The sequence below is a fragment of the Mycobacterium szulgai genome (assembly GCF_002116635.1).
In the GTDB taxonomy this organism is placed as follows: domain Bacteria; phylum Actinomycetota; class Actinomycetes; order Mycobacteriales; family Mycobacteriaceae; genus Mycobacterium; species Mycobacterium szulgai.
Window position 1 is genome coordinate 1 of record NZ_LQPW01000156.1, and the last position, 57671, is coordinate 57671.

Here is a 57671-nt window from a genome sequence, read left to right on the forward strand (position 1 = left end):
GGGCGGGAGGTGCCGGCGGGGTCGGTGGCGCCGGTGGCGCGGGTAACGCGGGCGTGTCCGGGAACATGGGCGGTTTCGGGGGTTTCGGCGGACCTGGTGGGCCCGGCGGCGCGGGCGGTGGGAATAGAGGTCCACTCGGCTTTGGTGCGCCGTTCGGCAGCGGCGGCGACGGCGGCGCGAACTTCTTCAGCGCCGGGCCGGGTGGCTTCGGCGGCACGGGCGGCAACGCGGGCCCCGGCGGGCCCGGCGGTAACGGCGGCTTCCTGGGAACGCCCGGCCACGTGGGCGCCAATGGCGTCGGCGGAACCGGTGGGACCGGCGGCACCGGCGGGGTCGGTTTCACCGGCAGCAACGGATTCGACGATCCCTTCTCACCCAACCCGGGTAATCCGGGCGGCCAGGGCGGCCCCGGCGGTCAAGGTGGCTTTGGCGGTGCCGGCATTGCCGGAGTCGGCGGTGGCCAAGGCGGCCAAGGCGGCGTGGGCGGCCAGGGTGGTACCGGCGGAACCGGTGGTGCCAATACCGGCAACAGCGGTGGCATCGGCGGCGGTGGTGGTCAGGGCGGGATGGGCGGTAGCGCCGGTCACGGCGGCGCCGGCGCGGACGGGGGCGCGTTCGGCGCCAACGGCACCGGTGGAGCGGGCGGCACGGGGGGTGCCGGTGGGCAGGGCGCAACCGGTAGCAGCGGGACCAGCGACCCGACCTTGCCCACCCCCGGCTCGCCGGGCGGCACCGGTGGGCCCGGCGGGCAGGGCGGTTACGGCGGCTTCGGCATAGGCGGATCCGGCGGTGGCGCAGGCGGTCATGGCGGCACCGGCGGACAGGGTGGCGCGGGCGGGGGCGGGGGCTCCAACACCGGCACCACCGGCGGTGGCGGCGCCAACGGCGGGCAGGGCGGTAGCGGCGGCGATGCGGGTTTGCCCGGCGCGGGCACCGACGGCGGCGCGGTGGGTACCGCGGGCACCGGCGGGGTAGGCGGTCACGGCGGTTCCGGTGGGGCCGGCGGGCAGGGCGTGACGGGCACGGTCGGAAAGATCGGCGGCTTGGGCGGTCAAGGCGGTCAAGGTGGTCAGGGCGGTCAGGGCGGGTTCGGTAACGGCGGCACCAATGGCATCGGCGGCGCCGGCGGCACGGGTGGCATGGGCGGTCAGGGCGGCACCGGGTTCGCCGAGAGCGGCACTGACAAAGCCACCGGCGGTGGGACCGGCGGTAATGGCGGCGCGGCCGGGCTGGCCGGCGCGGCCGGTATCGGCGGCACCGGCGGCGCTGCGGGTGTGGGCGGTACCGGCGGCCAGGGTGGCCAGGGCGGTACTGGTGGGGTCGGCGTGCAAGGCCCCGCGGGCAGTAAGGGCGTTGACGGCGGCCTCGGCGGGCACGGCGGTGACGGTGGTAAGGGCGGCCAGGGTGGTTCGGGTGTAGGTGGCACAAATGGCACCGGCGGTACCGGCGGCACTGGCGGCGCCGGTGGTCAGGGCGGTACTGGCTTCGACGGCGACGGGACCAACAACGCCACCAACGGCGGCGACGGCGGGGTCGGCGGCGCCGCCGGCCTGGCTGGTGGCGCGGGCACCGGGGGAACCGGTGGTGCCACGGGCAAGGCCGGCACCGGCGGTGCCGGTGGGCAAGGAGGCACCGGCGGTGCCGGCGTCCAAGGCATTACCGGCAGCAAGGGTGTCACCGGCGGCGTCGGCGGCCAGGGCGGTAACGGTGGTGGAGGTGGCCAGGGTGGCTCCGGCGTCGGCGGCATCAACGGCACCGGCGGTGCCGGTGGCATAGGTGGCGTCGGCGGTCAGGGCGGTACCGGTTTCGCCGAGACCAGCACCGACAAAGCCACCGGAGGAGGCAAGGGTGGTATGGGCGGGGCCGCCGGCACCGCCGGTATTGCCGGCACCGGGGGCACCGGTGGTGCCACGGGTGCCGCCGGCATCGGTGGTGCGGGCGGTAAAGGTGGCACAGGTGGGGCCGGGTTGCAAGGCCCCGACGCCACGAAAGGCTTTAACGGCAGCACGGGCGGCGACGGCGCGGACGGCGGTGAAGGTGGCCAGGGCGGCTCGGGTCTTGGCGGTGTCAATGGCACCGGCGGCCAGGGTGGCACCGGCGGCGCCGGTGGCACCGGGGGCGCCGGCTTCACCGACGACGGCAGCAATAACGCCACCAAGGGCGGCATGGGCGGCAACGGTGGAAAGGGCGGCACCGGCGGAGCGATCGGCGTGGGCGGCACGGGTGGCACCGTCGGCGCCGCCGGCACCGGCGGCGCCGGCGGCGACGGGGGGGTAGGCGGTGGGGCCACCAGTGCCGGCGGTGTGGCCGGCGATGGCGGTGACGGCGGCCGCGGCGGGCAGGGCGGCCAAGGGCTCGCCGGACCGACCGGCGGTAACGGCTATGCGGGCGGCCTGGGCGGTGCCGGCGGTGCCGGCGGCCAAGGTGGTGGTTCCGCCGACCCCACCGGAACCAGCGGTAGCGGCGGCGGCGGCGGCGAAGGCGGCGTCGGCGGCATCGGCGGGACCGGCCATGTCGATACCGGCAGTAACAACGCCGGCGCCGGCGGCCAGGGCGGCCAGGGCGGTCAAGGCGGCGGCGGTGGTGCGGCCGGCACCGGCGGTGCGGTCGCGGGTACGGCGGGCGCAGCGGGCTTCGGCGGCATCGGTGGCGACGGCGGCAAGGGTGGCGCGACCGTCACCGTCGGCGGTACCGCGGGCGCCGGCGGCCAGGGCGGGCAGGGCGGCCAAGGCGGTACCGGCATCGACGGTCCGATCGCGGGCACTGGCGGCGAGGGCGGTCAGGGCGGTCAAGGCGGGCTCGGCGGGACCGGGGGCGGCGCCATTGCCGGCGCCACCAACGGTGCCGGTGGCCAGGGCGGCCAGGGCGGGCAGGGCGGCACCGGCGGCGTCGGCCACGCCGACACCGGCAGCAACAACGCCGGCACCGGCGGGACCGGCGGCCACGGCGGACAAGGTGGCTTAGGCGGCGCGATCGGTAGCGGCGGCAGCGGGGGGACCGTGGGCGCCGGCGGCACCGGTGGCCAGGGCGGCACCGGCGGCGCCGGCGGCACCGGGTCCAGCAGCGGCAACACCGGCAACATGGGTGGCCAGGGCGGCAAGGGCGGCGACGGCGGCCAGGGCGGTGTCACCATCGGCGGAGTCAACGGCGACGGTGGCCAGGGCGGTACCGGTGGCGAGGGCGGCAAGGCCGCGACTCTGGGCGACGACTCCTTCGGCGGTACCGGCGGTAAAGGCGGTGACGGCGGCGACGGCGGGACGATTGGCATCGGCGGCACCGGCGGAGTCGCCGGCGTCGGCGGTACCGGCGGCACCGGCGGCGCTGGCGGCACAGTGGGCAGTGGCTTTGGTACCGCGGGTCACGGTGGTCAAGGCGGTCACGGTGGCCAGGGCGGCGACGGTGTCAACGGCCTGGCCAACGCCACCGCCGGCACCGGCGGCAAAGGTGGTCTGGGCGGCGGAGGCGGTGCCGGCGGCGCCGCGGGCTTCGGCGCGGTCAATGGTGGCATGGGCGGTGACGGCGGCCAGGGCGGCCGGGGCGGCACCGGCGGCGCGGGCTTCACCGACAGCGGCAGCAATGACGCGGGCACCGGTGGCACTGGCGGCACCGGCGGTGGAGGTGGTCAGGGCGGCCAGGGCGGCACTACCGGCTTCGGCACCCAAAACGTCAACGGCCAGGCCGGCCAGGGTGGCACCGGCGGCACCGGCGGCGTCGGCGGCGACGCCACGAAGAGCGGCAATACCGCAGGTGCCGGCGGTCAGGGCGGCGCCGGTGGCCAGGGTGCCGCCGGCATGGACGCGACCATCCAGTTCGGCACTGGCCAGATGGGCGGTACGGGCGGTGTTGGCGGGACCGGCGGTGCCGGCGGCCACGCCGTGACCGGTGCGACCAATGGCAGCGGCGGCCAGGGCGGCGCCGGTGGTCAAGGTGGGGCCGGTGGCGCGGGCTTCACCGACACGACGGGTACCGGGGGCGCGGGATGGGGCGGCGACGGCGGCCAGGGTGGCGTGGGCGGTAGCGGCGGTGCGGCCGGTAGCGGCGGCACCGGAGGCACGTCGGGCGCCGCTGGAACGGGCGGGACCGGTGGCACCGGTGGCGCCGGTGGCAGCGCCACCTCGGGGTTTGGGTCGGGCGCTATGGGCGGTCGGGGCGGTATGGGCGGCCAAGGCGGTACTGGCGCCGATGCCACCACACCGTTCGGCACCGGCTACGAGGGCGGTAAAGGTGGCCAGGGCGGCGTCGGTGGTGCCGGCGGCGGCGCCACGGCCGGGGGATTCAACGGCAGTGGCGGCCAGGGCGGTGAAGGCGGCACCGGCGGCATTGGCGGCGCCGGCTACGCCGATCATGGCGGTAACGACGCCGGGGCCGGCGGCGTCGGCGGCAAAGGCGGCGATGGCGGAGCCGGCGGCGCGGTGGGCACCGGTGGTCGGGTCAACAGCGGCGTTGCCGGCGTTGCCGGCAGCGGCGGCACCGGTGGCACCGGCGGCACCGGTGGTGCCGCCACCCAAGCCGGCAACACCGCCGGCACCGGCGGCCGGGGCGGTGACGGCGGTCAAGGTGCCGCGGCCAGCGATGGTGTCGCACCATTCAATAGCGGCATGCCCGGCGGCAACGGCGGCAGCGGCGGCTTCGGCGGCCAGGGCGGCAACGCAGTCGCGGGGGCGACCAATGGCAGCGGCGGCAAGGGCGGCACCGGTGGGTCGGGCGGTCAAGGCGGTCAAGGCTATGCCGACGACGGCAACAACGACGCCGGCCAGGGCGGCCAGGGTGGCCAGGGCGGCCAGGGCGGCCAGGGCGGCATGACCGGCTTCGGCGGCAGCGGCGGAAGCGTCGGAACCGCAGGCGACGGCGGCACGGGCGGCCACGGCGGCCAGGGTGGTGCCACCACCTTCACCGGCCACACCGGCGGCCGTGGTGGCGGCGGCGGTGCCGGCGGTCTCGGCGGCTTCGGCGCCTCCGCCACCAGCGCCGCCGGCGGTGCCTCCGCGGGTGGGCAGGGCGGCCAAGGCGGCGTGGGCGGCACCGGCGGCAACGCAGCTGCCGACGCATTCAACGGCGACGGCGGCACCGGCGGTCAAGGCGGCCAGGGCGGTAGCGGCGGCTTCGGCTTCAACGACAGCGGCTCGGGCGACGCCGGCATGGGCGGTAGCGGCGGTACCGGCGGCCAGGGCGGCGCGGGTGGCGCGGCCGGCACCGGCGGTAAGGCTGGCGCCGTGGGTGGGGGAGGCCAGGGCGGCCAGGGCGGCATCGGTGGTCAAGGTGGGCAGGGTGCGTTCGGGACCAGTAACCCCGGCGGCACTGGTGGCCATGGCGGTCAGGGTGGCCAGGGCGGTACTACCAGCGGCGGAATCAACGGCGACGGCGGCGTCGGTGGCCGCGGCGGCACCGGAGGTACCGGCGGCTTCGGCTTCACCGACGACGGTGTCACCCCGGCCGGCGATGGTGGCACCGGTGGCACCGGCGGTACGGCCGGTGCCGGCGGCGCGGCCGGCACGGGTGGCATCGGCGGTGCCACCGGCGGCCTGGGTGTCGGCGGTGACGGAGGCACCGGCGGGCAAGGCGGCAATACCTCCACCGCTGGTCACACCGCTGGCAAGGGTGGCCAGGGCGGCCAGGGCGGCGACGGCGTGAACGCCGGTACCGCCGCCGACGGTGGCCAGGGCGGCCAGGGCGGTGCGGGTGGCCAGGGTGGTAGCGCCATATCGGGCGCAACCAACGGCAGCGGCGGGAAGGGCGGCCAAGGTGGTGCGGGCGGCACCGGCGGCACCGGTGTGACCGACAACGGCAATCTTCCCAGCAACATGGGCGGCACCGGCGGCCGCGGTGGCCAGGGCGGTCAGGGTGGCCAGGGCGGCGCAGTGGGTGTGGGCGGCGATCCCGGCAGTTCGACAGTCGGTGCCGCGGGCACCGGCGGCCAGGGCGGTCAGGGTGGCCAGGGCGGCGCCACCACTGTTACCGGTCACACCGGTGGTCTCGGCGGCCAAGGCGGTGCGGGCGGCCAGGGCGGTGCCGGCGTCGGCAGCAACACGCCCGCGGGCGCCGGATTCGATGGCGGCCAAGGCGGCAAGGGCGGGACGGGCGGCACCGGCGGCGCAGCGGTTGCCGGCGGCACCAACGGGAGCGGCGGCCAGGGTGGCACCGGCGGCCAGGGTGGCACGGGTGGCACTGGTTTCCCCGACACCGGCAGCAACAACGCCGGCACCGGCGGTAACGGCGGCAAGGGCGGCGAGGGCGGGGCCGGAGGTGCGATCGGCCACGGTGGCACCGGCGGCACCGAGGGTGGTGGCGGTGTGGGTGGCCGAGGCGGCGACGGCGGCCAAGGTGGCGGCGGCTCATTCGCCGGTCCCGGCGTCGTCGGCGGGGACGGGGGCACCGGTGGGCAGGGCGGCATAGGGGGTAGCGGCGGCACCACCAACGGCGGAATAAACGGCAGCGGAGGCCAAGGCGGCACCGGCGGTCTAGGTGGCCAGGGCGGCCAGGGCGCATTCGAGGGCAGCAGCACCCCGGCCACCGCCGGTGGCGACGGCGGAATGGGCGGTAAGGGCGGCGCCGGGGGTGCGATCGGGACCGGCGGTACCGGTGGCACCGCCGGTGGGGTGGGGACCGGAGGCCGAGGCGGCGGCGGCGGCTCGGGTGGTAGCGCCTTTAGTTCCACCGGCGTCGCCGGTGACGGCGGCAAAGGCGGCCAAGGCGGCCAGGGCGGCGATGGACCTGATGCCGCCACGCCCGGCGGTGCCGGCTTTGCCGGCGGCCAGGGTGGCGACGGCGGCCAGGGTGGACAGGGCGGTAACTCCTTCACCCCCACCGGATCTCGGGGCAATGGCGGTGACGGCGGCGCCGGTGGCGGCGGCGGTAAAGGCGGCAAGGGCTTCGCCGACACCGGCACCGTTGCGGCCGGCGCCGGTGGCGCCGGTGGTCAGGGCGGCAAGGGTGGTCAGGGCGGTTCGGCCGGATTCGGCATCGGCAACGGCGGCGCAACGTCGGGCGCCGGGGGCGACGGCGGTGCCGGCGGCACCGGCGGCACCGGGGGCGCCACCACCATCGCCGGTCACACCGCCGGCGCGGGTGGCCAAGGCGGCCAGGGCGGCGAAGGCGGCCTGGGCAACACCGACTTCTCCGGCGGCAACAACGCCGGTGCCGGCGGCCGCGGTGGCGACGGCGGTCTCGGCGGCAGCGGCGGCGATGCCGTGCCGAACGCCACCAATGGCAGTGGCGGGCAGGGCGGCACCGGCGGTCGCGGCGGTGACGGTGGGGCCGGAAGCCCCGACAACGGGCCCTTCAACGCCACGAACGGCGGTACCGGCGGCGATGGCGGCAAGGGCGGCGGCGGTGGCGCGATTGGCACCGGCGGTGCGATCGGTAGCGGAACACCCGGTGCCGGCGGCATCGGCGGCGACGGCGGCGCCGGCGGCCAAGGCGGCTTCGTCAATGTGTCCGGTAACACCGGCGGCACTGGTGGCCTCGGCGGCAATGGTGGCGCGGGCGGTGACGGTGCTATCGGCCCGGCGGGTGGCGTCGCGGGCAGCGGTGGTGGTGGCGGCCAGGGCGGCGCGGGCGGCATGGGCGGTCAAACCTTCGCTGCGGGCTCCATTAACGGCAATGGCGGCCAAGGTGGTCTGGGTGGTGCCGGCGGCAGCGGCGGCCAGGGCTACAACGACGACGGCGCCAACAATGCAGGAATCGGCGGCCGCGGCGGCATCGGCGGTGGTGGTGGCAAAGGCGGTATGGGCGGGAGCAGTCCCTCCGGCACCGGAGTCGCCGGTGCTGCGGGCGGTGGCGGCGAAGGCGGTCAAGGTGGCCAGGGTGGTGGCACCACGTTCGCCGGGAACGCGGCCGGTAAGGGCGGTCTGGGCGGCGACGGCGGCGTCGGCGGCCAAGGCGCCAACGGTCTGGTCGCCGGCAACGGTGCCCAAGGCGGCCAAGGCGGCAAAGGTGGCGCCGGCGGTTCCAACGCCCACGGCACCGGTGGCACCGGCGGTCAGGGCGGTTTCGGCGGAGACGGCGGCGTGGGCGGCATCGGCGCCGTCTTGGGCGGCAGTGGCGGTGCCGGTGGCACCGGCGGAACGGGCGGCACCGGTGGTGTCGGTTCCAGCGGTAACCCCGGCAGCGGCGGTGCCATCGGGGTACCGGGCAAGCCGGGCAATAGCGCCACCAACCCGCTCGGCGGCACCGGCGGCACCGGCGGCGCCGGCGGCACGGGAGGCACCGGCTCGCTGTAGGCGCTGTCTACCCGGGCGTCAACGCGAGGAAGGCACCCAGGTCCACCAAACCGGCGGGTGTGGCGGGCAGATACTCGGTCAACATCTCCGAGCGCACGATCACCGCCGCGTACTGCGCCCGGCTGATCGCAACGTTGAGCCGATTCCTGTTGAGCAGGAACGAAATTCCGCGTGGAACTTCGTCAACCGACGAGGCGGTCATCGAGATCAGCACGACCGGCGCCTGCCCACCCTGGAACTTGTCAACCGTGCCCACCCGTACCTCGCCCAGCGCGCCCGACCGCAGCCGTTGACGTACCGTCGCCACCTGTGCGTTGTAGGGCGCCAGCACCAGCACGTCGGATGCCGTCAACCCCCGGGTGCCGTGCTCATCGGTCCATTGCCGGCCCAATAGGCGCCGGATCTCGGCGACAATGGCGTCGGCCTCCTGCGGGCTTTCGATCGAATTGCCTTGGTGGCGAACGGGAAGCACGTGCACACCGGGCTGATATCCCTCGAGGCGGCGCGCGCAGGTCGTTTCGGTGTGTGAATGCAGCCGGCCTTCGTAGGACAGCGCCGAAACCGCGGCGCACACCTGCGGGTGCATCCGGTAGGAGACGTCGAGAAAATAGCCGCGCTCATCGGGCAGCGTGCGCTGGCCGTCGACCAGCCAATCCAGCGCCGAGGTGTCGACGGGTTCGGGGTGGGTGCCCTGGCTGACCTGGGGCAGTTGCTGCGGGTCCCCGAGCAGCAACAGATTCGCCGCCGCCGGTGCTACGGCAATGGTGTTGGCCAGACAGAACTGGCCGGCCTCGTCGATCACCAGCAGGTCCAGACTGCCCGGGGGCACCCGATTGCCGTTCGCGAAATCCCATGCGGTGCCGCCGATCACACACCCGGGACCCTCGGTGATGAACGCCGCGTACTGGCCCGCGTCGATCTCCTGCCAGCGGTTTGCACCCCGAGCCTGGGAATCCTGGCGCTTCTTGCCGACTTGTGCGGCATCCAGGCCCGCATCGATCACGCAGTCCAGCAGGTTCTCCACGGCCGCATGCGATTGCGCGACCACGCCTATGCGCCAATCATGTTCGATGACCAATCCGTTGATGACCAGCGCGGCCGTATGTGTCTTGCCGGTTCCGGGTGGTCCGTGCACCGCTAAGTAGGACGAGTCCAGGTCCAGCACCGCCGCGGTGATGTCGGCGACGATATCGGTGCTCCGCGGCAGCCCACCGTTGCTGCGGGTGCGCGGACGGTGGCGGGTCAGTATGTCGGCCAGCGCGGTGCGGGGCAACGCCGGCAGCCCGGCGGCCACGGCGGTCGCTGTTGCCTCGATTGACTGGCGCAGTGTGGTTGTGGGCACCGGGGGGCCGGGTGTGAGTGCGAATGGCAGTTGGTCAAAGGTGTTGCCGTCGTTGCCGATTCGTTCGACGATGACGACCTCGGTGGGCACGGCGGGGTCGTCGACCTCGACGACCACCGCACGCGCGCACGCCCGCCGATCGGGATCGTCGGACATGCCCGGCGGCGCCGGCGGTTCATACAGCGCGAATACATTGGTGCTGAGATCGCCGCGCGCCAGTTCACCGCTTAGCCGCAGCCGGCGCTGCGGCTTGTGTGCGCGGGGCGGGGTATGCCAGTCCACGGCGACCGAAGCCTCGCGGACCACGAAAACGCCGGGGTTGTCCGACCATTCCTCGGCGGGATAATTCAGCCGGTCGAAATGGGTCCACCAGAACGGCTTGTCCTCGCGCTGGTGATAGCCGCGGGCGGCGGCCACCATGGCCACCGCCGTCTGCTGCGGGGTGCGGTCGGCGGCCGCGGCATCGCCGGTGAAGTTTGACAGCGCCGACGCCAGCCCGTCCTGCTCGGCGATGGCCCCGCCGTCGGGAACCGGCTGGACGCCGACCGGTGTGACGCCGGCTTCCCAGGCCCGCAGCACCAGCCAGTCGCGCAGCGCGCGGGTGGACCGGCAGTCGTAGTGGTTGTAGTCCTCGATCTCCTTGAGCACCGTGGCGGCCTCGTCGCGGCGGCCTTCGGCGAGCAACTCGCAATAGCGGGCATAGGAGGTGATCGAGGCGGCGGCCGTCGTGACGTCACCCGAACGCAGCTGCGTGCCCATGTAGAGCGGCTCGAGTGCCTTCAGGCTGAACGACTCCGCGCCGACGCGAATACTCTTGCGCACCAACGGATACAGGTCCACAAGTACACCGTTGCGCAGTAGGTCGTCGACTTCGTTCTCGCCGACACCGTAGCGCCCGGCGAGCCGCAACAGCGCCGTCTTCTCGTACGGCGCGTAATGGTAGATGTGCATATTGGGGTAGCGCCTGCGCCGCTTGGCGACCATGGCCAGAAAGTCGATCAGCGCCTTGCGCTCCGCCGCCCGGTCGTGTGCCCACAGTGGCCGAAAACCACCCGCCGCGTCCAGCACGCCGAACAGATATTCCAGGCCCCACTCCTTGCCGCAGGTGGTCCACAGCGGATCGCCCTCGAAGTCGAAGAACAGGTCGCCGGCGTTGGGCTCGGGCAGCAGTGTCAGTGGCTGCGGTTCTGCGACCTCGAACCGCGCAACCCCGGTATTACGTTGCAGCACTTGCAGCTTCGCCTGTGCGGTCAACTTGCCGACGGCGCTTGGCGCCAGGCCCGGCACCGCCCCGGTGTGGCCGGCAAGATCGCCGATGGTGGTGATGCCGGCGTCAATGAGCTTGTCCCGCTGGGTCACTCGCATGCCGGCGACCAGCAGCAGATCATCGCGTGCGCGCAGCTGCTCGGTACACAGCGGACAGCGGAAACATGCCCGCACCCCGTCGTCGTCCCAGCGCACCGCCGCGCCCGCGGCGTAATGCTCGTCGAGCAGGCGCTGCAGCACTGCGCGCTGGGACCGATACACCGGGATCAGGTCCGCGACGCGGTACCGCACCACGGTCCCGTCGCCAAGCTCCAGCTCGGCCTCCGGCGCCACGGGCACACCCGAAGCGGCCAGCGCATCGGCGTAGGCGGCCAGCTGCAGCAGTGCGGTGACCTTCGGTGAGCGGGCCAGCTTGGTGTCGGCGACCCGGTACTGCGCACCATCGCGGATGAGGAAGTCGGCGAACCCGACGAAGCGGCCGTCGAATAGCGCGGCCTGGTACACGACGGGCGCTTGGCCGGCAATGGCGCGCAGCGTCGCCCGCGCGGCCGCGGCCAGCCCGTCGGGGGTGTAGGCGGGACGCCCGATAACGGCGACCGCATCCCCGAATTCGTCACGCAGTCGCGCGAGCCGGCGTCGTTCGTGCTCGGTGCCCAGTGCGACGGTGCGGGCGAATAACTCGTCCTCGGCGGTCACGGCGGGGCCGCGGCCCAGTTTCGCGTCGAAGTCCCGCAGCAGGGCGTATTCGCACCGCGCGGCCGACGCCAGATCCGTTGCGCTGTAGACGATGCTGTCGCCGGTGACCAACACAGCCGCCACTGTAGGGCAGGGGTCCGACAGGCGCATACAACAGTTGGGGCGGCACAGGCGGCACAGGCGGCACAGGCGGCACAGGCGGCACAGGCGGCCAGAGCGGCACCGGCTCCTCGTGGGTAGCCGCCCTTCAGCGGCCGGAGTTGTTGCCGATCACTTCCACGCCAGTGCCGTTCCAGTGGAATTTCACATCGCTGTTCAAGCCGTGGATACCGCTGGGATAAGTCAGCGCAACGGTGTCGCCGGTGCTCTGCGTCGTGTCGATGCCGTTGAACCCATAGGTGTCCGGCACGCCCTGCGGGATGAACTTGCCGAGATGGAACATCACCGCCCGGGTGCTGGGGTGATCGCCGTTGGTATTGGCCTTGATGATGACGGCCGACAGCTGCGCGCACTCGTTGTAATTGCCCGCCAATGGTTCTGGGTTCCACGGCTGCTCGCTGCGTGGGTCGCGAGGCAGCTCGGAGACCACCTTGGCGATGGTGGGCGCGGCGAGGTTGACCGCGCACGGGTCGGCGGGCGGGGCGCTACTGGTGGGTGCGGCCGCCGTGCCGGGCGGTGCCGCCGGCGAGCTGTCCGGTGCGGTCGGGGCCGCAGCTGACGTGACGGGTGTGGCCTTCGGCGTCTTGGCGACGGTGGAGTCTCCCGAGCCGCAGCCCGTCACCATCGTGGCGGCCACTGCGGCGGCGGCCAAACCTTGCACGCCCCGCGAAACCACACCGGGCACCGTACCCCCATCCCGCCCGCGGGCGGGGCAGGCGCGCCCACGCTTTGCGGCCTTGGCGTGGCGATACATGAAATCCTCCGGAAAGCCTCAATGCGCGCTGGATATGTTGCCGCTGCCGAGTTTGGCCAGGCTGCAACGTGCATCGAAGGGGTTTGTCAATGTCGTTTCTCACCGCGGCGCCCCAGGCGCTCATGTCGGCCGCACACGACCTTAGCGGCATCGGTTCCACCCTCACCGCAGCCAACGCCGCAGCGGCGGGCCAAACCACCAATTTGCTCGCCGCCGCCGAGGACGAGGTGTCGACGGCCCTGGCCGCACTGTTCGGCTCACACGCGCAGACCTACCAGGCGCTCAGCGCCCAAGTATCGGCCTTTCACGACCAGTTCGTGTCGGCCCTGCAGGCCGGTGCCGGCGCCTATGCCAGTGCCGAGGCCGCCAACGCCTCGCCGTTGCAGACCGTCCTCGACGTGATCAACGCGCCCTCTATGGCGGCGGTGAATCGTCCGCTGATCGGTAACGGCGCCAACGGCGCACCAGGTACCGGGGCAGACGGTGCGCCGGGCGGGATTTTGATCGGCAATGGCGGCGCCGGCGGATCCGGGGGCGCCAACCATCTCGCCGGCGGTAACGGCGGTATCGGCGGATTATTCGGCAATGGCGGCGCCGGCGGCGCGGGCTACTTGTCCGGCGCCGGTGGTAACGGCGGGGCGGCCGGGCTGTTCGGCAATGGCGGTGCCGGTGGCACCGGCGGCTTCAGTACCGTCGGCGCCGGGGGAGCCGGGGGCAACGGCGGGACCGGGGGCATCTTCGGACTGGGCGGTCCGGGCGGAATGGGCGGCAACGGAATAGGCGTTGGCGGCGCCGGTGGTAACGGCGGTAATGCCGGGGAATTCGGCACCGGCGGTACCGGTGGCAACGGTGGCTTTGGCAGCGCCAGTGGACTCGGCACCGGCGACGGAACAGGCGGTGTGGGCGGCGCCGGCGGCAACGCCACCGGCCAATTCGGCCATGGCGGTGCCGGCGGCGTCGGCGGTGGCGGCGCGGCCAACGGCGCGTCCGGTGGGGCGGGCGGCCACGCCGGCACGCTGTACGGCGACGGCGGCGCCGGCGGCACTGGCGGATACGGAAACTTCCACGGCGGTACCGGCGGCAATGGCGGTGACGCGGGTTCAAAATTCGGCTTCGGCGGCGCCGGTGGTGAAGGCGGCTATGCCGGCGGGTCGCCGAGTACTGGCGGTAACGGTGGCAATGGTGGCGCCGGTTCGATGATCGGCACCGCGGGTAATGGCGGCAACGGCGGCTTGAGCCTCAGCGGCGCCATCGGCACTGCCGGCGCCGCCGGCGCGATCCCCGCCGGTTCGCTGCAGCAGACCCTGGCTCCGCTGAACGACGTGAGCCAGACGCTGTTCGGCCGCCCGCTGATCGGCAACGGCGCCAATGCCGCACCCGGAAGCGGGTTGGCCGGCGGAGACGGCGGGTTGCTGATGGGCTCCGGCGGCGCGGGCGGTTCCGGTGCCATCGGCCCCCGCGGTGCGGGCCAGGTCGGCGGACACGGCGGGGCCGGCGGCTTGTTCGGCAGCGGCGGCGCCGGCGGAACTGGCGGCTTCGGCTACGCGGGTGTCGGGGGCACCGGCGGCGCTGGCGGGGCCGGCGGGATGTTCGGCCTCGGCGGGGGCGGTGGAGCCGGTGGGAACTCCAGCCCCGGTGGTACCGGCCCTCAGGCCGGTATTGCCGGTGCCGGCGGGGACGGCGGAGCCGGTGGTTGGTTCGGCACCGGTGGGGCCGGCGGTACCGGCGGCGGCGGCGCCAAGATCGGCGGTGCCGGGGGTGCGGGCGGACTCGGCGGGCAGTTCGCACACGGCGGCAACGGCGGCGCGGGCGGTAGCGGTGTCCAGCAGGGTGGTGCCGGCGGCGCCGGTGGTGACGCCAGTGGTCCACTGGGCAGCGGTGGCTTCGGCGGTACCGGCGGCTTTTCGGCGAAGGGCACCGCCGGGGCTGGCGGCGCCGGCGGTGACGCCGGCTCGCAATTCGGCTTCGGTGGTGATGGCGGCGCCGGCGGGTACGGCGTCAATGGCGGACACGGCGGCGACGGCGGCCACGCCGGCCAGTACGGCAACGGCGGCGACGGCGGCGAAGGCGGCATAGCGGCGCCGGGCACCGGCAAGGGCGGTGTCGGGGGTGCCGGCGGCAACGCCGATCAAACCGGCAACGGCGGCAACGGCGGTAATGGGGGATATGGCCCGACCAACGGCGTTGGCGGTAAAGGCGGCACCGCCGGAACACAGACCGGCAAAGCCGGGCGGCACGGCCTGAAGTAGCCGGCGTCCCGGGCCGTCCCGGGCCCTCCGCTGAACGTGCACTGGTTGCGAAAAAATCGGCGGATTTTCGCAACCAGTGCACGTTCGGCGACATGGTGTCCGGACCGACAGTGCGTATGCGGCGGCCGGGCACAGCTAAACTCCATGGCAAATGGACATCCCGGAGAGCTCTCCCTCCACATTTGCCGACCTGCGGATTCACCCGCGCGTGTTGCGCGCGATCGGTGAAGTCGGTTACGAGACGCCGACGGGCATCCAGGCTGCGACGATCCCGGCGCTGATGGCGGGCTCTGACGTGGTCGGATTGGCGCAAACCGGCACCGGCAAGACCGCGGCCTTCGCCATCCCGATCCTGTCCAAGATCGACGTCACCAGCAAAGCGACCCAGGCTCTGGTGCTGGCGCCCACCCGCGAGCTGGCACTGCAAGTGTCCGAGGCATTCAGCCGCTACGGGGCACACCTGCAGCACCTCAACGTGCTACCCATCTACGGCGGCGCGTCCTACACCGTGCAGCTGGCCGGGCTCAAGCGCGGCGCACAGATCGTGGTCGGCACCCCGGGCCGCGTCATCGACCACCTGGAACGCGGGACCCTGGATCTATCGCGAGTGGACTATCTGGTGCTCGACGAGGCCGACGAAATGCTCACCATGGGCTTCGCCGAGGAAGTCGATCGCATCCTCTCCGATACCCCCGAATACAAACAGGTGGCCCTGTTCTCGGCGACCATGCCGCCGGCCATCCGCAAGATAACCACCAAATACCTGCACGACCCGCTGGAGGTCACCTCCAAAGCGAAAACCGCTACCGCCGAGAACATTTCGCAGCGCTACATCCAGGTCGCCGGCCCGCGCAAAATGGACGCGCTCACCCGTATCCTGGAAGTCGAACCGTTCGAGGCGATGATCGTGTTCGTGCGCACCAAACAAGCGACCGAAGAAGTCGCCGAAAAGCTGCGTGCCCGAGGGCTTTCCGCGGCGGCCATCAACGGCGACATCCCGCAGGGGCAGCGGGAACGCACCATCGCCGCGCTCAAAGACGGCCGCCTCGACATTCTGGTCGCCACCGATGTGGCGGCCCGCGGTCTCGACGTCGAACGCATCTCCCATGTGCTCAACTACGACATCCCGCACGACACCGAGTCCTACGTGCATCGGATCGGGCGCACCGGCCGGGCCGGACGTTCGGGGACGGCGCTGTTGTTCGTATCGCCCCGGGAACGCCACCTGCTCAAGGCGATCGAGAAGGCCACCCGCCAAACGCTCACCGAGGCAGCGCTGCCCACCGTCGAGGACGTCAACGCCCAACGGGTGGCCAAGTTCTCCGACTCCATTACCGACGCGCTCGCAGCACCGGGCATCGAGCTGTTCCGCCGGCTGGTGCAGGATTACGAACGCGAGCACGACGTCCCGATGGCCGACATCGCCGCCGCCCTGGCGGTCCAGTCGCGCGACGGCGAGGCATTCCTGATGGCGCCCGAACCACCGCCCGAGCGCGCTTCGCGCCGGCGCAGCGAAGACCGGGAAGGCCGGGAACGCCCCGAAAGGCCAAGGCGCGACAAGGCATTCACCACCTATCGGATTTCGGTGGGCAAGCGGCACAAGATCGGGCCCGGGGCGATCGTCGGCGCTATCGCCAACGAAGGGGGATTACACCGCAGCGACTTCGGCCACATCAGCATCGGGCCCGACTTCTCCTTGGTGGAATTGCCGGCCAAGATGTCCAAAGCGACGCTGAAAAAACTTGAGAAAACACGTATCTCGGGAGTCCTGATCGAACTGCGGCCGGAGCGGTCCGGCCGGCCGGACCGCCCGGCCAGAGCACCTAAACGGAAGCCCGTCCGATGACCCTGTCCGAGGAGAAAGACGCCCAGGGCGGACTCGAACAGACCGCCCACGTGGACCGGGTCGCGTCGCTCACCGGCGTCCGCGCCGTCGCAGCGCTGCTGGTCGTCGGCACCCACGCGGCCTACACCACCGGCAAGTACACGCACGGTTACTGGGGCCTGGTCGGTGCCCGGATGGAGATCGGGGTGCCCATCTTCTTCGTGCTGTCGGGGTTCCTGCTGTTTCGCCCCTGGGTCAAAGCCGCTGTCACCGGCGGCCCGGCGCCCTCGCTGAGTCGGTATGCGTGGCATCGGGTTCGGCGCATCATGCCGGCCTACGTCATCACCGTGCTCATTGCATACGTGCTTTACCACTACCGCGAGGCGGGTCCCAACCCCGGACACAGTTGGCTGGGGCTGGTCCGCAACCTCACCTTGACCCAGATCTACACCGACGGCTATCTGGGCAAGTACCTCCATCAGGGTCTGACCCAAATGTGGAGCCTGGCGGTGGAAGCCGCCTTCTACGTATCGCTGCCCGTGCTGGCATACCTACTGCTGGTCCTGATCGCCCGGCGACGATGGCAACCCAGGTTGACGCTGGCCGCTTTGGCGGCGATGACGCTGATCAGCCCCGCCTGGTTGATCCTGGTGCACACCGATCACTGGTTTCCCGACGGCGCCCGGCTCTGGCTGCCAACGTATTTGGCGTGGTTCCTCGGCGGCATGATGCTGTCCGTGCTGCAGGCCATGGGCGTGCGCTGCTACGCGTTTGCGGCCATATCGCTGGCCGTCATCTGCTACTTCATCGTCTCCACGCCCATCGGCGGCGCGCCCACGACGTCACCGGCGTCGGTGAGCGAGGCGCTGGTGAAGACCTGCTTCTATGCCGTGATCGCCACGCTGGCGGTGGCGCCGCTCGCGCTGGGCGACCAGGGCTGGTATTACCAGTTGCTGGCCACCCGGCCGATGGTGTGGCTAGGCGAAATCTCCTACGAAATCTTCCTGATCCATTTGGTCACAATGGAATTCGCAATGGTTTACGTAGTGCGCGCCCATGTGTATACCGGCTCCATGCTGTATCTGTTCGTCGCGACGATGGTGCTGACGATCCCGCTGGCCTGGCTGTTACACCGGTTCACCCGGGTCAAGACCGGATAGCTGCGGCCCTAATTCGTTTTACGCCTTCGCCACCCATCCCCGGGCAGCTGGCGAATCGGCAGGGTCGGGCGCCCTGCCCGGCGCCGTTGGCCGCGTCGGTGGTTCTGGACGGGAATGCCGTCGACGCATCCCGCAACTGCTCGGCCGGCCCGCCCCAGCTCGCTGCGGCCGAATCCATCCGCCCCGATCCGGCACCGCGACTCAGCAGCGAACCGCCGACCGATGAGCCTCAACATAACCGGCGACGCCGGGCGTCACCGGTCCGCAACAAAAAGCTTCGCGCGCTTATCGCGGCGCGGAAACCGGCCCCAGGATGGGGACGACGAACTCCTCGATCATCGCCCGCTCGTCGGCTTCGTCATGGCCGGGGAACATCAGCAACGAGATGATCACCCGCACGGCCCAGCGGGCCCGGCGTTCGACGATGCCCCCGGGCTCCGGTGGGCCCCCCGGCGAACCCAAGAATCCCGCTGCCAGGGCGGTGATTACCTCCGACTGCCCGGCCAGCTCGCCGGCGATGGGCAATCGGCCCGAGCCGAACCATGCCGCCAGCGCCGGGTTTCCGCGAACCATCCGCAAGGTGGCGCAGATCCCGGCGCCCAGCCGTTCCCGCGGGTCCTCGACGGTGCCGATCTGCGCCAGGATCTCGCGGCCAAGCCGGTGCGTCTCGCGGTGCACGTACGCGGTGCGCAGCGCCTCGCGACTGTCGAAGTACCGGTACAGCGTAGCGCGGGAACAGCCTGCGGCAGCGGCGATTTCGTTCATGCCGATCGAAACCGGGTCGCGCTCGGTGTACAGCCGCTCGGCGGCATCCAGTATCCGGTCGGCGGCCACCTCGGTACGCCGATCAGCCAGCCAGTCTCTTCCCGAACTCGTCATCAGGACTTCACGATGAGCGGCACCGACAGCGGACGCCGCACGTAGCTGCCCCCGGACCAGACGATGCCGGCGGTGTCGACGTCGAAGTCCGGGCAGCGGGCCAGCAATTCCTCCAGCGCGACCCGCGATTGCATCCGGGCCGCGGCCGCACCCAGGCAGTGGTGTGCGCCGTGGCTGAACGTCATGATGTTGCGCGGGCACCGGGTGATGTCGAGTTCTGCTGCGTCGGAGCCGTATTGACGTTCGTCGCGGTTGGCCGACCCGTACAGCAGCAGCACCCGGCGACCGGCGGGAATGGTGGTGTCTTCGATGATCACGTCGCGCGTGGTGGTGCGGGCCAGGCCCTGCACCGGCGAGGTCAACCGCAGCAGTTCCTCCACCGCGTCGGGGATGAGTTGCGGGTTGTCGACCAGCAGCCGGCGCTGGTCGGGCCGCTCGTGCAGCACCGGCATGGAGCCGCCGAGCATGCCGGTGACGGTGTCGTTGCCGCCGGTGACCATGGTGAACGTGAACGCCAGGATGGATAGCGTGCCGGCGATATCACCGTCGGCTCCCACGCCGGCGGCGACCAGGTGCGAGATGGTGTCGTCCTCCGGCTCGGCCCGGCGCCGCTCGATCAGCCCGGTGAAGTAGCCCATCATCGTCCCGACCGCATCGCCGGCGGTCTCCAGAGCGCCCGCGACGCCGCCCTCGGCCGTGTTGGCCGCAACGATCGCCTGCGTCCAGCCGTCGAACTGAACCCGATCCTCTTCGGGCACACCGAGATAATGCGCGACCACCATCGACGGCAGCGGCTTGAACAGCTCGGTGACGATGTCGCCGCCACCGGCCGCGCGCAGCTTCTCGATCCGCTCGATGACGAACTCGCGCACCTTGGGCTCTACCGCCTCGACCTGGCGCGGAGTGAAACCGCGGGACACCAGTTTGCGAAATTCGGTGTGCACCGGCGGGTCCTGCATCACCATCGGCGGATTGTCTTGCAGCCCGATCATTTCCAGCTCGCCGTAGTTGACGGTCAGCCCCTGCGCCGACGAGAACGTTTCGTGGTCGCGGGCGGCCGACCAGACGTCGGCGTGCCGGGACAGCACGTAATAGTCGTGGTCCGGACGCGCTGGCGGGATGACATGGTGCACCGGGTCGTGGTCGCGCAGTGCCTGGTACATCGGCCACGGATTGGGCCAGGTCTGCGCGGTCGCCAGCTGGAACCCATGAGACATCATTGTCGACATGTCTCATGTGTAAGACATGACAACGGACATGTCAACCAGAGACTGTGCTCACACTCGGCGCAAAAGTCAGATGCCGCTGCCCGGGTTCAGAATCCCCTGGGGGTCCAATGCCTGCTTGATGCGCCGGTTGAGGTCCATGACGTCGGGTCCCAGATAGCCGGCCAGCCACGGCCGTTTCAACCGGCCCACGCCGTGCTCGCCGGTGATGGTGCCGCCCAGCCCTACGGCGAGATCCATGATCTCCCCGTAGGCAACCTGAGCACGCTCAGCCATCGCGCTGTCCGCGGGGTCGTATACGAGCAACGGATGGGTGTTGCCGTCGCCGGCGTGGGCGATAACCGAGATCAGCAGCTCGCGCTCCCGGGCGATTCGCGCGATCCCGGTGACCAGATGGCCCAGGGCGGGCAACGGCACCCCGACGTCTTCGAGCAACAGCGAGCCCTTCATTTCCACCGCCGGGATGCAGAACCGGCGGGCGGCCACGAACGCCTCGCCTTCGTCGGGATCGTTGGTGGAAAACACTTCCTTGGCGCCATGCTCAGAAAACACCGCGGCCATCAGTTCGGCGTCCTCGGTACCGCCGCGGCCCCGTTCGTCGGAGCCGGCGACCAGCATGGCCGCCGCCGAACGGTCCAGGTCCATGCGCAGGGTGTCCTCCACGGCGTTGATCGCCACCGAATCCATGAACTCCAGCATCGAGGGGCGAAGCCGCGCTGTCACCCCGAGCACGGCATCGATGGCCGCCTGGACCGAGGCGAAGCTGGCCACCACGATGCTCGACGCGTTTTGCGCGGGTATGAGCCGCAGCGTCACTTCGGTGACGACGCCCAGCGTGCCCTCACTGCCGACGAACAGCTTGGTCAGCGAGAGCCCCGCGACATCCTTCAAACGCGGGCCACCGAGCCGGACCGCGGTGCCGTCGGCGAGGACCACCTGCATGCCAAGCACGTAGTCGGTGGTGACGCCGTACTTCACACAGCACAGGCCGCCGGCGTTGGTGGCGATATTGCCGCCGATGCTGCAGATCTCGAACGACGACGGGTCGGGCGGATACCACAGCCCGTGCTCGGCGGCGGCCTGCTTCACCTCGGCGTTGAACAGGCCGGGCTGACAAACCGCGGTGCGGGTGACCGGGTCGACGGTGATGTCGCGCATCTTCTCCGTGGACAGCACGATCCCGTCGTCCAGCGCGGTTGCCCCGCCAGACAGGCCGGAACCGGCACCGCGGGTCACCACCGGCACGCTGTGAGCGCTGGCCCAGCGCAGCACGGTTTGCACGTCTTCGGTGCACCGCGGCCGCACCACGGCCAGCGGCTTGCCCGCCGACGGGTCCAGCGCCCGATCCTGCCGGTAACCCTCGGTGATTGTGGGATCGGTGATCACCATCCCGTCGGGCAGGTCCGCGATCAGATCTGCCAACACATCCACGGACCGATCCTACGGGCCGCGCGCAGGGGTCCGTCGCGGTAGCTAACCGGCGTAGATTGAAGCGGTCCTGCAGTGCGTTACGGATAGGTGCCTTCATTGTTCGGACAGCGGAAGCTCAGCAAAGTCGGTGTCCGCACCTTCGCGGACGTCCTGCACGCCGAACAGTCGGCCGTCTCGGTCACCGTCGGGAATCCGAATCTTCTCGGCAACACCGAAATTCGCTGGACGCTACGGCTGCGTGTCACACCGGAGCATGAACCGTCGTTCGAGACGAGCCTCAAAGCGCTGCTGCCCCAGTCGATGCCGCCCCGCCCGGGCACCCGGCTGGCGGTCGTCTACGACCCGAAGGACCACAGCCATATCCAGCTGGACCAGCAGCCGGCCGCCGAGACCGCAATCGACGCGATCACCGCGGCCCGCCCGGACTTGCGGGGCGCTGAGGTCATGGGGATGCCGATGGGCGACGTGATCCGGCAGGCCATGGCCGATCCCAGTGGATTCCGCAACGAGATGATGCGCCGGGCCACCGAGATGCAGGAGCAGGCGCTGCAGGCCATGCAGCCACCGGCCACAAAGCCTGCCCCACAACAGGGTTCGGACGTGATCGACCGACTTGAACGGCTGGCCGCGCTCAAGGACCGCGGAGTGCTCACCGACGACGAGTTCGAAGAACAGAAGCGCCGGATTCTCGGTACCTAACGTCAGACCTGTGCCGGCTCGCGGTCCAGCTCACCCAACGATGGCAGCCGTACACACAGCAGCCCGATGACCAAGATCGGCAGGGCCAGTGCGAAAAACGTGACGCTCAGCCCGGCCGCATCGGTCAGCGGACCGGCCAGCAGCAAGCCCAGCGGGCCCGCGGCAAAAGCCAGCGATGTCATCACCCCGGTTACCCGGCCGCGTAGATGCGCAGGCGCGCGGGTCTGTATCACGTAGTTGTAGATCGGCTGGATCGGCCCGTAGACCAGGCCGATCAGTGCACACAACCCCAGGATCACCGGCAACGGCGGCAGCAAAGCGATCACCGCCGTCGCCAAACCGAGCGTGAGCACCGCGGTCAGCATGATCGCGCGCCGGCGAACGGCCCTGGCCAGCGCGGCGTAGCCCAGCGCACCGACCAGGCCGCCAATGGACAGCGCCATCAACACCGAGCCCAGCTGCGCGGGCTGATGGCGGTCGCTGAAGTACTTTGGGAACAGCACGCTTTCCATCGGCAGATACAGCGCCGTCACCGACAGGTCGATCAGCGCCAGCGCGCGCAATACCCGCAAGCTCCAGACGAAGCGCAGCCCGTGGGTCACCCCGGACACCAGCCCCTGTGGGCGGGTCGCCACGTGCGGCTTGTCGGCTCCTTCCAGGCGCAGGGCCGAAATCGCCAGGATGGACAAACCGAACGCGCCGGCGGTGATCCACATCGTGGCGATGCCACCGACCGTTGCGATCATCAGCCCGCCGATGCCCGGTCCCACCACGAAAGCCAGATTCAAGATCGCTTCGTAGATGCTGTTGACCCGGTCCAACGACCAGCCGGCCCGCGCGGCGGCTTCGGGCAGCATCGACTGGCGTGCGGTGATGCCGGCCGGGTCGAACGCCGCCGCGCCGGCACCCAGGACCGCCAGCACCGCGACGTTGACCGACGCGGCGCCGAACGCCCACGCCACCAGCGGAACGGTGGCCACCGCCGCACCCGATAGCGCGTCGGAGACCATCGATACCCGCCGCCGCCCGAAGTAGTCGACCGCGGTACCGGCGACCAGGGTGGAGAACACCAGCGGCAGCATGGCGGCGCCGGCCACTATCGACGCCTGCCCCGCACTGCCTTGGCGCTGCAGCACCAGCCACGGGAAGGCGACAATGGAAACGCCGTCTCCCGCGCACGCCACCAAGGTGGCGAAAAGAACCAGGAATGCCGGGCCGCGGTTGTTTTTTCTCATGGGATATCGCGGCTGAATGTAACGCCAATCGGCAATCGCAACCACCGAATTTCTCGGCGCACGCCGGATCACGGCAGGATGTTCGTGTGCTCAACCATCCGAATACCGGCCAGGCATTCGGTTCTCCCGTCGCGCCCGGCACCGGCTGGCCCGGCGATCCGGCGACACCGCAGACGCCGGTGGCAGCCGATGCCGCGCAGGTGGTGACGCTGGCGCAACGACTGGTTTCGATACCCGAACTCGACGCGGCGATCAGCGTGTGCCGGGCGTGCCCGCGGCTGGTCAGCTGGCGCGAGGACGTCGCCGTCGCCAAGCGGCGCGCATTCGCCGACCAGCCCTACTGGGGGCGACCGGTGCCAGGCTGGGGAGTACCGCGGCCGTGGCTGTTTATCGTCGGGCTGGCCCCCGCCGCGCACGGCGCCAACCGGACCGGGCGGATGTTCACCGGCGACCGCTCCGGCGATCAGCTGTACGCGGCACTGCACCGGGCCGGGCTGGTGAACCAGCCGACCAGTGTGGACGCCGCGGATGGCCTGCGCGCCAAGGGTATTCGCATCGCCGCGCCGGTGCGCTGCGCGCCCCCGGCCAACGCCCCCACGCCGGCCGAGCGCATCGCCTGCTCGCCGTGGCTGGACGCCGAATGGCGGTTGCTGTCCGACGACGTCAAGGTGATCGTCGCGCTGGGTGGCTTCGCCTGGCAGGTCGCGCTGGGGCTGCCGGGCTTGGCGACCAAGCCCCGGCCGAAGTTCGGCCACGGCGTGGTGGCGCAGCTACCCGGCGTGCAACTGCTCGGTTGCTACCACCCCAGCCAGCAGAACATGTTCACCGGTAGGTTGACTCCGGCAATGCTCGACGACATTTTCTCCGAGGCCAAGAAGCGGGCAGGGATCACGTGACAGGGACGGTTCTGGTATCCGGCGCCAGTGTGGCCGGCTTGACGACGGCGTATTGGCTTGGGCGAAACGGCTTTTCGGTGACGGTGGTGGAGCGCTATCCGGGTTTGCGGCCGGGCGGGCAGGCCATCGACGTGCGGGGCCCGGCCCTGCAGGTGCTCGACCGGATGGGGTTGCGGCAGGCCGCTGAGGACAAGAAGACCGCGATTCGCGGGGCGTCAGTGGTCGATCGCGACGGCAACGAGCTGTCCCGGGACACCGAATCGACGCCGACCGGCGGCCCCATCGACAACCCGGACATCGAACTGCTGCGCGACGATCTGGTCGAATTGCTTTACGGCGCAACCCAAGAAGCCGAATACCTCTTCGATGACACCATCGTCGCCCTGGACAACCGCGGCCCCGCCGTCGACGTCACCTTCGCCGCCTCCGGCCCGCGCAGCTTCGACCTCGTCATCGGCGCCGACGGCTTGCATTCCAACGTGCGCAGCTTGGTCTTCGGACCCGAGGAGCGATTCATCAAGCGGCTCGGGACGCACATGGCCATCTTCACCGTGCCCAACTTTTTGGACCTGGACTATTGGCAGACCTGGCACTACGGGGACACCAGCATGGCCGGGGTCTACAGCGCGCGCAACAACACCGAGGCCCGCGCCGCGCTGGCCTTCATGGACACCGAGCTGCGGATGGACTACCGCGACACCGAAGCCCAGTTCGCCGAGATGGAACGACGGATGGCCGACGACGGCTGGGTACGCCCGGAGCTGCTGCGCTACATGCGCTCGGCACCCGATTTCTACTTCGACGAGATGTCGCAGATCGTGATGGATCACTGGTCGATCGGCCGGGTGGCGCTGGTGGGCGACGCCGCGTACTGCTGCTCGCCGCTGTCAGGTCAGGGGACCAGCGTCGCCCTGCTGGGCGCCTACATCCTGGCCGGCGAACTCAAGGCGGCCAGCTATCAGGGTCTGGTGGATCACGGCCTGGGTTTTGCCAACTACTTCAAGCGGTTTCACGCCTACACCGAGCGCACCCAGTTCTTGGCCAGCGATAACATCCCCGGCGGTGCGCCCATCACCCAGGAGCAGTTCGACCTGATCGTGAACTCGATCACGCTGCGGGACTACTGAGCGGGAACGTTCGCAGCGCCCATAGCGTTACCCGCATCGTGCGTCTTTCCGTTCTTGATCTCGTCCCGGTGCGCTCCGACCAGACGACCGTCGACGCGCTGGCAGCCACCGTCACGCTGGCCCAGACCGCGGACCGGTTGGGTTTCACGCGCTACTGGGTGGCCGAACACCACAACATGCCGTCGGTGGGGGCCACCAGCCCGCCGGTGCTGATCGCCTATCTAGCGGCCCAGACCGCCCAGCTGCGCCTGGGTTCGGGTGGGGTGATGCTGCCCAATCACGCGCCGCTGGCGGTGGCCGAGCAGTTCGCCCTGCTGGAAGCCGCCGCACCGGGGCGCATCGACCTCGGCATCGGCCGCGCGCCGGGCTCCGACCCGGTGACCTCCTATGCATTGCGCGGCGGCCGGGACGACAAGGACATCGAGCACTTTCCCGAATACCTCGACGACGTCGTCGCACTGATGAGCGCCCGCGGTGTCGTGGTGCCGCTGCGGTCGGGCGACTACCGGCTCAAGGCCACCCCGGCCGCGGCCACCGAACCGCGGGTGTGGCTGCTGGGCTCGTCGATGTACTCCGCACACCTGGCCGCGGCCAAGGGCCTGCCGTACGTGTTTGCCCACCACTTCTCCGGCAAAGGCACCGAGGAGGCACTCGAGGTGTACCGGACCCGGTTCCAGCCCAGCGCCCTGGCCGCCGAGCCGGTGACGTTCCTGACCGTCAATGCCGCGGTGGCCGAAACACGCGAGGAGGCAACGGCTTTGATGCTGCCCAACCTGCACATGATGGCCAGGCTAAGGACCGGTCAGCCGCTGGGCCCGGTCCAGCTCGTCGAGGAGGCGGCGACCGAACGCCTTACCCCCCAGCAGCAGCACATCGTGGACAGCGGGCTCCGCAGGGCAGTGGTCGGCGCACCGGCCGAGGCCGCCGAACAGCTGCGTCAACTCGCCGAACGCTTCGGCGTCGACGAGGTGATGGTGCACCCGGTCGCCTCGGCCCACCGCGGCACCGATCCCGCTACCGCGCCGGCCCGGGTGGCCACCCTCGAGCTGCTGGCCAAGGAGCTGTTCTAGTCGGCGACGGTGTGCAGCGATGCGGTGCGACTCTCTTCCAGACGCACATCGAGGGAGGTCTTTTTGCGGCCGTCGCTCGACAGGCAGCGAGTTACTCGGTGTCGCCGACCATCAATGCGATTTGCCAATCCGGAGGCAGCGCCAACTCGCCGGATGCACTTCCACCAAGAAGCCCCACGCCGGGCAGACTGTTCACTTTCGATATCCTCCGGGGTTGCATTGATCGCAGTTGTATATTGCTGGCTGCTGCTAAAGCTAACAACGAAATCCATTAAGTGTCAATATATTTCAGAATCAGATGTGGAGAGTTCGTTCCGGCGGCAGGCGCAGAAATTGCCTCGGCGGGCCAACTCGAACCGGTAAAAGACGCACGCTCCAAACGTAATTCGATGTTCCAGGGTGCAGGTGCTCCGTCTCAACGTCCCAAAGCTCGGGCTTGGGCTCAACCCGATGACATCGCTACTGGCGAAGGAACGGTCGTAATCGGTCACGTCGGCCCGCATGGGTGCGTGAGGCCGGTGTGGGTGGCGCAGAAGGCGAGTATGTCGGCGTGCAGGTCAATGAGTCGGGAGGTTGCCCGGTCGTCGTGGCCAACGTGGTTTTCGGTGCGGAGCAGGATTGGCTTGGTAGCTGCGGTGGCATGTTGCAGCGCTGCGGTCAACTTGCGGGAGTGAGCGGCGCCCACTCGATCGTCGTGGCGGGCGCTGGTCACCAGCACCGCCGGGTAGGCGGTGCCCGCTCGGACATTGTGGTACGGCGAATAGCTCAGCAGCGTGTTTCGATCGGCCGGGCTGTCTGGGTCGCCGAATTCGTTAATCCACCAGGAGCCGATCCCGAGGTGGGGGTAGCGAATCATGTCCGTCAAAGCATCCGAGCAGACCACCGCGGCGTATAAGTGTGGGTCTTTGGTGAGGGCTACCGCGGCAGTGAGTCCGCTGTGGGAAGCGCCGCGAACGGCCAACTGCTGTGGTGTTGTCCAGCCCTGGGCGTGCAGCCAACGAGCTGCGGCGCTGAAGTCGGCGAAGGCGGTTGGCTTGTTGTGGTGACGTCCGGCAGCATGCCAGGCGCTGCCGTATTCGCCGCCGCCGCGAACTCCGGCGATGGCATAGATACCGCCGGCGCGCACCCAGGCCAGCAGCGAGGGGGAGTAGGTGGGATAGATGGTTGCTCCGAAGCCGCCGTAGGCGGTCAGGATGGTCGGGCGCGGCCCGTGGGTGCATCCGGCGGGAACGATGAGGTACAACGGAATTTCGGTGCCGTCGTCCGAGGTGTAACCCATCTGATGGACCGTCGCCTCCGGCGCGTTGGTCGCAGGATGATGAGCTCGGGTGTGCGGTGCGTCCGGCTGAATTGTTTGATCGGCCAGATCAAACCGGTACACCGTATGCGGAGTGGTGAAATCGGTGAAGAGAAACCGGGCATGGCCTGGCTTTGTTTGGGAGCCGGCCAGTCTGGTAATGGTGGCTGGTCCGTTGTTCGGGGTGGGGATGTCGGCTAACCACTGCCCGTCTTGGTTGTGCAGTCGCAGCGCGGGATGGCCGTGCGCCGAGGTGGCAACGAGTAAGCGGGGTTCGCTGTTGGTTGGCTCAGTCAAAGCGGCGCATCCGGTGATCACGCTCCCTGGGGAAGGAGTGATAATCGGTTGCCAGGCATCATAATTGGGCTGCTGGGGATTGACGCGACAGATCTGGCCGCCGGCAGCGTCCCGGGTGGTGATGGCGTACATCAGCTCGCTCACCCCGGCCTTGAGGAGTGCCCGCGAGTTATCGGTGGCGCCGTCAAAGATCTTCTGCAACGGTGGGGCGGCGGGATCACAGCCGATGGTATTGAGGTCGGCAAGGTATAGGTCGTTGCCGCTTCGTGCGCCGGCTGAACAACTGACAATGAGCCAGCGACCGTTACCGCTGGCCATGACCGTCAATTGGCGCATCAGGGTACGGAAAACCGTTACGTCGGATGAACTACTGAATCGGCTTTCGAGCCGACGCAGGCAGATTTGCTGCTCAGCGTCGGTGGCTGCGCCCTTGACGTAGTAATAACCCGAGTCGTCGGAAAGCCATGAGACTGGCGTCAATCGGCCAGGTTGAATCGGTTGTGCGACGTCGCGACCGCTCTCGACGTCGAGTAGCCGTAGTTCTGGTTGTTCGCTGCCGCCGCGTGAAAGCTGGTAGGCGAGCAGGCGTCCAGACCACGACGGACGCCACGCGACGAGAGTTGTTGTCCCGGATGTATCTTCGGTCAGCGGATCGATCAATACCCTGGCCGCGCCGGTCTGTTCGTCGGCGACCATCAACACCGCAAGATCCTGGCCAGGTTGGCAGTGCAAGTAGAAGCGGCGCGACTCTCGCAGCACCGGCACACCGGCCACCGGACTGATGGCCGAACCGATGTCAGTCAATTCCTGCATAACGTCTCGGAAGGCCACGCGGCATTCACCCATTGCAGGTAAAGCCTGCTGGCGCAGCGCTTCCTGGCCATCAAGCCACCGCTGGGTCTCCTGGCTATCGTCGTCTTCCAACCAACGGTACGGGTCGACAACGTATCGGGCAGAGGTATAGGCATGTTCTGCCCAGTCTGCGAAAACCACTGTGTCACCTCGATATCTGTTGATCCGGCTGCCCAAACGCACACCGAGGGACGGTCCGTCGTGGGCCGTCCCCCGATGCGCTACGGTTTACTCGCTGTCACCAAGCATCAAGACGGTTTCCCAATCCGAAGACAGCGCCAACTCGCCGATTCCTGCGGGGCTATATCCCCCGAACATGGGCAGGTTGTTCATTTGCGGATCCTCCGATATCTTTTGACTTTTTGCATATTGCTGCTGAGGCGGGGCGATCATCGACCTGCCGGCGGCCACGGGTACATCGAAATAGGGCTAGTGCCAATACTTCTAGGAGTGCACGCAGGCGGTTGCCTGGGTGGGCCAGAGGGATCTGTCGGCACTTGGCACTTGACTCTTACTGTCGCCCAGACTGATTGGGCTGACATGTGATGAAGCGCATTGCCGTGCTGCCGGGCGTCAGTCAGTTCCTGAATAGCGCCCCGGAAGGCCACGGGTACCTCGACATCAGTTGATCCGTCTGTCCAATCGCGTATCGAAGGAAGGTCTTTCGTGGGCCGTCCCTCGAAGCGTCGCGGTCTACTCGCTGTCGCCTAGCGTCAAGGCGATCTCCCAATCCGACGACAGCGCCACCTCGCCGATTCCGGCGGGTTCAACTAAGTTGCCGGGCAGATTATTCATTTGCGGATCCTCCAAGATCTCGTTGACTTGATACATTCTCTTGCTGACTGGTGGGGCGACCATTGACCTACCGGCGGCGACGCTAACATCGAAATACCGCTATTGCCAACATGTTTAGAAGATCTGGAGAGAACGTTCCAAGCTCCGATCGTGTTGCTGGGGGCAGGCAGACGGTTGGCCTTGGTGGTCCAAAGGAATCGGTCGACGAAATTGACTTTTACTGTCGCCCAATCTAATTAGGTCGGCTGCTGGTGGCGTGAATTGCCGTGCAGGCCACAAGTCGCGGCGGTCGTTTCTTTGCAAGAATGCATGTTCCAAACTTAAAAAGATGTTTTGGGGTACAGGCGCTCCGCCTCATTCGACCCGAGACTCCGGTCTGTGCTCGACTCGATCTGGTTCGAAGGCGAGCAGGCCGGCGCGTGGCCACTGATCCAGCGCTGCAGCTCATCGGTGGGCAGCGGCGGACTGTGCACGAAGCCCTGGGTGATCGTGACACCGTAGCGCCGCAGGGCGCTCAACGTCGCTTCGTCTTCGACTCCCTCGGCAACCAGGTCGGCGCCCAGGCTACGTGCCAGTGCGACGGTGGAGCGCACGATGGCAACCGAGCGGGGGTCGTAGGCGAGCCGGGCCACGAATACCCGGTCCAGCTTGAGTTCGTCGACCGAGACGTCTTGCAGCCGGGCCAGCGACGACCACCCGGTGCCGTAATCGTCGAGCGAGATCCGAACCCCCAGGCGCTGCAACGCGGCGACGGTGCTGCGCGATCGCGCCGAGTCGACCAGGGTGCTTTCGGTGATCTCGATGATGAGGGCGTCGGCGGGCAGACCGCGGCTGTGCAGGAGCCGTTCGATGGTGCCAACCAGGTCGAGGTCGAGCAGATTCGTCGTCGACAGGTTCACCGCGACGGTGACCGGGACGCCCTGGCGGCGCCAGGATTGGCTCTGGTCGAGCGCGACGCTGACGGTGCGGTGGGCGACCTTGCGCATCAGCCCGGCGCGTTCGGCGGCGGGCAGGAATTCCTCTGGCAGCAGCAACCCGCGATTGGGATGGTGCCAGCGCAGCAGCGCTTCTACGCTGTGCACGCTGCCGTCGCTCGCGTTGATTTTGGGCTGGTAGTGACAGGTCAGTTCGTCGCCGTCGCTGAGCGCGGCGCGCAGTTCCTCGACGATGTTGGGGTCGTTGTCGCGATAGAGTTCGAACGCCGAGTCGTACACGGCGATCTTGCTTTTCGCGGATCTGGCGTGCGGCAGCGCCGTTTCGGCGCGGTTCAACAACTCCTGCGGGTGGTCGCAATGGTCGGGATAGAGCGCAATGGCGATCCGGGCATCGACCTGCACGGTGATCGGATCGAGCGCGACGGGTTCGCTCAGCGCCTCGATCAACCGGCCCGCCTGGGCGCGGGCGGCAATGAGGTCGGCGCCCTCGCCCAGCAGGATGGCGAATTCATCGGGGCCGGCGCGGGCGAGGAGGTCTTCCCGGCGCACGTTCTTCGAAAGCCGATTTGCTATGTGGCACAACAGTTCATCGGCGAAGTGCGCGCCCAGCGAGTCGTTGATCTCCTGGAACTCATAGAGTTCCAGCAACAGCAGGGCCTGGCGGGCCGGTATTCTCATCGCCGGCAATGGATCTTCGGTCAGTGTCGTCGCCAGTGAACGGCGATTGGGCAACGTGGTCAACTGGTCGGTCATCGCCTGCTTGTGGTTTTCGGCGACGATGCTGACGTCGCGGAAGGTCACCGAGAATCTGGCGGCGACGGCGACCAGGCTCAGCGCGGCCAGCGTCACCGCCAGCCGGGACTCGGGACCCGCGACGGTGACGGCGAGGGCCCCTATGGTGCACCCCACCGGGGCGGCATAGGAGCCGAGGCCGCGTCTGGGCAAGGGCGGCAACGACGACCACGGCGCCCAGCTGGCCACGGCCACCAGCAAGGCCGACGCCGGCCAGCACGCGTCGAGCAGCGTGCCGGCCCGGTAGGCGCCGGCCGACGTCTGGAACAGGTAGGCCGTGTCGGCCACCGCGAACAGGGTGAACCCGCCGACCAGCAAACCCCAGCGAAATTCGTTGCGCCAGCCCAGGATCGGCAGTATCCCGGCGGCCAGCGCCAACAGGATCAGATCGCCCCACGGATAGATCAGGCCCACCAGCACGGTGGCCGGTGCGCGGGCCGCTGCCGTATGGATGGGTCCGGCCGCCAGCGCCGCGGCCACCGCGGCAGCGGCCAGCCCGCACACTAGCGAATCCAGCCGAATCGGTGTCGGCACCCGCTGCAGACGCGACCGCATCAGCAGCAGCAGCCCCGCATAGACAAGCGGATAGAACACCAGGTACCACGGATCGGCCGCCGACGGCGACTGCCCGTCGGGCACCCACACCGAATAAACCACGTCGCCCAGCGCCGAACAGGCCAGGCCGGCCGCCACCAGCCCCCAAGCCAACCGGTCGGCCGCGACCCGGTACGCGCGTGCGGCGACGATTCCGGCGGCCGCCATGTTCAGTCCCGGATACAGCACATCGTCGAAGAACGCATTGTGTCCGGCGACGAAGCTGCCGATGGTGAAAGCGGTGACTCCTATTGCTAATAGCGCCAAGGTGATTCGCATCGCCGGTGGCGGCCACGCGATCCCGTCGGAAGTTGTCCGGTCCGGTCCACGCGTGGCCACCACCGGCGCCACCGCGTCGCCCAGCTCCGGCAGCATATCGGGAAGGGACGCGTCTGGCACGAAGTTGCGAATGCATTGCCCGCCTTCGCGTTTGGCGGTATACATGGCCAGGTCGGCGTGCCGCAGCAGCTCGTCGACGCTGCAACTCGCTTCGGCCCCATGGCAAGCCACGGTGAACCCGATACTCGGGCGTACCGACAGCGGAACGCCGTCGACCACGATCGGGGCACTGAACGCGGCCAGGACCCGGTGCGCTATCCCTTGCGATTCCTCGACGGATCGCTCGATGAGGACAGCGAATTCGTCACCACCCAGCCGCGCCACCGTGCCGGCTTCGCCTACTACGGCGGTGAGCCGTTCGGCGACCCGCACGAGCAGCTCATCACCGGCCGGATGACCCAGGGCGTCGTTGACCGACTTGAAGTTGTCCAGGTCCAGACATAAAACCGCGATCGGTGTGTCGGCGCAGCCGCGGGCCACCACTTGTTCCAAGCGATTCAGGAAGCGGGCCCGATTGGCCAGACCGGTGAGGCTGTCCCGGAAAGCTTCGCGCGCCACTTCGGACAACAGACCCTGGTTTTCGAAGAGCGCCACGAACTGGCGGACCAGCACGGCCGCCGCCAGAATCGCCAGCGCGGCGATCATCGGGCGGTTCTGGACGTGGGCAAACGCGTGCCCCAGTCCGATCGCCGCGGCCAACAACAGCGGCAAGTACGGTAGCCACAGCCGCGCCCGGGACACGAGTTCTTCGCCCGCCCCCGGGGCCGGGGATTCGTTGACGCTGGCCAGCGCCGCCAGCGCCAGCATTCCCAACCCGATCACTCGGGTGAGGTCAACCAGATCGCCGGTGTGGTATGTCCCGATTCCGGTGTGGAACACGACCAGGATGTCGGCCAGGCCGATCGTGATGATGCCTCCGGCGAGCACGCTGAGGCTGTGCCGGTTGTCGGCACGGGCCCGGGAAAATGCCAGGATGGCGGCGGTCATGACGATGATGTCGACGAAGATGTGCGTCACGGTCGCCGGTCCCGCCCCGGCGTTCTCCCGGATCAGTTTCTGCAGGACGAATACCCACGAAACGACGAACAGCGACGTCGCGACGATGAGACCGTCCAGCACCAAGCGCCAGGGAATGAGGCGCACCCGGTTGGACAGCAGCCGCAAAGCCACCATCGCGCCGGCTGGATAAATCAGCAGTATGCCGTCGGCTGCAGCCGGGTGGGCGGCGTGATCGAACTCGGGCCGCACGTCGTAGACGGCCCACATCACCTCACCGACCGCCCAGCCCAACAGCGCGACAACCAGCGCAAGCCAGCCGAATCTTCGGTGACCGGCCGTGCGACGGGCCGCCCACCAGGCGCATGTCGCCGCGACCAGCAGGCACAGTACCGTGACGACTTCGTCGACCGGCCGGGTCGCGTAGACGCCCTGCCAGTCAAAGACGCCGGACGCCAAAACCAGGACCGCCGCGATGCCATATCCGGCGACAACCAACCCACCGACGTGCGCGGGCAGCCCGATCCGCTGCCACGCGGTTCGCGTCCAGGGTCTCATTGCAACTCCAGGCAACTCAACAGCCAGCTCAAGCCAGCTTTAGCCAGCTTCCGGCCAGCTCCAGCCGGCTCCGAGGGTGATTAGCGGTCCTCCACTGCCTGCGTTTAGCAGAATAAACCGCCGCGCCCGGCCCGGGCGGCGGATTACCCGGTGCCCTGCGGCGTCAACGCGAATATATGGATGGGCCGCGAGGTCTGATGCTGGTAGCCGTTGTAACGGTTGCCGTTGTTCTTGTTAACCAGCTGCCACAGTCGCGGGTAGTCCGGGTCGTCCGGAGCGATGCGCCGCGCGGTCACCGCGAATCGCCTTGGGCCGACGTTGATTTCGCACTCCGGGCGGTTGCGCAGGTTGTGGTACCAGCCGGGATACCGGTCGGCGCCGCCGTTGGAGGCCACGATCAGATACGAGTCGCCGTCGCGGGCATACGACAGCGTCGTGGTGCGCGGCCGGCCGCTCTTCGCACCGACGGTGTGTAGCAGCAGCTGTTCGGCATGCCCGGTATCCGGTGTCCGAGCCAGCCGTGGCTTTTCTGATAGATCGAGTCGTGCAGCGGCAGCAGCCGCATGCCCACCTGTTCAAGCTGATGCATAAGGCTCATGAATCCAGTCCTACCGGCCGGCGGATTACTGACTGATGCGGGCCAGCGCGTCCCGCAGGATCTGGCCGGTGGCTTCGCGGTCCGGATCCCGGCGCAGCACCAGTCCCTTGGCCACCGACAGCTTGTCGCCGTTGCGCCGCGGCAGCACGTGCAGGTGGATGTGGGACACCGTCTGAAACGCGGCGCGTCCGTCGTTGATGCCGATATTGGTGGCGTCGGCCAATTCCGTGGCCCGGGCCGCGCGCGCGACCCGCTGGCCGATGGTGATCATGTCGGCCAGGGTCTGCGATGGGGTGTCGGTGAGGTCGACGGTGTGTTGTTTGGGCAGCACCAGGGTGTGGCCGCGAGTGAACGGCCGGATATCGAGGATGGCCAGATAGCCGTCGTCTTCATAGATCCGGATCGCCGGAGCTTCCCCGCTGGAGATCGCACAGAACACGCAGGACACTGACGTCACGTTACTGGACCCGCGGCAACGGCCGGTTGGTCAGCGGATACGCTGCGGCGATGGACCTCAGCGATCCAAGGGATATCGCGTTCGCCGGGGCGGCGGCCCAGGCTCGGATGCTGGCCGACGGCGAAGTCACCGCACCGGTATTGCTCGAGATTTACCTGGAACGGATCGAGCGGTTCGATAGTGACCTGCGCGCCTACCGCGTGGTGCGTTACGACGGCGCGCGCGAGGAGGCCGCCCTCGCCCAGCAGCGCCTCGACGCCGGTGAGCGGCTGCCGCTGCTGGGCGTGCCGATCGCGATCAAGGACGATGCCGACGTCGCCGGCGAGGTGACCGCGTACGGCAGCGGCGCGCACGGTCCGGCGGTGAGCTCCGACGCGGAGGTGGTCCGCCGGCTGCGCGCCGCGGGTGCGGTCGTCATCGGCAAGACCAACGTGCCCGAGCTGATGATCATGCCGTTCACCGAGTCGCTGACGTTCGGGGCCACGCGCAATCCGTGGAACCTGCGGCGCGCCCCGGGCGGCAGCAGCGGCGGCAGTGCGGCCGCGGTGGCCGCCGGGCTGGCTTCGATGGCGCTGGGCTCCGACGGCGGGGGATCGATTCGTATCCCCGCGACCTGGTGCGGCCTGTTCGGGCTCAAGCCGCAGCGGGACCGCATCTCGCTGGAGCCGCACGACGGCGCATGGCAGGGGCTGAGCGTCAACGGCCCACTCACGCGTTCGGTAATGGACGCGGCGTTGTTTCTCGATGCGACGACGACGGTGCCCGGTCCGCAAGGTCAGTTCGCCGACGCGGCGGCACGCGAGCCGGGTCAGTTGCGAATTGCGTTGAGCGCCAAAGGCCCAACGCCGCTGCCGGCCCGGTGCGGCAAGGCGCAGCTGGCCGCGCTCGAGCAGGCCGGGGCGCTGCTGCGCGACCTGGGCCACGAAGTGATCAACCGCGATCCCGATTATCCGGCCCTGGCTACCTACGCCAACTTCCTGCCGCGCTTCCTGCGTGGTGTCAGCGACGACGCCGACGCCCAAGCCCACCCGGAACGGCTGGAACCGCGTACCCGCTCGCTGGCCTGGCTTGGCTCGTTCTTCTCCGACCGCCGGATGGCGGCCCTGCGCACCGCGGAGGAGGGGGTGAGCCGGCGGATCCAGTCGATCTTCAGCGATGTGGATGTCCTGTTGACCCCGGGCACCGCGATGGGTCCGCCGCGCATCGGCGCCTACCAGCGCCGTGGTGGGGTGTCGACGTTGTTCCTGGTGGCCCGGCGGATTCCGTACTACCAGGTGTGGAATGTCACCGGCCAGCCCGCCGCCGTGGTGCCGTGGGATTTCGACGACGACGGCCTGCCGATGTCGGTGCAGCTGGTGGGCCGGCCCTACGACGAGGCGACGCTGCTGTCGCTGGCCGCGCAGATCGAAGCCGCCAGACCGTGGGCACACCGGCGGCCGCCGGTGTCATGACGGACGACGACCCCCAAAATCTCCTCGACGGGCTCGAGGGCGCCGCGCGCGCCGAGCGTGCCGAGTTGGTGGACTGGTTGCTTGCCGAAGGCATCACCGCCGAGGAGATCCGGTCGACCAACCCGCCGCTGCTGCTGGCGACCCGCCACCTCGTCGGCGACGACGGCACCTATGTATCCGCCCGGGAGATCAGCGAGAGCCACGGCGTCGACCTGGAGTTGCTGCAGCGAGTGCAGCGCGCCGTCGGACTGGCCAGGGTGGACGACCCGGACGCGGTCGTGCACATGCGGGCTGACCTCGTCGCGGCCGCAAACGCGCAGCGCTTCATCGAACTTGGGTTGAGCCCCGACCAGGTGGTGCAGGTGGTGCGGGTACTGGCCGAAGGACTGTCGCACGCCGCGGAGGTGATGCGTTACACCGCGCTGTCGACGATCATGCGCCCGGGCGTTACCGAGCTGCAGATCGCTCAGGCATCAAAAGCGCTGGTGAGCCGCGTTGCGCCGTTACTCGGTCCGATGATCCAGGACATGCTGTTCATGCAGTTGCGCCACATGCTGGAAACCGAAGCGGTCAACGCCGGTGAGCGGGCCGCCGGTAAACCGCTGCCGGGTGCCCGCCAGGTCACCGTGGCCTTCGCCGATCTAGTGGGCTTCACCAAGCTGGGTGAGGTGGTGTCGGCCGAGGAGCTCGGCCGGCTCGCCGGCCGGCTGGCAGATCTCGCCCGCGACCTGACCGTGCCGCCGGTGCGGTTCATCAAGACGATCGGCGATGCGGTGATGCTCGTCTGCCCCGACCCGGCGCCGCTGCTGGACACCGTCATCAAGCTGGTCGACGTGGTGGACACCGACGACAGCTTCCCCCGGTTGCGGGCCGGGGTCGCCTCCGGGATGGCGGTGAGCCGGGCCGGCGACTGGTTCGGCAGTCCGGTGAACGCGGCGAGCCGGGTTACCGGGGTGGCGCGGCCGGGGACGGTGCTGGTCACCGAGGCAGTGCACGACGACGTAAAAGGCTTGGCAAATTCGGCGGGGTTCCATTGGTCGTTCACGGGCGCCCGTCGGCTCAAGGGCATCAAGGGTGAGGCGAAGCTTTTCCGGGTGCGGCGCGTCTAACGCGGACACCGCAGACATATGGGCAGGCCCGGGCGACTCTTGGGGGCGTCCGACTCCGTCTTATGCGGGTCCGACACGGCCGGATTCCACCCCATCTTCCGGCACTTTTGACTGGTCGCTTCCGGGCCTGCTTCGGTACCAAAAATACGCCGGTGCTTGGCGATGGGCAACGGTCTATCGCCATTGCGTTCGCCGCCGGTGAACGCCATTCCATTGGATGTGTAACGGTGTAATCATGTAATCATGAAACACCAACACATGCATGGACGCCGGTACGGGCGCCCCGGGGGCTGGCAGCAGGCCGAGCAACCCGATGCCAGCGGTGCGGCCGAATGGTTCGCCGGACGGCTGCCCGAAGGATGGTTCGACGGCGACCCCGCGGTCGTCGTCGACCGCGAAGAGATCACCGTGGTCGGCAAGCTGCCCGGCGAAACCGAAAGCGAAGAGCGTGCGCAGGGCCGGGTCTCGCGGTTTCGGGAAGAGACCCGGCCGGAGCGGATGAAGATCGCCGACGAGGCTCAAGATCGCTACGGGCGCAAGGTTTCCTGGGGCGTCGAGGTCGATTCGGACAGCGGTGCCGAGCGAATTCTGTTCACCCACATAGCAGTTCCGGTCATGACGAGACTCAAGCAACCAGAACGTCAGGTGCTCGACACGCTCGTCGACGCCGGCGTGGCGCGCTCGCGCGCCGATGCTCTGGCGTGGTCGGTCAAGCTGGTCGGCGAGCACACCGAGGAGTGGCTGGCCAAATTGCGCGATGCCATGTCGGCCGTCGACGACCTACGGGCGCAGGGACCCGATCTGCCGGGTTAACGCCATCAGGCCTTATTGATCTTGGCGATGATCCGGTCGACGATCTGCCCGCCCTGATCGGTGATCTTGTAGCCGCACGCGTTGACGTCGGCCACCACGTTGTTGGCCACACTCAGCGCGCGCTGGCACTCCCAGCCGTCGGCGCCCTCCTGGGTATCCACCACCGTGATCCGCGGCGGGCTGCCTTCAACTTGGGCGAAGGTCCACCGGTACGTCTTGCCCTTGTTGGTGACGGTGACGGTCTTGCCCGCGCAGTTCTTCCACTTGCCCGCCGAAGTCTGCACGAAGTCGCGTGCCTTGTCGGCGGACGGGAAGGCGATGGCGGCCTGGTTGACCCAGTGGTCGTAATTGTCGCCAGGCTCGGACGACACCAGCGCGCTGATCCCGGTGTAGCCGGTGCCGGCGTAGACCGGGGCTTGGCTGGTGTAGAGCGCGCCTTGGCAATCCGGTTGGGAGACAGTCAATGTCGGGGCATCCATCGACGTAATGGGTTTGCCGGGCGCGATCGTCGATGCCCCCATCACCGAGTTGACTTCCGAAGGGCTGAGCAGTAGCGAACTCAGCCGGTCCTCGGCGATGGGCTTGGGCGGCGGCTTGGGCTTCGGCTGAATCACCAGCCAGATGCCGATACCGCCCACGATCAAGACCAGCACGATGGCAACCGCGGCCACGATGGGCCAGGGATTGCGCTTGCCCGCCGGTGCCGGCCCCTGGCTCCACGGGGCTGGGCCGCCGGGCTGCTGTGGTGGCGGCACGGCCCGCTGGGGGCCACTCCACCCGCTGTTCGGGTAGGGGATGGGACCGCTGGGCGGGGACCATCCGGGCTGGTTGGCCGGTCGCTGCTGCGGCGTCGGACCCGACGGGGGATAGGACTGCGCCGGCTGATATTGGGGCCGCTGCTGCTGCGGCTGCTGCGGCGGCGTGACGGGAACCGGCCGCGAGGGCGGATTCGACGGCGGATTCGACGGCGGGGCCAGCGCGGTGGCCGGCTTGGTCGGCGGCGCCGGGGCCGGGACGGGCGGACCGGGCAGGGTGGACTCCTGGCTGCGGCGCAGGATGTCGGCGGCGTGATCCTGGTCGGGATCACTGAGCGCTTCATGGGCGGCCAGCGCCAGATCGCCCGCACTGGCGTAGCGGTCCTCGGGCTTTTTGGCCATGCCGCGAGCCACCACCGTGTCGAACGCCTTGGGGATGCCCGCGCGCGCGACGCTGGGCTGGGGGATGGGATCCATGAGATGGGCGGTCACCAAGGTGCCGGCGCTGTCGGCGCGGTATGGCGGGGCGCCGGTCAGGCATTCGTGCAGCACGCAGGCCAGCGCGTAAATGTCGGCGCGGTAGGTGACCTCGTCATTGGAAAACCGTTCCGGGGCCATGTATTTCCAGGTGCCCACCGCGGTGCCCAGCTGGGTCAGCTTCTCGTCGGTGGTGGCGCTGGCGATCCCGAAGTCGACCAGATAGGCGAAATCGTCGCGGGTGACCAGAATGTTCTGCGGCTTGACGTCGCGGTGCATCACGCCGGCTGCGTGTGCGGCGTCCAGGGCCGAGGCGATCTGGGTGATGATGGCGACCGCGCGCGGCGGTGTCAGCGGGCCGAAACGCTTGAGCAGGCTGTCCAGGTCGGTGCCCTCCACGAGGCGCATCTCTAAAAACAGCTGCCCGTCGACTTCGCCGTAGTCGTGGATGGGCACCACGTGGGGTTCCTGCAGTCGGCCGGCGATGCGGGCTTCGCGCTTCATCCGCTCGCGAAATACCGGGTCCTTGCTGAACTCCGCGGTCATCACCTTCAGAGCGACGGTCCACTCCTTGACAGTGTGCTCGGCCTCGTAAACCTCGCCCATCCCGCCGCGGCCCAGCAACCGCTTGAGGTGGTAAGGGCCGAACGTGGACCCCACCCGCGAGTCCTGCGCGTCGCTCATTGCTGATCCTCCAAATCAACCCGCAATGCGCCGACACTATCCCAAGCATCCGTCAAGGATGTGGCAAGTGCACCGGCAGATGCTTCTCCCAGCAGCCAAACCAAGGGGAGAAAGATGCTTACTACCGCCGCCGAGCGTGCCTGGTCCTACGGGGTCTACTACCTCGGCTACCGGCTGCTGTCGGTCCAGCTATCCTACGGCGAACTGGCCGTCAGCGGCGTCCCCTTCATGATGAAGCATGCCTGAAATCACTTGCGGGCCTTGCGTTGTGGGTCCAGGCGCCGCAACTGTAGCCCGATCAGCAGCGCCAGCACGATGGCCTGCGCCAGGCATGCCCCGGCGGCCAGCAGCCAGGTACTGACGTCGTAGTCCCACAACGGATCCTGTTCTCCGCCGGGCACGGTCCGGCGCAGGTCGTTGAGATCGACCGTCGAAGCTCCCATCGCAAAGGCCCACCGCGACGGCGACAGCCAAGCCAGCTGCTCGAGCGGGATGCGGCCCTTCACCCCGAACATCCCGCCGCACAGCACCAGTTCGGCGAAGACCACCAGCACCAGCAGTGGCATACCCCGGTCGGCGTTGCCGATCATCGCTGAGATCAACAGGCCGATGATCATCGTGACCACGGTGACGGCGACGACCGCGACCGCCACCTCCAGCCTGGGCCACGGCAGCACCACCGACTGATCCGGCGGCGGCAGGAACGCGACCCCGAGGAAGCCCAGAATCAGTCCCTGCACAGTGGTCAGCACCGTCAGCACCACCAGCTTGGACGCCAGATAGGCGCCGCCGGATAAGCCGATGCCATGTTCTCGGCGGTATATGGCTTGCTCCTTGACGATTTCGCGGATCGAGGCCGCGCACCCCATCAACCCGCCGCCGATGATGAGCAACACCAGCAATTGGGAGGGCTGCGTCGACTTCTGGGCAATCGCCTTGGCCAGTGACAAACCCGCCTCGCCCGGCACGGCATAGGCGAACAAACTGAGCAGTAAAGGCAGCAGCAGCAGAAACACCGAATACTGCCGATCGGCGGCAATGACCGCGAGGTACCGCCGGGAGAGGATGGCGAACTGGGCCAGTGCACTCTGCTGGGCCACCGGTTTCGCCGTCGGCGCCGGGCCGGGGTGGGGCGCCCGCTGCGGCGGGCGCGGGGCAAGTGCCGCGCGCAGCGGTGAGCTGTTGAACCGGGCGGTCCAGTCGGTGGCCTTGTCGTGTTCGAGGAGGGTGAACAGGTCGGCGAAGTCGGTGCAGTTGAAGTAGCTCAGCGCCTGTTGCGGCGGTCCGAAATAGGCCAGCCGCCCGCCGGGGGCCAAGATCAGCAGCCGGTCGCACATGTTGAGGTGGGCGATGTTGTGGGTGACCACCACCACCGAGCGCCCGTCGTCGGCCAGCGAGCGCAGTGTTTGCATCACCGACTTCTCATAGCCCGGGTCAAGACCCGAGGTCGGTTCGTCGAGGAACAGCAGCGACGGTTTGGTCAGCAGCTCCAGCGCGACGCTCGTGCGTTTACGCTGACCACCCGACAGGCTGTCGATGCGCTGGTCGGCCTGGGTGGACAGCCCGAGCTCGGTCAGTACCTCCTCGATGCGCTGCTTGCGTTCGCCGGCCGAGACGTCCTGCGGAAACCTAAGGCGCGCTGCGTAATTCAGTGCCCGACGGACTGTCAGCGGGGTGTGCAGGATGTCGTCCTGCGGCACAAAGCCGATGCGGTGCCGCAGCTCGGCGTAGTTGTCGTAGAGGTCGCGCTCGTCATAGCGAACCGAACCGCTGCCGGCCGGGCGGAATCCGGTGAGCGCGCCCAGCAATGTCGATTTCCCGGCGCCGCTGGGGCCCACCACCGCCAGCAGGCTGCGTTGCGGCAGGGCGAAGGTGACGTCGGACAGCAGCACGCGGCCTTTATTGGTGACCACCCGCAGGTTGGACGCTTCGTACGAAATATCGCCGGTGTCAACGTATTCCACCAGCCGATCGCCGGACAGGTGCATCAGCTGGTGGCCGATGCCGACGATGTCGTTGGGCCCGATGAGCGCCCGGTTGATTCGATTGCCGTTGACGTAGGTGCCATTGGCGCTGTGATTGTCGACCAGCTCCCACTGGTTGCCCGAGCGGCGCAGCATCGCGTGGCGCCGGGATACCAGCAGGTCGTTGAGGACGACGTTGTTGTCCTGCCCGCGGCCGATCGTGATGACCAATTGGTCGATGGCGTGCACGGCCGTGGGCGGGCGGGCGACCGTCGTCCCGCCCGGTATCGGCGGCTCAGCGGCATTGGGCCTGCCCGCGGCGGGCTGTGGCGGGGTTGCCGGGTGCAGTTCCACTACCTCTCCGGACGACACCGAACCCAGCACCACGGTGACCGGCTGCCGGATCGCCAGGCGCTCGACGCGCTGCCCGTCCAGAAACGTGCCGTTGCTGCTGCGGTTGACCAGCACCCAGCCCTCGGAGGTGGGCTCGAGCACCGCGTGGTCGCGTGACACTCGCGGATTGTCTAGGCGGATATCGGCTTCCGCGGCGCGGCCGATGGTCCATACCCGGTTTGCGGTGGCGTGCCAGGTACGTCCGGCGGCCCTCAGCTCCAGCTGAGCCAAACTGGTGGCTTGTCTGTCTTGCCTGTCTTGCATGTGCAGCCTCCGATGCCTACGAGTGGGAAGCCCACCATTTGTACAGCTGATCGAGAGTTTGCGGATTTCCCGCGGCGAGCCCGAACATCAGCGTCTGCTCATTGCTCCACATCACCTGCGGCTCGTTGCCTTTGTAGTTGCCGCAGGCGATCTGACCGAGGACAGTCTTTGGGTCCTGGTTGTGCCACCACGTGCCCGGCGATGCTTTCCCGCCGGGACACCCCTGGATGGTGAAGGTGCCGATGAAAGCGGTGAAGGCTTTCTTTACCGCGGCAACGTCGGAGTAGAGCCCGAAGGCCGAGACTTTCGGACCGTTGGGATCGGTGTTCTGTCCGCACTTGACCGAAACCACCGCGCCCGGCATCGGTTGACTATCCGGCGTGCAGCTGCCGGGGGGAAAGCCCGGCGGCAGCAGGCTCATCAGCCGTGCCTGGGCAGCCGAAGTCGGCGTGGTGGGCGTTGTCGTGGTCGGCGTAGTGGTGGGTGGCGTGGTCCGGGTGGTGGTTGTGGTGGTGGTCGTCCGGCGCGCGTCGGGCTGTGGCTTATCGTCGTCCTTGGTGGCCGCCCAGATAGCGATGGCGCCCAGGATGAGGACGAGGAAGAGCGCGGCTACTCCGGTGACGATCGCCCACGGGTTGCGCCCGCGTGCGGGCACGGGCGGCAGACCTGGTGGCCCGGGCGGCCCGGGCGGCAGGCCGGCAAACTGTGGCGGCGGCCCGGGCGGCGGCCCGGGGTTCCAGGCTGCAGGGGGCGGGGCCATTGGGGGCGGGCCGGGGTTCGGCATGACCGGCACTGCGGGCCAGGACGGATAACTCGGCGGGCCCACCGGGGTGGTGGGCGCCGCGATCGGAGTCGTCGGCGCCGGCGGGTGCTGGATGGTTTGCTGCCCAGCTGGCCCAGCTGGCCCAGCTGGCCCAGCTGGCCCAGCTGGCCGAGTGGGCCCAGTGGGCCCAGTGGGCCCAGCTGGCCCAGCTGGCCGAGTGGGCCCAGTGGGCCCAGCTGGCCCAGCCGGCAGGGTGGCTTCCCGGCTCCGGCGCAGGATGGTCTTGGCCCGGTTCTGGTCGGGAGTGCTCAGTGCCTCGTGTGCGGCCCGCCCCAGATCACCCGCGCTGGCGTAGCGGTCCAGCGGCCGCTTGGCCATGCCGCGAGCGATCACCTCGTCAAAGGCGCGGGGAATACCCGAGTGTGCAGCGCTGGGCCGTGGGATCGGGTCCATCATGTGGGCACTGACCAGCATCCCTGCGCTGTCGGACGGGTACGGTGCCACGCCGGTCAGACATTCGTAGAGTACGCACGCCAACGCATAGATGTCGGCGCGGAAGGTCACCTCGTCGTTGGTAAACCGTTCGGGCGCCATGTATTTCCAGGTGCCCACCGCGGTGCCCATCTGGGTGAGCTTCTCGTCGGTGGTGGCGCTGGCGATGCCGAAGTCGACCAGATAGGCGAAGTCGTCGCGGGTGACCAGGATGTTGGGCGGCTTGACGTCGCGGTGCATCACCCCGGCGGCATGGGCGGCATCCAGGGCCGTGGCGATCTGGGTGACGATGGCCACCGCCCGCGGCGGCGGCAGCGGGCCGAAGCGTTTGAGCATGGTGTCCAGGTCGGTGCCCTCGATGAGGCGCATCTCCAGGAACATCAGCCCGTCGACTTCGCCGTAGTCGTGGATGGGCACCACGTGGGGTTCCTGCAGTCGGCCGGCGATGCGGGCTTCGCGCTTCATCCGTTCGCGGAATACCGGGTCGCTGCTGACGGACTCGGACATCAGTTTGACCGCGACCGTCCATCCCTTGACGGTGTGCTCGGCCTCGTAGACCTCGCCCATGCCGCCGCGGCCCAGCGGTCGTTTGAGAAGGTAGGGCCCGAACGTCTGCCCCGCCCGCGAGCCTTGCGCCTCGCTCATCGCTGCCCCTCCAAACCAACCGCACTCCCGCCGGCATTATCTATAGGCGGTCCGGGGTCGCCTATCCATAGGCCTGGCCCGGGGGCCATTGATCAGCCGTACTTGGCCCACCAGCTGTGCAGATCCTCCAGGGTTGCCGGGTCCCCGAAGACGTCGCTGAGCATGAGTTTGGACTCGTTGCTCCAGATCACGTTGGGGTGGTTCTTGTAGGTGCCACACGCGATCATCCCGGCCACGACATTGGGCGTCTTTGCGTAGTGCCAGGTGTCCGGCGAGGGTCCTTCGCCGGGGCAGTTGGACAGCTCGCCCGCGCCGATGTCGTCGTTGAAGGCCTGCTTGAGTGCGTCGAGGTTGGGGAACAGTCCGTAGACGGCGCGGCTCGGGCCGCCCTGGTTGGAGTTCTGCCCGCAGTCGACCATGGCAACCGCGCCGGTCCACACGCTGTTCGGCTTGGGTGTGGTCGCTGTGCAGGTGCCGCTGGAGTAGCCGGCCGGCAGGAAGCTGAGCAGCCGGCTTTGCGGGTCGGCCGGAGTGGTCGAAGTCGGCGGAGCCGACGACGTCCTGCTGGAGCTTGGGGTGGTGACCGGTGTCGACGAGTTGTCGGCGACCGGCTGCTTGTCATCGGGCTGGGTGGCGATCCAGATGCCGATGCCGGCAAGCGCGAGGACGACGACGGCGGCGGCGGCGCCGGCGACGATGGGCCACGGGTTGCGCTTGCGCGGTGCCGGTGATTGGTTCCAGGCCGTGGGGCCGCCCGGCTGCTGCGGTGGTGGGGTGCCCGGGGGTGTGCCACCCCAGCCGCTGCCCTGGAAGTACTGAGGGGTCGGCGCGGCGGCCGGGACCGGCCCGCTGGACCACTGCGGCTGGCCGGCCGGGGCGGGCCGCTGCATGGGCCCTGAACTCAGCGGGTCGCCATACGGCTGTGCCGGGGGCGCCGGCGCTGGGCCAGGCGGTGGCGTGCCGGCGGCAACCGTCGGCGGCTGCGAGGCCAGCCCGGTGCCGGGCATGGTGGATTCCCGGCTGCGGCGCAGGATGTCTTCGGCGTGGTCCTGATCGGGGTCGCTCAGCGCTTCTTTGGCGGCTCGCGCCAGGTCACCGGCGCTGGCATAGCGCTCCTCGGGCTTTTTGGCCATGCCGCGCGCAATCACGGCGTCGAACGACTTCGGAATGCCCGAACGGGCGGCGCTCACCTGCGGGACCGGGTCCATCAGGTGCGCGGTCACCAGCGTCGTCGCACTGTCGGCGCGGTACGGCGGAGAACCGGTCAGGCACTCGTAGAGCACGCAGGCCAGCGCGTAAATGTCGGCGCGGTAGGTCACCTCGTCGTTGGAGAACCGTTCGGGCGCCATGTATTTCCAGGTGCCCACCGCGGTGCCCAGCTGGGTCAGCTTCTCGTCGGTGGTGGCGCTGGCGATCCCGAAGTCGACCAGATAGGCGAAATCCTCACGGGTGACCAGGATGTTGGGCGGCTTGACGTCGCGGTGCATCACGCCGGCTGCGTGTGCGGCGTCCAGGGCCGAGGCGATCTGGGTGATGATGGCGACCGCGCGCGGCGGGGTCAGCGGGCCGAAACGCTTGAGCACACTGTCGAGGTCGGTGCCCTCGATCATGCGCATTTCCAAGTACATTTGGCCGTCGATTTCGCCGTAGTCGTGGATGGGTACCACGTGCGGTTCCTGCAACCGGCCGGCGATGCGCGCCTCGCGCTTCATCCGCTCGCGAAACACCGGGTCTTTGCTGAACTCTGCGGTCATCAGCTTGACCGCGACCGTCCACTCCTTGACGGTGTGCTCGGCCTCGTAAACCTCGCCCATCCCGCCGCGGCCCAGCAGCCGTTTGAGATGGTAAGGGCCGAACATTGACCCCACCCGCGAGTCTGACGCCTCGCTCATCGCCGATCCTCCTCAACCCACTCCGAATCCCGCCGACCCTACCAACAGGCCGTTGGACCCGGCTCGGCCAATAACCAACAGCCCCCGAACCCGGCAGGGCCCAGCAACCCATGACGGTAATCATGACGGTAAGGCATCGCCAGCACCACCGGTTCTGCCGCGGCCCGCATCGCTCAGGCTCGATTCGCCCGGGTCAGGCCTGGGTCGCGCCGGTGATCTGGAACGTGAATTCGTAGTCACAGATACGGATGTGGTCACCGTCGTTGAGGGTGGCCGCGGCGCGGATCCGTTGGTGCTGCACGTGTACGCCGTTCGAGGAGCGCAGATCGTTGATGATGTAGTTGGTGCCCGTGTCCACGATGACGGCGTGATGGCGGCTCACGTTCGCGCTGTCCAGCACGATGTCGTTGTCGCTGAGACGACCGATCCGGGTCGCCGCGGACTGCAAGGGGTATTTGCGGCCGGAGGCTATGTCGTGCAACGAGGCGATGGCCCGTTGGCCCGTGACCATCGTGCGCTGGTCGAGGACGGTGACGGTGCCGGCAGCGGTGGTTTTTGCCGTCTTCTTGGCGTCCAGCGGTTCCTGACGCAGGATCCGTTCGTTGAGCGCGCGCAGCGTCGGGCCGGGATCGATGCCGAGATCGTCGGCCAGGGTTGTCTTCACCCGCCGATAAGCGTTCAAGGCATCGGATTGACGGTCCGTGAGGTAGTAGGCGGTGATCAGCTGTGTCCACAGGGGCTCGCGGTACGGGTGCTCGATGACGAGAGCCTCGAGCTCGGTGATCACCGCGGACGCTCGTCCGCAAGCGATTTCGGCTTCGGCCTTGGCGGTGTGGGCCAGAATCTTGTCCTCGACGAGGGCAGTGGCAAAGGAATCGACGAACTGGAAGTCCCGTAGGTCGTCGAGCACAGGTCCGCGCCATTCCTTCAGTGCGGCTGAAAGGTAACGGCTGGCCTCCTCGAACCGGCCGGCGGCGGCGGCGTGCACACCCGCGGTCTTCTCGGCGATGAAGCGGCCCAGATCGCAGGTGTTGTCCGGAATGTTGAGCCGGTAACCCGGCGGCGCCGCGGCCAATACGGCTTTCGGGTCGATGCCGGCGTTGCTGAGCAGCTTGCGCAGATTGGACACGTAGGAGTGGATGCTGGCCCGTGCTCCCGACGGCGGCCACTCCTCCCAGAGGGCGGTGATGAGTGCGTCGACCCCGACGGGCCGGTTGCGGTTGATGACCAGCATGGCCAGCACTGCCCGCTGTTTCGGGGTGCCCAACGGCACCAGGGCACCGTCAATGCTCATCTCCAACGGTCCCAGCAGACCGAATTCGAGGCGTCTGTCCTCCATCGCGCTACCAGCCATTCCGTGTTGGCAACATGGTCTCAGTCCCTGTCATTGTGGTACGAAGTGCCCCGATCCACCTAAGAGACACCCGCAGGTCCCGTAGCGGAACCGTGCGGGTGTCCCAATTATGTTGGGGCAGTGGTCACTTGGTTTCCTGGGTGACGCTCATGAAGTTGTGGCTGGTGGCCCAGGCTTTGACGAAGATGTCGATCCGGATCTGCTCGTCGCGCCCGTTGGGGTTGCCGCTGTCGTTGAGGTGCACCACGCCGTTGGCGGTGTCGACACCGGTGACCACGACGGCGTGGTCGGCGCGCGGCTGGCCGTCGCTGCCCTTGCTCTCGACCGGCTGGTTCCAGATCATCTCGGCGTTGACCCCGACGATCACCTTGTGGCCGCTGCCCAGGTACTGCTCGAGTGCCTCCATGCCGGTGGCGACCCCGGTCTTGCCGGCGGTGTCAGCGTCGGTGTTGACCGCGTGGATTCCGTAGTGCGCCAGCAGGGTAGGCAGGTCGTCGGGGTCGGTGCCCATGCCGGAGTTGGGGTTGTTCTTGTCGGCCGGCTTGAGGTAGATCGAGCCTGGGTGGGTGGTGCTGGGGGTGTTCTGCGCAACCTTGATGATGGCCCGCTCCGAGGGCAGCTTGCCGGTCAGCTCGCCGACGACGTCGGCGCTCGACATGATCGCGCAGTCGTCGTAGTTCTGGTGGCGCCAGTACTTCGCGGCCGCCGTCGGGTCGCCGTACATGGTGCCCGACGACGCTTCGGCCGGGTTGGCCAGTCCGAGCGCGAGCGCGCTGGCGGCCGTGGCGAAGATGGCGGTCTTGATTGCGGTGGAGATTTTCATTGGTGGTCCTTTTCTCGGGGTCTCGTTCCGCAGTTGCGGAAGGGGCGTTGAGAAAAGGTTCGCGGGGTGGCCTTTTTGTTATCTCCTCGAATTCTTGGAGTGATCTGCCGAACCTGAATTCCGTTGGCCGCCAATGCTGCAAAGCGGGCAGCCACCCGGCATGAAACCGGGCGGCTGTCCGCGGTAGTAGTTTCTTGTGTCACTTGCCGGTGGTGACGACCACGAAGTAGTCGCTGGTGGCCCACGCTTTGGTGAACAGGTCCATGGGGATCTGCTCGTCGCGGCCCTTCTCGTTGCCGCTGTCGTTGAGATGCACCACGCCGTTGGCGGTGTCGACACCGGTCACCACCACGGCGTGGTCGCCCACTGGGTTGCCGTCGCTGTCCTTGGTCTCAACGGGCTGGCCCCAGATCATTTCGGCGTTCACGTCGACGATCACCTTGCGGCCACTGCCCAGATATTGCTCGAGCGCCTCGATGCCCGTGGCGACGCCGGTCTTTGGGCTGTGACTCTGATCGGTCATCTGGACCTCGACGCCGTAGTGTCCCAGCAGCGCCGGCAAGTCCCCGAAACTCGTGCCCTGGCCCGAGTTCGGGTGCTTCTTGTCGGCCGGCTTGACGTAAATGGAGCCGGGGTGCACGGTGCTGGGTGTGTTCTGAGCCAGCTTGATTATGGCTGCCTCCGAGGGTTCCTTGCCGGTCATCTGACCGACCACGTCGGCGCTGGCCATCAGCAGGCAGTCGTCGTATTTCTGGTAGCGCCACCACTTGGCGGCGGCTGCGGGATCCCCGTACATGGTGGCCGCCGATGCGTCGGCCGGACCGGCCACGCCGAGCGCGACGGCACCGGCGGCGACGGTCAACAGGGCGGTCTTCAATGCGGTCTTGAAAGCGTAGGTGATTTTCACGGTTGTCCTTTTCTCGGGCTGTTGAGAAAAGGCTCGGATCAAGACCTATTTGTTATCTCGACGAATCCTTGGAGTGATTGGTCTGCAGGCCGATCAGTTGCACGCCCACGTGTCGATATAGCCGCCGGCGAGCTTGCTCAGCGCGTCTTTCATCGCGGCGCTCAAATCGGTGCCGACCCCGCCCTTGTAGTCATGATCTTTGGCGGCGACGGCACCGCATTGGGTGAAGGTGGTCAACACCTTGCAATCGGAATAGCCGCAATGCTTGACCGCGGTCGCTTCGGCCGCCGCCCGCGTCGGATAGGCATACGACCTGCCCCAGGAACCGTTGGCGGAGTAAGCGATTGCGCCGTAGGACTCGGCGGCTTGCGCCGTCGGGACCATCGCCGGGGCCAGCGTGAGGATGATCGCGGTGACAATAGCCAGGCGGGCGACAACCACCGCCAGCCGTCGCCGGCGGGTAATCATCGTCGTCATGTGGTGAAGTCCTTTCGCCAGGGCCGGAGGTTGCTAGACCGGTTTGGTTGCGGTGACCTGCTTGCCCCAGTCGGACATGGTCAGCGTCACCGAAGTATTCGAGGTCGGGGCGATCTGCAGCTGGACCAGGTGGGAGGACCCGTCCGAAGCGGTCCAGACGGTGGTCGGAACCGTCGCGACGTTCTCGTCGGTCAGGCGGGATCCGGCCAGTGTTGCGACGTCGTCGGCGCTGGAATCTCCGGTGATCTTCGTGGTAGCAACACCATTCACCTGTTGGGTACCGGCCACCGCAGCGTTCTTGAGGTTGGCCAATAGGTTGGCCAAGCCCTTGTTCGGGTCCAGCAGGATCGACACGTTGTAGATCGAGGCGCCGTTGCCGAAGTCGGTGTAGGTGCCGGGCTGGCCGAGGTCGGAGTAGAGATGCCCGTCGACGTAGACGAACTGCGCGTCCTGCGGGTTGTTGCCGACGAGCATGGTGGCGCTGCCGGTGGCGACGGTCTGCGGCGTGTTGGAGACATCGCCCTCGAGTTTTGTCACCCGCAGGTTGGGCACGTCGCCCTGCACGGACAGGGTCAGATGCATTCCGGTGACTTTCCGCATGACGTCGGCGGCCTGCTTGAGCAGTGTGGCGGCCTCGCCGCTGGTTCCGTTGGCCGTGGTGGCCGACGATCCGGCGTTCGAGCCGCCGTGGTTCCCGCAGCCGCCGAGGGATGGGACGACGGCGAACAAGGCGAGTGCGGCAGCCGCGGCGGCGACACGGGTCCGGTTGGCACGAGTCGGAAGCTTCATCGACTTCTCCCTAATCTTGGTCCTTGTGTCGGCCGAGAGCCGGCTACCCCGGACACCGAGCTTAGTGAGGGCTCAGGGATGGCAAACGAGCAAATGGGGATCCCGGTGCCCGGGATCCCCACCTGCAGGTGCGGCGATTAGGCGAGCTGGCTGGCGTACTGCGGGCAGTAGTCCTTGGTGGCGTAGACGACGAAGTAGGCGGCTTGCTTGGAGGTCAGGTTGGTCTGGCTGAGCACCTCGTTGGCGATCTCCGTGCCGGTCTTGCCGGCAGCCAGCTCCGTGCACACCTGGTGGCCTTGCTGCACGGCGGCCTGCGGAGAGGAGAAGCTGACGCCGATCGACTGCATCTGCGAGATGAATGTGTCGTCGGCCGCGCTGGCCGAGGCGGCGCCCGCGGTGGCGACGGCAAGCGCGACGGCCGCGGCGCCGACTGCGGTGGTGAGGGCTGCGGTGATGCGGGGTGAGAACATTTTTAGCTCCTTGCTGAGGTGGTCTCCTGGCTGGATGACCTCAGAATCGGGGCGTGCGCTTGGCGGATTCTCGATAACTTCTTGGTAACGCCGCGCGCCGGCTACATCGAAGCCTGGGTCATCGCGTAGTACGCCCCTTGCCGGGCCAGCAGCTCGGCGTGATCGCCTTGCTCGACGATCTGGCCGTCCTGGACGACCAGGATCTGGTCGGCGTCGCGGATCGTCGAAAGCCGGTGGGCGATAACGAAACTCGTCCGGTCCCGGCGAAGTTCGCACATCGCGCGCTGGATGAGCAATTCGGTGCGGGTATCGACCGAGCTGGTGGCCTCGTCCAGGATCAGCAGCTGCGGACGCGCCAGGAAAGCCCGGGCGATCGTGATGAGCTGCTTCTCGCCGGCGCTGACGTTGCCGCCGCCGCCGCTGATCCGGGTCTGGTAACCGGCCGGCAGGGTGTGGACGAACCGGTCGACGTAGGCCGCCCTGGCCGCTTCCACTATCTCGTCGGCACTGGCGTCGGGTCGCCCATAGGCGATGTTGTCCTCGATGGTCCCGTCGAACAGCCAGGTGTCTTGCAGCACCATGCCGATTCGCGATCGCAGCGAATGCCGGTTAAGCGCGGCGATATTGATGCCGTCGATCAGGATTTCGCCGGAATCGACCTCGTAGAACCGCATCAGCAGGTTCACCAGGGTGGTTTTGCCCGCCCCGGTGGGGCCGACGATCGCCACGGTGCTGCCGGGTTCGGCCAGCAGGGACAGGTCGCGGATCACCGGGATGCCCGTGCGGTAGGCGAAGTTCACGTGCCTGAACTCGACGCGTCCCGGCTGCGGGCCGAGCTCTGGCGCCGGAATTAGGCCAGGCTCCGGGTCGGGGGATTCCTCCGGCTCGTCGAGCAGATCGAACACCCGCTCGGCACTGGCGACGCCGGACTGCAGGCTGTTGTACATGCCGGCCACCTGGCCGATGGGCTGGTTGAACTGGCGGACGTACTGGATGAAGGCCTGGATGCTGCCGAGGGTGATCTGGCCGGTGGCCACCTGCAGGCCGCCGATCACCGCGACCGCGACATAGCCGAGATTTCCGATGAACGTCGTCGCCGGGCCGACCAGCCCGGAGAAGAACTGCGCGCCGAAGCTGGCCTGGTAGACGTCGTCGTTGAGCCTGCGGAACTGTTCTTTCGCGGCGGCCTGGTGGCCGAACGTCTTGACGACCGTGAAACCGCTGTAGGTCTCTTCGATATGGGCATTGAGGCGGCCGGTGCTGGTCCAGTGCGCCACGAACAGGCGCTGCGAACGTTTGGTGATCGCGCGGGTCGCCAACAGGGACAGCGGCACCGTCAGCACGGTGATCAACGCCAGCAGCGGCGAGATGGACACCATCATCGCCAGCACGGCCACCACGGTCAGGACCGCAGTGACCAGCTGACTGATCGTCATCGACAGCGCGGACTGAACGTTGTCGATGTCATTGGTGACTCGGCTCAGCAGCTCACCGCGCTGCCGGTTGTCGAAGTAGGCCAGCGGCAGCCGGTGCAGTTTGTCCTCGACGTCGGAGCGCAACGCGGTGACGGTGCGTTGCACCGTGAGGTTCAGTAACCGCGCTTGGGCCCAAATCAACAGCGCGGCAACAAGATACAGGGCTAGCGCCAGTGCCAGCGTGCGCGCCACCGCGGCGAAGTCCACGCCCTGGCCGGGCACCACGTTCATACGGGACAGCAGGTCGGCGAAGGTAGTGTCGCCGCGGGCCCGGGCCGCGGCGACCGCCTGGGCTTTGGTGATGCCCTTAGGTAGCCCGCGGCCGATGACGCCGTTGAACAACAGGTCGGTGGCGTGGCCGAGGATCCGTGGGACCACGACTCCGATCGCGGTGCCGGTGATGCCCAGCGTGATCACTGCCAGACTCAGCCGGCGTTGCGGCGCAAGCCGTTTCACCAGCCTCGTCGCCGTTCCCCAGAAATCGCGCGACCGCGCCTTGGGGTCCGGCGCGGCGCCGCGGGGGCGCGCGCCCACCGGCGCGCTCATCGCGGGCCTCCGATGCCGGCGCCCACCGACTGCGAAGCGGCGAACTCCGCGTAGGCGGCGCAGTCGGTTACCAGCGATTCATGGGTGCCGGTGCCGACGATCCCGCCGTTGTCGACGACGACGATCTGGTCGGCCTGGGCGGCAGTTGAAACACGTTGGGTGACAATGATAATCGTGGCGTCGCGGGCCGTGTCGCGCAGTGCGGCGCGCACCCGGGCGTCGGTGTGTACGTCCAGCGCGGAGAACGCGTCGTCGAATAGGTAGAGGGCCGGCCGGCGGATCACCGCCCGGGCGATCGCCAGCCGTTGGCGCTGGCCGCCGGAGAAATTGACGCCGCCCTGACCCACGCGCATGTGCAGCCCGTGTGCCCTGACGAAATCCTCGGCCGCGGCCACCCGCAACGCTTCCCACATTTCTTCTTCGGTTGCCTCGGCCTTGCCGTATCCGAGGTTGTCGGCGACGGTGCCGGAGAATAGGTGGCCGCGCTGGGGCACCAGGCCGATCGCCGACCAGAGCCGCTCGGTGTGGTAGTCGCGCACGTCGATTCCGTCGAGCAGGACCGCGCCGGCTGTGACGTCGTAGAGCCGGCAGATCAGTGACACCAGCGTCGACTTGCCCGACCCGGTGCTGCCGACGATTGCCGTGGTGGTGCCGGGGAACGCCGTCAGCGAAATATCCTGCAACACAGGGCAATCGGCACCCGGATAGGTGAACGTCACCTTATCCAGGCGCAGTGCCCCGGTGATTCCATGCGGCGGGAACTTGGGGTCCGGCGGGTTGTCGACGGCGGCGCGGGTACCCAGCACCTCGGTGATGCGTTCGGCGCACACCGAGGCGCGCGGCAGCACGACCAGCGTCATGGTTGCCATCAACACCGCCATCAGGATCTGGGCGAAGTAGGACAGAAAGGCGCTCAGCGAGCCGACCTGCATCTGTCCTTTGTCGATGCGCAGGCCGCCGAACCAGATCACCGCGACGCTGGACAGGTTGATGGTCAAGGTGGTGACCGGCAGCATCAGCGCCTGATAATTCCCCGACCTCAGTGCGGTATTCGACAACGCGCCATTGGCTTGGGCGAACCGGTTTCGCTCATACCCTTCGCGGGTGAACGCGCGGACCACCCGGACACCGGAGAGCTGGTCGCGCATGACGCGGTTGATCCCGTCGATCAGCGCCTGCATGCGGCGAAACAGCGGCAGCATCCGAGTCATGATCAGGTAGTTGGTGATGGCCAGGACGGGAACGCTGACCAGCAGCAGCCACGTCAAGGCGGCTTCCTGGTGGATGGCCATGATGACACCGCCGATGCACATGAGCGGGGCGGTGACCAGTATGTTGGCGCCGGTTTGGACCAGGAACACGATCTGGCGCACGTCGTTGGTGCTGCGGGTCAAGAGCGTCGGGGCTCCGAATCGGGCCGTTTCCCGCTCCGAGAAGCTAATGATGTGCTCGAACATGGCCGCGCGCAGGTCGCGGCCGAAACCCGTCCCGGTCCGGGAGCCGAAGTAGATGGCGCCCACCGCGCACAGCGCCTGCAGACCGGTGACCACCAGCATCAGCAAGCCCAGCCGGATGATCGTTTCGGTGTCGCCCTTGGCGATGCCGTCGTCGATGATCGCCGCATTGACCGTCGGCAGGTACAGCGAAGCCAGTGTGCTGATCAGCTGCAGTACCATCAGCACCGCGACCAGCCGGCGATACGGCCGGATGTACTGGCGCAGCAGTGCCCGCAGCATTGGGTAACTGTCGCACAGTGGTTGGGCACCCGCGCCGGGTCCACCGGTAAGCCGGAAATGCCTGATCAGATGGCGTGTCGGTAGTTGACCTGTGGTGCTGCCCCTACACTGCATCCTGTGACCAGCAGAAGAGGTACCGGTGCGGCGTAACGTGACGAAGCTGGCGGTGGCGGTCTCGGCCTTAGTGGCGTTGAGCCCGACCATCGCCGGGTGCTCGAGTGCCGGTGGCGACAAGCCGGGCGCGACGATCTCGTCGTCGCAGGGGAACTCGGAGGGCCACCACGGCCCGTTTTTCCCGCAATGCGGCGGCGTCAGCGATCAGACGGTCGCTGAGCAGACCAGGATGACCGGGCTGATCAACACCGCCAAGAACTCGGTGGGCTGCCAATGGCTGGCGGGCGGCGGCATCTCGGGGCCGCACTTCTCCTTCTCCTGGTATCGCGGTAGCCCGATCGGGCGCGAACGCAAGACGGAGGAGTTGTCGCGCGCCAGCGTCGAGGACATCAACATCAACGGCCACAGCGGCTTCATCGCGGTGGGCAACGAGCCCAGCCTGGGGGACTCGCTGTGCGAAATCGGGATCCAATTTCAGGACGACTTCATCGAATGGTCGGTGAGCTTCAGTCAGAAGCCATTCCCGCCGCCGTGCGACATCGCCAAAGAGCTGACCCGCCAGTCGATTGCGAACTCGAAATGAACCGGCGGACGCGTGGGGTGGTTGCCGTGGTTGCGGCAGTGCTCAGCGTGCTGGCGGTGCTGACCGGTTGCACGAGGTCGGTCGGCGGCACCGCCGTCAAGGCCGGTAGCGGCGGCGTGCCTCGCAACGACAATTCCGAACGGCAGTATCCGAACCTGCTGAAGGAATGTGAGGTGTTGACCACCGACATCCTGGCCAAGACCGTCGGTGCTGACCCGCTGGACATTCAGAGCACGTTCGTCGGCGCAATCTGCCGCTGGCAGGCGGCCAACCCGGCCGGGCTGATAGACATCACCCGGTTCTGGTTCGAGCAGGGCAGCCTGAGCAACGAGCGCAAAGTCGCCGAGGGGCTGAAATACCAGATCGAGAACCGTTCGATCCAGGGCATCGACTCCATTGTGATGCGCCCGAACGATCCCAACGGTGCCTGCGGTGTGGCCAGCGACGCGGCCGGAGTGGTCGGCTGGTGGGTCAACCCGCAAGCGCCCGGTATCGACGCCTGCGGCCAGGCCATCAAGTTGATGGAGCTGACGCTGGCGACCAACGCCTAGCCACGCGCCTAGCTGCGCAACCCGCACCTACTCTTCGCGCGGCACATTGAACTCGATGAGCGCCGCGGTGTTGGGTTCGAGGTCTTTCCAGCGACCGCTGACCCGGAGCACGGCTAGCCCTGACGTGGGGAACTTGCGCGCAATCCGGTCGACGGCGGCGGTGTCGGTGCCCTCGGCGCCGGCCAGGATGATCGCCACCGATGACATCGTCGGCTCATGTCCGATGACCACCAGCGTCTTCACGTCGTCGGGCACCCCGTTGATCTCTTCGATCACGGTTCCGGGCGCCGCGCCGTACAGCCGCTGGACGTATCGCAGCGCAGCGTCGATGCCGCTGCACGCCAGGGTTTCCCGCGCACGTGTTGCCGTCGAACACAGCACCAGGTCGATGGGGGACAGGTTGGCGCGCAACCAGTCCCCAGCCAGGCCCGCCTCGCGGGTACCGCGGGGCGCTAACGGCCGCTCGTGATCGGCAACCTCTTCCGGGTAGGCCGACTTCGCATGCCGCATCAGCACTAGCGTGCGCTGCTGCTCATTCATCGGACACACGTTAGTGGAGGCCCGCGACTACGCCGCGTCGTCATCGTCATCCTCCAGGTAAAGGACCTTCTCCGGGTGATGAAACGTGTTGACGCGGGGCTGCCCGTAGTCGAGATGGGGTGGGGGTATCCATTCCGTTTCGCCTTTGACGTTCTTGCGGGTGGTCCAGCTTTGTTCGGGGAGTTTGTGGTCGACTCCGCAAGCAAAGGTGAGTTCGTCAATGTCGGTGCGATGAGTGGTTGCCCACTCTTTGGTGTGGTGCACTTCGCAGTAGTAACCTTCACGTCGCAGCCTGGCGCCGTGCAGCCGCGGTCCTTGGCGTACAACACAATTCGCTGTCCGGGTGAGGCGAGTCTTATCGTGTGGTAGAGCGCGAGGGGTTTGCCTTTGTCGAAGATGACTAGATAGTGGTTCGCGTGCCGGCCCAATCGGATCACCTCGGACATGGGCAGCAGGGTGCCGCCACCCGTTAAGTCGCGGCCCGTGGCGGCTTCGAGGGCTTTGAGCGTCGTAATCACGACGATCGACGCCGGTAATCCGTTGTGCCGTCCCAGGTCTCCGGAGCACAACATACCTCGCAGCCCGGCCAGCAGCCCATCGTGATTGCGTTTCGCCGCGCTGCGGAGGTCTCGGCGCACCGCCTCTGGCGAGGCCTCCCCGTCGAGCACCGGCATCTCGTCCTCGGGGTTGCACATGCCCGGGGCGGCCAGCTTGGCCAGCGTCGCTTCGATAACGGCCCGCAGCCGTGGGTCGACCACGCCACTGGTGCGTGACATGCCGTCGAATTCCTGGTTGCCCAGCGTGATCCCGCGCCGCCGGGCGCGGTCGCCGTCGCTGTAGTTGCCATCCGGGTTGAGGCAG

At 68.4% G+C, this 57671-nt stretch carries 37 protein-coding genes and 2 pseudogenes (1 of these 39 running past the window's edge); 14 read left to right on the plus strand and 25 right to left on the minus strand.

What is annotated here, in order from left to right; all coding sequences use genetic code 11:
* Positions 1-8219 (plus strand): hypothetical protein (locus AWC27_RS32895; protein ID WP_169726850.1); only part of this gene is annotated, 8219 nt, incomplete at its 5' end.
* Between the two features lie 7 nt (positions 8220-8226).
* On the opposite strand, the gene AWC27_RS23660 is transcribed toward AWC27_RS32895, so the two are convergent.
* The gene (locus AWC27_RS23660; RefSeq protein WP_085672745.1) at positions 8227-11637 is read right to left on the minus strand and encodes a TM0106 family RecB-like putative nuclease; all 3411 of its coding nucleotides are present in this window, start codon (positions 11635-11637) and stop codon (positions 8227-8229) included.
* Between the two features lie 133 nt (positions 11638-11770).
* Positions 11771-12358 carry an LppP/LprE family lipoprotein gene (locus AWC27_RS23665; protein WP_245847460.1) on the minus strand — a complete coding sequence of 196 codons (588 nt, stop codon included), beginning with the start codon at positions 12356-12358 and terminating at the stop codon, positions 11771-11773.
* Between the two features lie 167 nt (positions 12359-12525).
* On the opposite strand from AWC27_RS23665, the gene AWC27_RS23670 reads away from it, so the two are divergent.
* From AWC27_RS23670 to AWC27_RS23680, 3 genes are all read left to right on the plus strand, one after another.
* A complete protein-coding gene (locus AWC27_RS23670) occupies positions 12526-14685 on the plus strand; it encodes a PE family protein (protein ID WP_085672709.1) in 2160 nt (719 codons plus the stop codon).
* A gap of 151 nt (positions 14686-14836) precedes the next feature.
* Positions 14837-16531, plus strand: coding sequence for a DEAD/DEAH box helicase (locus AWC27_RS23675; protein ID WP_085672710.1), 1695 nt, complete (start codon positions 14837-14839; stop codon positions 16529-16531).
* Positions 16528-17670, plus strand: a complete 1143-nt coding sequence (locus tag AWC27_RS23680; protein WP_085672711.1) for an acyltransferase family protein — start codon at positions 16528-16530, stop codon at positions 17668-17670. Before AWC27_RS23675 ends, AWC27_RS23680 begins: the two co-directional genes overlap by 4 nt.
* A gap of 285 nt (positions 17671-17955) precedes the next feature.
* Here the strand turns inward: AWC27_RS23680 and AWC27_RS23685 are convergent, their stop codons facing one another.
* From AWC27_RS23685 to AWC27_RS23695, 3 genes are all read right to left on the minus strand, one after another.
* Positions 17956-18549, minus strand: coding sequence for a TetR/AcrR family transcriptional regulator (locus tag AWC27_RS23685; protein WP_085672712.1), 594 nt, complete (start codon positions 18547-18549; stop codon positions 17956-17958).
* Positions 18549-19778, minus strand: coding sequence for a cytochrome P450 (locus AWC27_RS23690; RefSeq protein WP_085672713.1), 1230 nt, complete (start codon positions 19776-19778; stop codon positions 18549-18551). The genes AWC27_RS23685 and AWC27_RS23690 overlap by 1 nt, the downstream gene beginning before the upstream one ends.
* A gap of 66 nt (positions 19779-19844) precedes the next feature.
* Positions 19845-21164: an FAD-binding oxidoreductase gene (locus tag AWC27_RS23695; RefSeq protein WP_085672746.1), complete on the minus strand. Its 1320-nt coding sequence runs from the start codon at positions 21162-21164 to the stop codon at positions 19845-19847.
* Between the two features lie 138 nt (positions 21165-21302).
* On the opposite strand from AWC27_RS23695, the gene AWC27_RS31665 reads away from it, so the two are divergent.
* Positions 21303-21905, plus strand: coding sequence for an SHOCT domain-containing protein (locus AWC27_RS31665; RefSeq protein WP_211281703.1), 603 nt, complete (start codon positions 21303-21305; stop codon positions 21903-21905).
* Between the two features lie 2 nt (positions 21906-21907).
* On the opposite strand, the gene tap is transcribed toward AWC27_RS31665, so the two are convergent.
* Positions 21908-23140: a multidrug efflux MFS transporter Tap gene (gene tap / locus AWC27_RS23705; protein ID WP_085672714.1), complete on the minus strand. Its 1233-nt coding sequence runs from the start codon at positions 23138-23140 to the stop codon at positions 21908-21910.
* Between the two features lie 86 nt (positions 23141-23226).
* On the opposite strand from tap, the gene AWC27_RS23710 reads away from it, so the two are divergent.
* The 3 genes from AWC27_RS23710 to AWC27_RS23720 are packed head-to-tail and all read left to right on the plus strand — an operon-like array spanning position 23227 to position 26233.
* Positions 23227-24036, plus strand: coding sequence for a uracil-DNA glycosylase (locus tag AWC27_RS23710; protein ID WP_245847465.1), 810 nt, complete (start codon positions 23227-23229; stop codon positions 24034-24036).
* A complete protein-coding gene (locus AWC27_RS23715) occupies positions 24033-25163 on the plus strand; it encodes an FAD-binding protein (RefSeq protein ID WP_139837173.1) in 1131 nt (376 codons plus the stop codon). The genes AWC27_RS23710 and AWC27_RS23715 overlap by 4 nt, the downstream gene beginning before the upstream one ends.
* A gap of 38 nt (positions 25164-25201) precedes the next feature.
* On the plus strand, positions 25202-26233 hold the full coding sequence (locus tag AWC27_RS23720) for an LLM class flavin-dependent oxidoreductase (RefSeq protein ID WP_085672715.1): 1032 nt from the start codon (positions 25202-25204) through the stop codon (positions 26231-26233).
* On the opposite strand, the gene AWC27_RS30505 is transcribed toward AWC27_RS23720, so the two are convergent.
* The 5 genes and pseudogenes from AWC27_RS30505 to AWC27_RS23745 form a co-directional block, all read right to left on the minus strand.
* Positions 26230-26505, minus strand: a complete 276-nt coding sequence (locus tag AWC27_RS30505; RefSeq protein WP_139837174.1) for a hypothetical protein — start codon at positions 26503-26505, stop codon at positions 26230-26232. The genes AWC27_RS23720 and AWC27_RS30505 overlap by 4 nt on opposite strands.
* Before the next feature lie 215 nt (positions 26506-26720).
* Positions 26721-28862 carry a prolyl oligopeptidase family serine peptidase gene (locus tag AWC27_RS23725; RefSeq protein WP_085672716.1) on the minus strand — a complete coding sequence of 714 codons (2142 nt, stop codon included), beginning with the start codon at positions 28860-28862 and terminating at the stop codon, positions 26721-26723.
* A gap of 932 nt (positions 28863-29794) precedes the next feature.
* Positions 29795-33688, minus strand: coding sequence for a diguanylate cyclase domain-containing protein (locus AWC27_RS23735; protein WP_085672718.1), 3894 nt, complete (start codon positions 33686-33688; stop codon positions 29795-29797).
* A gap of 143 nt (positions 33689-33831) precedes the next feature.
* Positions 33832-34286: pseudogene (locus AWC27_RS23740) on the minus strand (nitroreductase family deazaflavin-dependent oxidoreductase).
* Positions 34287-34311: 25 nt separating this feature from the next.
* Positions 34312-34734: an HIT family protein gene (locus tag AWC27_RS23745; protein ID WP_085672719.1), complete on the minus strand. Its 423-nt coding sequence runs from the start codon at positions 34732-34734 to the stop codon at positions 34312-34314.
* 59 nt (positions 34735-34793) lie between these two features.
* Between AWC27_RS23745 and AWC27_RS23750 the strand changes: the two genes are divergently transcribed.
* From AWC27_RS23750 to AWC27_RS23760, 3 genes are all read left to right on the plus strand, one after another.
* On the plus strand, positions 34794-36194 hold the full coding sequence (locus AWC27_RS23750) for an amidase (protein ID WP_085672720.1): 1401 nt from the start codon (positions 34794-34796) through the stop codon (positions 36192-36194).
* Positions 36191-37303 (plus strand): adenylate/guanylate cyclase domain-containing protein, encoded by a 1113-nt coding sequence (locus tag AWC27_RS23755; RefSeq protein WP_085672750.1) that lies wholly within the window; start codon positions 36191-36193, stop codon positions 37301-37303. Before AWC27_RS23750 ends, AWC27_RS23755 begins: the two co-directional genes overlap by 4 nt.
* Before the next feature lie 243 nt (positions 37304-37546).
* Entirely contained in the window at positions 37547-38116 is a 570-nt protein-coding gene (locus AWC27_RS23760; protein ID WP_085672721.1) for a hypothetical protein, read from the plus strand.
* A 5-nt stretch (positions 38117-38121) separates the two neighbouring features.
* On the opposite strand, the gene AWC27_RS23765 is transcribed toward AWC27_RS23760, so the two are convergent.
* Positions 38122-40032, minus strand: a complete 1911-nt coding sequence (locus tag AWC27_RS23765; RefSeq protein WP_085672722.1) for a serine/threonine-protein kinase PknH/PknJ — start codon at positions 40030-40032, stop codon at positions 38122-38124.
* Between the two features lie 114 nt (positions 40033-40146).
* Between AWC27_RS23765 and AWC27_RS32900 the strand changes: the two genes are divergently transcribed.
* Positions 40147-40278: a hypothetical protein gene (locus AWC27_RS32900; RefSeq protein ID WP_264079066.1), complete on the plus strand. Its 132-nt coding sequence runs from the start codon at positions 40147-40149 to the stop codon at positions 40276-40278.
* Positions 40279-40280: 2 nt separating this feature from the next.
* Here AWC27_RS32900 and AWC27_RS23770 read toward each other — a convergent pair whose 3' ends face one another.
* The 11 genes from AWC27_RS23770 to AWC27_RS23820 form a co-directional block, all read right to left on the minus strand.
* Entirely contained in the window at positions 40281-42653 is a 2373-nt protein-coding gene (locus tag AWC27_RS23770) for an FHA domain-containing protein (protein ID WP_085672723.1), read from the minus strand.
* A gap of 16 nt (positions 42654-42669) precedes the next feature.
* The gene (locus AWC27_RS23775; protein WP_085672724.1) at positions 42670-44553 is read right to left on the minus strand and encodes a serine/threonine-protein kinase; all 1884 of its coding nucleotides are present in this window, start codon (positions 44551-44553) and stop codon (positions 42670-42672) included.
* A gap of 92 nt (positions 44554-44645) precedes the next feature.
* Positions 44646-46445, minus strand: a complete 1800-nt coding sequence (locus AWC27_RS23780; protein ID WP_085672725.1) for a serine/threonine-protein kinase — start codon at positions 46443-46445, stop codon at positions 44646-44648.
* 193 nt (positions 46446-46638) lie between these two features.
* A complete protein-coding gene (embR, locus tag AWC27_RS23785; RefSeq protein ID WP_085672726.1) occupies positions 46639-47799 on the minus strand; it encodes an ATPase/transcriptional regulator EmbR in 1161 nt (386 codons plus the stop codon).
* Between the two features lie 124 nt (positions 47800-47923).
* Positions 47924-48622: a cysteine peptidase family C39 domain-containing protein gene (locus tag AWC27_RS23790; RefSeq protein ID WP_085672727.1), complete on the minus strand. Its 699-nt coding sequence runs from the start codon at positions 48620-48622 to the stop codon at positions 47924-47926.
* Positions 48623-48821: 199 nt separating this feature from the next.
* Positions 48822-49523: a C39 family peptidase gene (locus tag AWC27_RS23795; RefSeq protein ID WP_085672751.1), complete on the minus strand. Its 702-nt coding sequence runs from the start codon at positions 49521-49523 to the stop codon at positions 48822-48824.
* Positions 49524-49622: 99 nt separating this feature from the next.
* Positions 49623-50006 (minus strand): DUF4189 domain-containing protein, encoded by a 384-nt coding sequence (locus AWC27_RS23800; RefSeq protein WP_085672728.1) that lies wholly within the window; start codon positions 50004-50006, stop codon positions 49623-49625.
* Positions 50007-50039: 33 nt separating this feature from the next.
* Entirely contained in the window at positions 50040-50795 is a 756-nt protein-coding gene (locus AWC27_RS23805; protein ID WP_085672729.1) for an LppX_LprAFG lipoprotein, read from the minus strand.
* Positions 50796-50932: 137 nt separating this feature from the next.
* Complete coding sequence (locus AWC27_RS23810) at positions 50933-51265, minus strand: DUF732 domain-containing protein (RefSeq protein ID WP_085672730.1); 333 nt, start codon at positions 51263-51265, stop codon at positions 50933-50935.
* 101 nt (positions 51266-51366) lie between these two features.
* Positions 51367-53286: an ABC transporter ATP-binding protein gene (locus AWC27_RS23815; RefSeq protein WP_085672731.1), complete on the minus strand. Its 1920-nt coding sequence runs from the start codon at positions 53284-53286 to the stop codon at positions 51367-51369.
* Complete coding sequence (locus tag AWC27_RS23820; RefSeq protein ID WP_085672732.1) at positions 53283-55022, minus strand: ABC transporter ATP-binding protein; 1740 nt, start codon at positions 55020-55022, stop codon at positions 53283-53285. The genes AWC27_RS23815 and AWC27_RS23820 overlap by 4 nt, the downstream gene beginning before the upstream one ends.
* Positions 55023-55161: 139 nt before the next feature.
* On the opposite strand from AWC27_RS23820, the gene AWC27_RS23825 reads away from it, so the two are divergent.
* Both AWC27_RS23825 and AWC27_RS23830 read left to right on the plus strand, forming a co-directional pair.
* Positions 55162-55719, plus strand: a complete 558-nt coding sequence (locus tag AWC27_RS23825) for a DUF3558 domain-containing protein (protein ID WP_085672733.1) — start codon at positions 55162-55164, stop codon at positions 55717-55719.
* Positions 55716-56270, plus strand: coding sequence for a DUF3558 domain-containing protein (locus AWC27_RS23830; RefSeq protein WP_085672734.1), 555 nt, complete (start codon positions 55716-55718; stop codon positions 56268-56270). The genes AWC27_RS23825 and AWC27_RS23830 overlap by 4 nt, the downstream gene beginning before the upstream one ends.
* A gap of 27 nt (positions 56271-56297) precedes the next feature.
* Here AWC27_RS23830 and AWC27_RS23835 read toward each other — a convergent pair whose 3' ends face one another.
* Both AWC27_RS23835 and AWC27_RS23840 read right to left on the minus strand, forming a co-directional pair.
* Positions 56298-56810 (minus strand): SixA phosphatase family protein, encoded by a 513-nt coding sequence (locus AWC27_RS23835; protein WP_085672735.1) that lies wholly within the window; start codon positions 56808-56810, stop codon positions 56298-56300.
* A 27-nt stretch (positions 56811-56837) separates the two neighbouring features.
* Positions 56838-57671: pseudogene (locus AWC27_RS23840) on the minus strand (HNH endonuclease signature motif containing protein); it runs 533 nt beyond the window's last position.

Coding starts and splice junctions, on each gene's coding strand:
- AWC27_RS23790 (WP_085672727.1), bottom strand. CDS start 48,622: ATGAAAATCTCCACCGCAATCAAGACCGCCATCTTCGCCACGGCCGCC.
- AWC27_RS23835 (WP_085672735.1), bottom strand. CDS start 56,810: ATGAATGAGCAGCAGCGCACGCTAGTGCTGATGCGGCATGCGAAGTCG.
- AWC27_RS23820 (WP_085672732.1), bottom strand. CDS start 55,022: ATGCTGCGGGCACTGCTGCGCCAGTACATCCGGCCGTATCGCCGGCTG.
- AWC27_RS23750 (WP_085672720.1), top strand. CDS start 34,794: ATGGACCTCAGCGATCCAAGGGATATCGCGTTCGCCGGGGCGGCGGCC.
- AWC27_RS23775 (WP_085672724.1), bottom strand. CDS start 44,553: ATGAGCGAGGCGCAAGGCTCGCGGGCGGGGCAGACGTTCGGGCCCTAC.
- AWC27_RS23670 (WP_085672709.1), top strand. CDS start 12,526: ATGTCGTTTCTCACCGCGGCGCCCCAGGCGCTCATGTCGGCCGCACAC.
- AWC27_RS30505 (WP_139837174.1), bottom strand. CDS start 26,505: ATGGATTTCGTTGTTAGCTTTAGCAGCAGCCAGCAATATACAACTGCG.
- AWC27_RS23830 (WP_085672734.1), top strand. CDS start 55,716: ATGAACCGGCGGACGCGTGGGGTGGTTGCCGTGGTTGCGGCAGTGCTC.
- AWC27_RS23765 (WP_085672722.1), bottom strand. CDS start 40,032: ATGAGCGACGCGCAGGACTCGCGGGTGGGGTCCACGTTCGGCCCTTAC.
- AWC27_RS23695 (WP_085672746.1), bottom strand. CDS start 21,164: ATGGTGATCACCGATCCCACAATCACCGAGGGTTACCGGCAGGATCGG.
- AWC27_RS32900 (WP_264079066.1), top strand. CDS start 40,147: ATGCTTACTACCGCCGCCGAGCGTGCCTGGTCCTACGGGGTCTACTAC.
- AWC27_RS23815 (WP_085672731.1), bottom strand. CDS start 53,286: ATGAGCGCGCCGGTGGGCGCGCGCCCCCGCGGCGCCGCGCCGGACCCC.
- AWC27_RS23780 (WP_085672725.1), bottom strand. CDS start 46,445: ATGAGCGAGGCGTCAGACTCGCGGGTGGGGTCAATGTTCGGCCCTTAC.
- AWC27_RS23770 (WP_085672723.1), bottom strand. CDS start 42,653: ATGCAAGACAGGCAAGACAGACAAGCCACCAGTTTGGCTCAGCTGGAG.
- AWC27_RS23690 (WP_085672713.1), bottom strand. CDS start 19,778: ATGTCGACAATGATGTCTCATGGGTTCCAGCTGGCGACCGCGCAGACC.
- AWC27_RS23800 (WP_085672728.1), bottom strand. CDS start 50,006: ATGACGACGATGATTACCCGCCGGCGACGGCTGGCGGTGGTTGTCGCC.
- AWC27_RS23685 (WP_085672712.1), bottom strand. CDS start 18,549: ATGACGAGTTCGGGAAGAGACTGGCTGGCTGATCGGCGTACCGAGGTG.
- AWC27_RS23735 (WP_085672718.1), bottom strand. CDS start 33,688: ATGAGACCCTGGACGCGAACCGCGTGGCAGCGGATCGGGCTGCCCGCG.
- AWC27_RS23810 (WP_085672730.1), bottom strand. CDS start 51,265: ATGTTCTCACCCCGCATCACCGCAGCCCTCACCACCGCAGTCGGCGCC.
- AWC27_RS23755 (WP_085672750.1), top strand. CDS start 36,191: ATGACGGACGACGACCCCCAAAATCTCCTCGACGGGCTCGAGGGCGCC.
- AWC27_RS23680 (WP_085672711.1), top strand. CDS start 16,528: ATGACCCTGTCCGAGGAGAAAGACGCCCAGGGCGGACTCGAACAGACC.
- AWC27_RS23675 (WP_085672710.1), top strand. CDS start 14,837: ATGGACATCCCGGAGAGCTCTCCCTCCACATTTGCCGACCTGCGGATT.
- tap (WP_085672714.1), bottom strand. CDS start 23,140: ATGAGAAAAAACAACCGCGGCCCGGCATTCCTGGTTCTTTTCGCCACC.
- AWC27_RS23760 (WP_085672721.1), top strand. CDS start 37,547: ATGAAACACCAACACATGCATGGACGCCGGTACGGGCGCCCCGGGGGC.
- AWC27_RS23805 (WP_085672729.1), bottom strand. CDS start 50,795: ATGAAGCTTCCGACTCGTGCCAACCGGACCCGTGTCGCCGCCGCGGCT.
- embR (WP_085672726.1), bottom strand. CDS start 47,799: ATGGCTGGTAGCGCGATGGAGGACAGACGCCTCGAATTCGGTCTGCTG.